At 63.9% G+C, this 57,671-nt stretch carries 46 protein-coding genes and 1 tRNA gene (2 of these 47 only partly in view); 24 read left to right on the forward strand and 23 right to left on the reverse strand.

What is annotated here, in order from left to right:
• The 3 genes in view from C4K40_RS32255 to C4K40_RS18445 are tightly spaced (at most 10 nt apart) and all read left to right on the forward strand, a layout consistent with a single transcriptional unit that may run on beyond the window.
• A protein-coding gene (locus C4K40_RS32255; protein ID WP_083235727.1) for an ATP-binding protein crosses the window boundary here: on the forward strand, positions 1–156 show its 3' portion. The gene continues 30 nt to the left of window position 1, outside the view; only the last 156 of its 186 coding nucleotides appear in the window; its start codon lies beyond the left edge, outside the window; it ends in the stop codon at positions 154–156.
• On the forward strand, positions 157–768 hold the full coding sequence (locus C4K40_RS18440; protein ID WP_053130902.1) for a hypothetical protein: 612 nt from the start codon (positions 157–159) through the stop codon (positions 766–768).
• A gap of 10 nt (positions 769–778) precedes the next feature.
• Positions 779–1,216 carry a hypothetical protein gene (locus tag C4K40_RS18445; RefSeq protein WP_228022280.1) on the forward strand — a complete coding sequence of 146 codons (438 nt, stop codon included), beginning with the start codon at positions 779–781 and terminating at the stop codon, positions 1,214–1,216.
• Positions 1,217–1,599: 383 nt separating this feature from the next.
• Here C4K40_RS18445 and C4K40_RS18450 read toward each other — a convergent pair whose 3' ends face one another.
• A complete protein-coding gene (locus tag C4K40_RS18450; protein ID WP_053130904.1) occupies positions 1,600–2,118 on the reverse strand; it encodes a lysis system i-spanin subunit Rz in 519 nt (172 codons plus the stop codon).
• Between the two features lie 188 nt (positions 2,119–2,306).
• Between C4K40_RS18450 and C4K40_RS18460 the strand changes: the two genes are divergently transcribed.
• From C4K40_RS18460 to C4K40_RS18475, 3 genes are all read left to right on the forward strand, one after another.
• Complete coding sequence (locus tag C4K40_RS18460) at positions 2,307–2,591, forward strand: phage antirepressor KilAC domain-containing protein (RefSeq protein WP_053130906.1); 285 nt, start codon at positions 2,307–2,309, stop codon at positions 2,589–2,591.
• 158 nt (positions 2,592–2,749) lie between these two features.
• A complete protein-coding gene (locus C4K40_RS18470) occupies positions 2,750–3,076 on the forward strand; it encodes a pyocin activator PrtN family protein (RefSeq protein WP_053130912.1) in 327 nt (108 codons plus the stop codon).
• Between the two features lie 44 nt (positions 3,077–3,120).
• A complete protein-coding gene (locus C4K40_RS18475) occupies positions 3,121–3,540 on the forward strand; it encodes a hypothetical protein (RefSeq protein ID WP_053130916.1) in 420 nt (139 codons plus the stop codon).
• Between the two features lie 299 nt (positions 3,541–3,839).
• Here C4K40_RS18475 and C4K40_RS31585 read toward each other — a convergent pair whose 3' ends face one another.
• The gene (locus C4K40_RS31585; RefSeq protein ID WP_157064359.1) at positions 3,840–4,532 is read right to left on the reverse strand and encodes a hypothetical protein; all 693 of its coding nucleotides are present in this window, start codon (positions 4,530–4,532) and stop codon (positions 3,840–3,842) included.
• Positions 4,533–4,606: 74 nt separating this feature from the next.
• Between C4K40_RS31585 and C4K40_RS18485 the strand changes: the two genes are divergently transcribed.
• The 4 genes from C4K40_RS18485 (at position 4,607) to C4K40_RS18500 (ending at position 8,456) form a co-directional block, all read left to right on the forward strand.
• Complete coding sequence (locus tag C4K40_RS18485; RefSeq protein ID WP_083456882.1) at positions 4,607–5,350, forward strand: DNA cytosine methyltransferase; 744 nt, start codon at positions 4,607–4,609, stop codon at positions 5,348–5,350.
• A 9-nt stretch (positions 5,351–5,359) separates the two neighbouring features.
• Positions 5,360–5,626 (forward strand): DUF4224 domain-containing protein, encoded by a 267-nt coding sequence (locus C4K40_RS18490; protein WP_053130922.1) that lies wholly within the window; start codon positions 5,360–5,362, stop codon positions 5,624–5,626.
• A 3-nt stretch (positions 5,627–5,629) separates the two neighbouring features.
• A complete protein-coding gene (locus C4K40_RS18495; protein ID WP_053130925.1) occupies positions 5,630–6,694 on the forward strand; it encodes a tyrosine-type recombinase/integrase in 1,065 nt (354 codons plus the stop codon).
• 427 nt (positions 6,695–7,121) lie between these two features.
• Entirely contained in the window at positions 7,122–8,456 is a 1,335-nt protein-coding gene (locus C4K40_RS18500) for an AAA family ATPase (RefSeq protein WP_083456883.1), read from the forward strand.
• 821 nt (positions 8,457–9,277) lie between these two features.
• On the opposite strand, the gene C4K40_RS18510 is transcribed toward C4K40_RS18500, so the two are convergent.
• The gene (locus tag C4K40_RS18510; protein ID WP_053130930.1) at positions 9,278–11,020 is read right to left on the reverse strand and encodes an ATP-binding protein; all 1,743 of its coding nucleotides are present in this window, start codon (positions 11,018–11,020) and stop codon (positions 9,278–9,280) included.
• 453 nt (positions 11,021–11,473) lie between these two features.
• Positions 11,474–11,547, reverse strand: a tRNA-Cys gene (locus tag C4K40_RS18515).
• A 343-nt stretch (positions 11,548–11,890) separates the two neighbouring features.
• On the opposite strand from C4K40_RS18515, the gene C4K40_RS18520 reads away from it, so the two are divergent.
• Both C4K40_RS18520 and C4K40_RS18525 read left to right on the forward strand, forming a co-directional pair.
• The gene (locus C4K40_RS18520) at positions 11,891–12,802 is read left to right on the forward strand and encodes a LysR substrate-binding domain-containing protein (RefSeq protein WP_053130932.1); all 912 of its coding nucleotides are present in this window, start codon (positions 11,891–11,893) and stop codon (positions 12,800–12,802) included.
• A gap of 113 nt (positions 12,803–12,915) precedes the next feature.
• On the forward strand, positions 12,916–14,070 hold the full coding sequence (locus C4K40_RS18525; RefSeq protein ID WP_053130935.1) for an alpha-hydroxy acid oxidase: 1,155 nt from the start codon (positions 12,916–12,918) through the stop codon (positions 14,068–14,070).
• A gap of 24 nt (positions 14,071–14,094) precedes the next feature.
• Here the strand turns inward: C4K40_RS18525 and C4K40_RS18530 are convergent, their stop codons facing one another.
• Both C4K40_RS18530 and C4K40_RS31960 read right to left on the reverse strand, forming a co-directional pair.
• Entirely contained in the window at positions 14,095–15,135 is a 1,041-nt protein-coding gene (locus tag C4K40_RS18530; RefSeq protein ID WP_053130938.1) for an ABC transporter substrate-binding protein, read from the reverse strand.
• A gap of 105 nt (positions 15,136–15,240) precedes the next feature.
• Complete coding sequence (locus tag C4K40_RS31960; RefSeq protein ID WP_256223908.1) at positions 15,241–15,366, reverse strand: hypothetical protein; 126 nt, start codon at positions 15,364–15,366, stop codon at positions 15,241–15,243.
• Between the two features lie 252 nt (positions 15,367–15,618).
• Between C4K40_RS31960 and C4K40_RS18535 the strand changes: the two genes are divergently transcribed.
• Positions 15,619–16,767, forward strand: coding sequence for a MalY/PatB family protein (locus tag C4K40_RS18535; RefSeq protein WP_053130940.1), 1,149 nt, complete (start codon positions 15,619–15,621; stop codon positions 16,765–16,767).
• Between the two features lie 23 nt (positions 16,768–16,790).
• Here the strand turns inward: C4K40_RS18535 and C4K40_RS18540 are convergent, their stop codons facing one another.
• The 3 genes from C4K40_RS18540 to C4K40_RS18550 form a co-directional block, all read right to left on the reverse strand.
• A complete protein-coding gene (locus C4K40_RS18540) occupies positions 16,791–18,401 on the reverse strand; it encodes a gamma-glutamyltransferase family protein (RefSeq protein WP_053130943.1) in 1,611 nt (536 codons plus the stop codon).
• A gap of 93 nt (positions 18,402–18,494) precedes the next feature.
• Positions 18,495–19,502 (reverse strand): NAD(P)-dependent alcohol dehydrogenase, encoded by a 1,008-nt coding sequence (locus tag C4K40_RS18545; protein ID WP_053130945.1) that lies wholly within the window; start codon positions 19,500–19,502, stop codon positions 18,495–18,497.
• A gap of 179 nt (positions 19,503–19,681) precedes the next feature.
• Complete coding sequence (locus C4K40_RS18550) at positions 19,682–20,644, reverse strand: GNAT family N-acetyltransferase (RefSeq protein ID WP_053130947.1); 963 nt, start codon at positions 20,642–20,644, stop codon at positions 19,682–19,684.
• Between the two features lie 175 nt (positions 20,645–20,819).
• Between C4K40_RS18550 and C4K40_RS18555 the strand changes: the two genes are divergently transcribed.
• From C4K40_RS18555 to C4K40_RS18570, 4 genes are all read left to right on the forward strand, one after another.
• Complete coding sequence (locus tag C4K40_RS18555; RefSeq protein WP_053130950.1) at positions 20,820–21,329, forward strand: sigma-70 family RNA polymerase sigma factor; 510 nt, start codon at positions 20,820–20,822, stop codon at positions 21,327–21,329.
• Positions 21,326–22,309 (forward strand): DUF4880 domain-containing protein, encoded by a 984-nt coding sequence (locus tag C4K40_RS18560; RefSeq protein WP_053130952.1) that lies wholly within the window; start codon positions 21,326–21,328, stop codon positions 22,307–22,309. Before C4K40_RS18555 ends, C4K40_RS18560 begins: the two co-directional genes overlap by 4 nt.
• A gap of 116 nt (positions 22,310–22,425) precedes the next feature.
• Positions 22,426–24,834, forward strand: coding sequence for a TonB-dependent siderophore receptor (locus tag C4K40_RS18565; protein ID WP_022639279.1), 2,409 nt, complete (start codon positions 22,426–22,428; stop codon positions 24,832–24,834).
• Between the two features lie 112 nt (positions 24,835–24,946).
• Complete coding sequence (locus tag C4K40_RS18570) at positions 24,947–25,891, forward strand: alpha/beta hydrolase (protein WP_022639280.1); 945 nt, start codon at positions 24,947–24,949, stop codon at positions 25,889–25,891.
• 77 nt (positions 25,892–25,968) lie between these two features.
• Here the strand turns inward: C4K40_RS18570 and C4K40_RS18575 are convergent, their stop codons facing one another.
• From C4K40_RS18575 to C4K40_RS18615, 9 genes are read right to left on the reverse strand one after another with little or no spacing between them, the layout of a single operon-like run.
• On the reverse strand, positions 25,969–27,384 hold the full coding sequence (locus tag C4K40_RS18575) for an isochorismate synthase (protein WP_022639281.1): 1,416 nt from the start codon (positions 27,382–27,384) through the stop codon (positions 25,969–25,971).
• Entirely contained in the window at positions 27,377–27,700 is a 324-nt protein-coding gene (locus C4K40_RS18580) for an isochorismate lyase (protein WP_031320011.1), read from the reverse strand. Before C4K40_RS18580 ends, C4K40_RS18575 begins: the two co-directional genes overlap by 8 nt.
• A 23-nt stretch (positions 27,701–27,723) precedes the next feature.
• On the reverse strand, positions 27,724–28,503 hold the full coding sequence (locus C4K40_RS18585) for a thioesterase II family protein (RefSeq protein WP_022639283.1): 780 nt from the start codon (positions 28,501–28,503) through the stop codon (positions 27,724–27,726).
• A complete protein-coding gene (locus C4K40_RS18590; protein WP_256223911.1) occupies positions 28,500–29,624 on the reverse strand; it encodes a saccharopine dehydrogenase NADP-binding domain-containing protein in 1,125 nt (374 codons plus the stop codon). The genes C4K40_RS18585 and C4K40_RS18590 overlap by 4 nt, the downstream gene beginning before the upstream one ends.
• Positions 29,621–35,038 (reverse strand): non-ribosomal peptide synthetase, encoded by a 5,418-nt coding sequence (locus C4K40_RS18595; protein WP_053130956.1) that lies wholly within the window; start codon positions 35,036–35,038, stop codon positions 29,621–29,623. Before C4K40_RS18595 ends, C4K40_RS18590 begins: the two co-directional genes overlap by 4 nt.
• On the reverse strand, positions 35,035–38,502 hold the full coding sequence (locus C4K40_RS18600; protein ID WP_053130958.1) for a non-ribosomal peptide synthetase: 3,468 nt from the start codon (positions 38,500–38,502) through the stop codon (positions 35,035–35,037). The genes C4K40_RS18595 and C4K40_RS18600 overlap by 4 nt, the downstream gene beginning before the upstream one ends.
• Positions 38,492–40,258, reverse strand: a complete 1,767-nt coding sequence (locus C4K40_RS18605) for an ABC transporter ATP-binding protein (protein WP_053130960.1) — start codon at positions 40,256–40,258, stop codon at positions 38,492–38,494. The genes C4K40_RS18600 and C4K40_RS18605 overlap by 11 nt, the downstream gene beginning before the upstream one ends.
• The gene (locus tag C4K40_RS18610) at positions 40,255–42,000 is read right to left on the reverse strand and encodes an ABC transporter ATP-binding protein (RefSeq protein WP_022639290.1); all 1,746 of its coding nucleotides are present in this window, start codon (positions 41,998–42,000) and stop codon (positions 40,255–40,257) included. The genes C4K40_RS18605 and C4K40_RS18610 overlap by 4 nt, the downstream gene beginning before the upstream one ends.
• A complete protein-coding gene (locus tag C4K40_RS18615) occupies positions 41,993–43,660 on the reverse strand; it encodes a (2,3-dihydroxybenzoyl)adenylate synthase (RefSeq protein ID WP_053130962.1) in 1,668 nt (555 codons plus the stop codon). The genes C4K40_RS18610 and C4K40_RS18615 overlap by 8 nt, the downstream gene beginning before the upstream one ends.
• A gap of 373 nt (positions 43,661–44,033) precedes the next feature.
• Here C4K40_RS18615 and C4K40_RS18620 point away from each other — a divergent pair, with 373 nt between their 5' ends.
• The 7 genes from C4K40_RS18620 (at position 44,034) to C4K40_RS18650 (ending at position 52,510) form a co-directional block, all read left to right on the forward strand.
• Positions 44,034–44,936, forward strand: coding sequence for an AraC family transcriptional regulator (locus C4K40_RS18620; RefSeq protein ID WP_022639292.1), 903 nt, complete (start codon positions 44,034–44,036; stop codon positions 44,934–44,936).
• 222 nt (positions 44,937–45,158) lie between these two features.
• Complete coding sequence (locus C4K40_RS18625) at positions 45,159–47,390, forward strand: TonB-dependent siderophore receptor (RefSeq protein WP_053130964.1); 2,232 nt, start codon at positions 45,159–45,161, stop codon at positions 47,388–47,390.
• Between the two features lie 6 nt (positions 47,391–47,396).
• A complete protein-coding gene (locus C4K40_RS18630; protein ID WP_053130967.1) occupies positions 47,397–48,278 on the forward strand; it encodes a PepSY domain-containing protein in 882 nt (293 codons plus the stop codon).
• A complete protein-coding gene (locus C4K40_RS18635; protein WP_053130969.1) occupies positions 48,265–49,398 on the forward strand; it encodes an ABC transporter substrate-binding protein in 1,134 nt (377 codons plus the stop codon). Before C4K40_RS18630 ends, C4K40_RS18635 begins: the two co-directional genes overlap by 14 nt.
• On the forward strand, positions 49,395–50,462 hold the full coding sequence (locus C4K40_RS18640; RefSeq protein ID WP_053130971.1) for an iron ABC transporter permease: 1,068 nt from the start codon (positions 49,395–49,397) through the stop codon (positions 50,460–50,462). Before C4K40_RS18635 ends, C4K40_RS18640 begins: the two co-directional genes overlap by 4 nt.
• Positions 50,459–51,289 carry an ABC transporter ATP-binding protein gene (locus C4K40_RS18645; protein ID WP_256223913.1) on the forward strand — a complete coding sequence of 277 codons (831 nt, stop codon included), beginning with the start codon at positions 50,459–50,461 and terminating at the stop codon, positions 51,287–51,289. Before C4K40_RS18640 ends, C4K40_RS18645 begins: the two co-directional genes overlap by 4 nt.
• Positions 51,290–51,292: 3 nt before the next feature.
• A complete protein-coding gene (locus C4K40_RS18650; RefSeq protein WP_053130973.1) occupies positions 51,293–52,510 on the forward strand; it encodes an MFS transporter in 1,218 nt (405 codons plus the stop codon).
• Positions 52,511–52,661: 151 nt separating this feature from the next.
• On the opposite strand, the gene C4K40_RS18655 is transcribed toward C4K40_RS18650, so the two are convergent.
• The 5 genes from C4K40_RS18655 to C4K40_RS18675 form a co-directional block, all read right to left on the reverse strand.
• Positions 52,662–53,843 (reverse strand): sugar transporter, encoded by a 1,182-nt coding sequence (locus C4K40_RS18655; protein ID WP_022639301.1) that lies wholly within the window; start codon positions 53,841–53,843, stop codon positions 52,662–52,664.
• Positions 53,844–53,968: 125 nt separating this feature from the next.
• A complete protein-coding gene (locus C4K40_RS18660) occupies positions 53,969–54,577 on the reverse strand; it encodes a TetR/AcrR family transcriptional regulator (protein WP_053130976.1) in 609 nt (202 codons plus the stop codon).
• Positions 54,578–54,715: 138 nt separating this feature from the next.
• A complete protein-coding gene (locus tag C4K40_RS18665; protein ID WP_022639303.1) occupies positions 54,716–55,603 on the reverse strand; it encodes an alpha/beta fold hydrolase in 888 nt (295 codons plus the stop codon).
• A 25-nt stretch (positions 55,604–55,628) separates the two neighbouring features.
• A complete protein-coding gene (locus C4K40_RS18670; RefSeq protein ID WP_022639304.1) occupies positions 55,629–56,684 on the reverse strand; it encodes a sugar phosphate isomerase/epimerase in 1,056 nt (351 codons plus the stop codon).
• A 226-nt stretch (positions 56,685–56,910) separates the two neighbouring features.
• A protein-coding gene (locus C4K40_RS18675; RefSeq protein ID WP_053130978.1) for an amidohydrolase crosses the window boundary here: on the reverse strand, positions 56,911–57,671 show its final stretch. The gene runs 985 nt beyond the window's last position; the window shows 761 of its 1,746 coding nt (coding positions 986–1,746); its start codon lies beyond the right edge, outside the window — the gene reads right to left on this strand; the stop codon is at positions 56,911–56,913.

Raw genomic sequence — 57,671 nt, forward strand, 5'->3', positions numbered from 1 at the left:
TTTGATTGTAACGAAGCTAATTTGCTTCTTAATTTAATCGCCAGACGCTACGAGCATGGCAGCATGTGCTGGCCAGCAAATATCACTGACTCGAGATACTCAGTTGAGAAATTCTATTTTTTAGCGTGCTTGTTTGGCTTGATTGATTTAATGTAAATGGATAACAAATTCATGTTCAAGGAGGCACGACACAGCATGCCAGAGTTTTTGAAGTTAAATAAATACGTCATACCAATTACTTTACTACTTGCTGCCTCCACTTCAGCGATAGCTGACAAAGCGAACCCCATTGGCGATTGGTGGCGTGTCTATAGCATAGGCACGGGCAAAAACAACATAGTGTTTGTCGCTGATCTCACGTCCATGACGCCACGGAGTCAAGCGGCGGATGGGCTTCAGTCAGTAGATGTAAACCAAGTCTTCGCTGACCCATCCAAGCCATTGGCGGATGTCTATTCAGTTGAAGTCCAGTGCTCCAAGCACAGAGCCCGCTTTCTTAAAGGAACATCAATAGAACGAACGAGCTACGCACGCCGGGATTTAAAAGTCTCCAATGAGTGGCATACGTTGGATGACGAGGCGCTTTTATATACATTTGCCTTTGTATGTAATCCCCAAGATCGAGTCTTCAACGGCATGTTGTCACTGGGTAAATTTGATCAGATGAAAATGCTCGGGATCATCACGGAGGTACAAGCACCGCCGAAGAGCCCAATGGAAGAGCTGGATGAAATGTTAAACAACAAAAACCCTGAAAAGTCCAGGTAAGGTAAACTCCATGATATATCAATGGATTAAAACGTTTTCTTTAATGCTAGCAGTGTCAGGAATAATGGTAAGCAGCGGCTGTTCCTTAATTGCTCAAAGTCGTTGGGAAGGTCGCGATGCCCAAGAGGCGCTGAATCTGTTTGGCAGGCCCGATACGATGAAAGCAACTCAAGATCCTGATGCAGGTACACTTGTCGTAATGACGTGGTACAAATCCTCTCAGTGGTCGACAACTGAGGCAGCCGGAACATCCATGACACACGGCAGTAATGGTTTGACCCATACCGAGTATTACGAGAACGTCGCTCATAGCTCCGAATGCAAAATTGAAGCAACGGTGAACAAAGCAAAAAAAATAGTGCTTTTCAAAATTCAGAATGGAGAAGTATTTCATGGCAAGTGCCAAAATATTCCTTATGTTCCCGGTTATATCCCCCCAGGCTTTTAGCATCTTCTATAAGTGCTGAAGGGATAACTGATGAGGGGATTCGCGGCAGTTATTTTTTCGAAACAGTCCCTCAGACCGCCTAGTATTGCACCCTCGGATTTTTTCCTAATCCTAATAATGGTCTGAAGGGACGTTCCAAAGTTTTGCCCAGTTTTGAAACGAAAACACCAAGACCCGACAACTGCAACATTTTCAGTTTATTGACGTTGGGTCAACGACTCATGCCTCCCTTGCTTTGCTCCTTGGGCTGAAGAGTTGAATGAACAAATGCTGCTGATGAAGGCACTCAAGAAAAATCCAGGATCCTCCAAACTCGTTGCCTAGGTTAATTTTAGACATAAACAATAATAAGCCCGGACTATCGCCGGGCCTCTTCATTCTGACTACTCTTTGCTCGCTTGCAGCCCCCGCACATACTCCTGACACGCAGCCAACGCGATCAGTCCCTGGTCACCGTCTCCGGCGATGGCGATAATTCGTTGAGCATGCGCTGAGTCAAGTTCGGCTCGCGCTTCTCCATGATCCACGCCGGCGCCGCCGGTGTCGGCTGGCAGCCCTCCGCCACCACCCGGGGCGGCGAGTAGGACTGACAGCCGCACATCAGCAGTAGCCAGCCGGTCACGCAGGCGAGCCTGATCGGTTTGAGCATTTCGCAATTCCTTGTAGTGGGTTTCGTCATTCACCTGCAGCCGATCCTCCAGCGCTCGGCGCTCAACCTGCTGGCGTTCCTGCCAATCGATCACCGCCACCGCCGCCTGCTCGCGAGAGCGCTGATTCGCCTCGGCCTGGGCGGCCAGTTGCTCGCCGTAGCGGTTGGCTTGCCAGGCCCAAGCAGCCCAGGCGCCGAGGGCAAGCCCCAGTACCAGGGCGCCAATCAGTCCACGTGCACCCAGCGTGCTCACGGCAGCACCTTCAGCGCACGCTTATACAGCGCCTCGCGGTCGGACAAGCCATTGGCCATCGAAGCCCACGAACCAAATGCTTCACGGTCCACGGCTCCGATGCAGAGATCTACAAGGCCGCCTGCGAATCCATCAACCACCTGGCCGCGCTGGCGACTCCCGCCGCGCACGCTGCTTAGGAGGCCACCATGGATCGCAACCTCAAGGAAACAGCCCAGTACTTCGGTATCACACGGCCGAAGCTGATCGGCTTGATGCAAGAGAAAGGCTTGCTCAACGCGGAGCGACTGCCCGCCTACCCCACGCGCGATCGTAAGTACCTGGAGACCAAGGAAGGCAAATGGTTCCACCCGGAGCTGGGCCTGCAATACAGCGAGTCGACACGAGTGCGGCAGGCAGGCATTCCCTGGCTTGCCGAGCAATTGGGCCTCGCACTGCCCGCCATCCCGGCAGACCGCCGTGACGTGGCCTAGGGAGTATGCCCGCCAGATCATTGCCTTACGGACCAAAGAGGAGCGCAACGCTGCGCTCCTTGAGGTACCCGAGCATCTGCGCGAGCTGACCAAAGCCCACTGCCTGATCGCCTGGAACCACCCGAAACGCCGCCAGCGCATGGAGAGCCAGACAGCCAATGAGTAACGCCAACCAGACCCCGCTGCGCCTGATGCCAGCACCGGAAACCGCCACCGTCGAGCTGCTGTATCGCACCTTCGGCGACGTACTGATCCCACTGGAGAAGATCCGCGTGCAGTACTTTCGCAACCTCAACGAACAGTCGTTCGCGGCCGAGATCAGCAGCGGTCGCATCCAACTGCCCATCACCACCCTGGACAGCAGCCGCAAGGCACCGAAGTACGCACACATCCGCCACGTTGCCGCACTGATCGACATCCGCGCCTACCGGGCGGATGAAGAACACGCCAAGCAACAGGCTGACAACAACGAGCACGACCAATAACCCAACGGCTGCCACCACCAGCCAAACCCACCGGAGCACACCACATGACCCACATACAGATCATTGTCCTGATTGGCCTGATACTCAACGTCGCCCTGCTCTACTGGGCCGGCTACCTGGTTGGCCGTAGCAATGGCCGAGAGGCAGGGATCGAGGAAGGCAAAGCCCTTGCTCAAGCGGACAATGCTAGAACCCTGCGCGAGCTGACAACCGCCCTCAAGTTCGTGCGAGCCGATAACCGCAGGCTGGTAGCACTGCACAAGCACCTGCAGGACAGCCAAGCCCTCAAGCCAGCACACCGCCAGACGCTGCTGGCCATCGCGGATCTGCTGCGCATTGCCGCCGAGACATTCAGCGCCTTCAAGACCGGGAAAAAACTCGAAAGAGACTCGCGCTCACTGCGCGATCAAGCCCTGGCCATGGCCGCCCTAGTGGAGCCAGCAGCACAGGAGGAAGCGGCATGAACCAGCAGATCGAAGGACCAGCCCGCCATCAGAAACCGGAGGAAAGCGGCATGCCGCACGCTCAGCCCACCGCCCAAGCCATGACCGCTTTGCTCCGCAACGCCGCCAGCGTCGACGTGCAGAAAACAAAGAGCCTCTGCTGCGCAGCAGCAGGCATTACTGCTCTTGCCCGCAGCACTACTGAGGCGCGCACACCCCACGAAAAGCTGCGCGGGGCTGCCATACCTGGAGCAATGCTGAACGCTCAGAGTGGGCCGCTCGCGCAGCTTGTTTTGGGGTATAGAACAAGATGCAGCCCTTTAAACTTTCCTGCTCAAAGCGTCGATTGTCATTCGGACATGATGCCGACAGTGATCAAGCCTATGTACCGTAGGCAGGGAGTCATCTCTGGACAGCTCCCAGTCACCCAGCATTTCGCATGCAGCCTTGGCGGCAGAGACTGCGCTCATAAGGTGACTGATATAAATAAGTTGCTGGTTAGTTACCATGTGGGAGCTGATTATGTTCGTTACCAACGTATCAAGCCCCTGCCACTTGGCCACGTGACCATTCTTGCAATACCTGCGGGCGGTTTCTCTTGCCTCCAAACAAAGACGCTCGCTCGGCTGATGACGCTCAAGGAGCGGACTGTTTGCAAGACAATCTTGAATTTCAGACTGAAGCTCATCAATCGGCTTGATGTTTCCGAGCATGGAGGCAAGCAGAAGGCCGACCTCCTTCGAAATCAAAGTAGCAGCAGTTCTAATGATCGCGTCAGTACGTCTCTGAACTTCTGCAGTATTTTTTTTGGAGTGAAAAACAGGAAAAGCAGCAGCGCCAATGATAGCCAGAACAGACCCGACAGCTTGCGCCCAGTCAGCAGCTTTCTCCATCAAGCCAAAAGCATCCAACAAAACAAACAATGCCCATCCCAACGCTCCTATAGCCAGAAATGCCCAGACAACCCATACGCTGGCGACTTTCATTTCTGGAGGCATGCTGAATTTCTTCATGCGTCATGGCTCCCAGCCATCAAAAAACGCTCAGCATGCCCATTCCAAAGCCTCCCGTCTATGAAGGAGGCCGCGTGAATGAGCTGGCTCTTTTCGCAGGCGCTGGTGGCGGAATACTCAGCGGCCACCTCCTCGGATGGCGCACCATCTGCGCCGTTGAGCGTGATGCCTACGCCGCACAGGTTCTGGCGCAACGACAAAACGATGGAGCCCTCCCAACTTTCCCGATTTGGTCTGACGTGTGCAGTTTTAACGGTAGACCTTGGAGAGGCCTTGTTGACGTGGTTTCGGGAGGATTTCCGTGCCAGGACATCTCCGCGGCTGAAAATGGAATCGGAATTGAAGGTAGCCGATCAGGCCTCTGGCGAGAAATGGCTCGAATTGTCGGTGAAGTACGACCTCACTTCGTCTTCTTGGAGAACTCACCTCTGCTTGTGGGACGAGGCCTTGCCTTGGTCCTCAGTGACCTTGCCGAACTGGGGTATGACGCTCAATGGTTACGTCTATCGGCATCCGACTGCGGAGCGCCCCATGAGCGTGACCGCATCTGGCTTGTTGCCAACCCCCAGAGCCAGCATGGGCCCACACGGAGTTGCATGGTCAAGAGCGAGAAAGGGACATCACCGCAGCAATCTCGAGGACTACCTCGCCATGTTGTGGCTCCAGGAGGGCAACCCAGAGGCCCCTGGACTGAACCCAAACCCCGAATTCATCGAATGGATGATGGGGTGGCCTATAGGGTGGACCGACTTAAAGCCATTGGAAATGGCCAAGTTCCGCGAGTGGCAGCAACAGCATTTTATGCACTTTCCAAGTGAGGTGGCCGCATGACCACTAACAACGCCCCAACTACAGCTAACGCACTGCAGAGTGAAACACTTGACCAGGACGAACTGCACACCATTACCGGGTATCAGCTCCCGTCCAAACAGATCCAATGGCTGACCAACAACCATTGGGAGTTTGTTCTGACTGGCGCCCGACGCCCCATCGTTGGCCGGGTTTACGCCAGGATGAAGTTAGCTGGTGTTAAACCCTCTGCAGTTAGTGCCGTGACTGAAGTCTGGTCGCTCAACCTTGCGAATGTGAGCTGACCCGTGCGCAAGAGAACCACAGCCAACCGCGACCTGCCGCCACGCATGGTGCGCCGTATCAGAAAGGGCAAGAACGGCCAGATCTGGACGGCGTACTACTACGACGGCAGGGACGCCGCCGGCAAACGCAAGGAGATCCCACTGGGCACCGACCTCGATCAAGCCAAGGTGGAATGGGCCAGGCTGGAACGCAGAGCCCCACCCAAGCCCAACCACCTGATGAGCTACGTATTCGACCGGTACGAAAAAGAGATCATCCCCGGCAAATCGATCCGCACCCAGTCGGACAACCGCAAGGAACTCAAACAGCTCAGGAGAGCTTTTGAAAACGCGCCTATCGAATCGATCACCCCCCATGTGATCGCCCAATACCGCGATGCCAGAACCGCCAAGGTCCGGGCCAATCGAGAAATCGCCCTGCTCTCTCACGCATTCACCATTGCCCGAGAGTGGGGCCTGACCGACAAAGCCAACCCGTGCTTCGGCGTTCGCCGCAACAAGGAAAAGCCCAGGGACTACTACGCCGGCGAGACCGTATGGAATGCGGTCTACGCCGAGGCGGTGCAGGAACTGAAGGACGCGATGGACCTGGCCTACCTGACAGGACAACGCCCCGCAGACGTGCTCAAAATCGCCGCCACCGACCTGAACAACGGATTCTTACTGATAGGCCAGGGCAAAACCGAAAAGCGCCTACGCCTGCGCCTGGAGGAAGAAGGCGTCCAGTCCGGCTTGAGTGCCTTTATCGTGGATCTCCAGGAGCGCAGGGCCATCAACGGCATCAGAACGTCGACGTTAATCACCAACGCCTCAGGGCTACGAATGAGCCAGCAGATGCTGCGCAACCGCTGGGACGATGCACGGGAGAAAGCCGCCATCAAGGCTGCGGCCAATGGAGACCCAGCACTGGCGGTCAGTATTCGGCAGTTTCAGTTCAAGGACATTCGGCCGAAGGCGGCTAGTGAGATTGAGCTGACGCATGCAAGCCGACTGCTGGGGCACTCAACTGAGGAGATGACGAAGAAGGTCTATCGGCGAGTTGGAGAGATCGTAAAACCTACTAAATAACCGTACGCGCCATGATCATTATTGGGAGCATATGGCAAATAGCAGGCGAACGTGATTGACCGGTTTCGCCCCATAGTGGCCATTGGTGTCGTCCACTATTAAGGATAATGATACAGCTAGCGGCCGCCCCCAGGCTAAGAAAACGAGAGACCAGCCTCCCTTTGGCTCTTGGACGATACGAGGAGCTCTAGGAAGAGCACGCCAAGGATAACCTCACTTCCCCCACTCCTACTGACCAAACCAGCCTCTCAGAGGCCGGAAATCAGGACATGCCGCTATATGGCCATTCCCTGTAAGATCTCCTCCACCCCCAGGAAATCACCTTGCTCATTCCGCGCACGAGGTGATTGCTCAAGGATTAGACTCGCCAGGTTGATCAGGGCTAAGCGACCGCACAGGATGCAGGTATAAATGGAGTTTTTCCGAAATGGCTAAGCGTTTGATAAATGTTCACTTTGACGGCAAACAAATAGAGCTTACCCCAGCAAAGCTTGACTCCAAAATTAGAAACTATTACACAGTAATCGTCGGAAAAAATGGCATTGGCAAGAGCCGACTACTCGCAGATCTAGTTACACTAGGAAACTACTTAGAATACTTTCAGAAAATCATCGCTATTTCCACAAGCCCATTCGATAAATTTCCAAGTCAGAGACGGCGCAGCCTAGCCCAAACTGGATTATACCGATATGTCGGAATGCGCACAGACAGCATATACCAGTCTTCATCTTCAGTATCACTAATTTCCTCTGCGGCAAAGGGGCTACTGGAAAAACTATCCGACGCAAATGGAAGTCATGACCTTAATGCTGTATTCGACTCACTAAATTTCGAACCAGTGGCTGACTTCATCTTAAAGCCTAGCTATCTGAAATCTACACAAAAAGGTTACAACGTATCCCTTGTAGAGGGCAGCAGTCTCGCAATAGAGCTGCGGAGACTTGAGCGAGAGCATGGCATTCAAGTAGACGAGCGTTATTTTGAGCTGCTAGAAAACCTTCCACTAGGCCGACGGCTCGAAGTTTTAGATGCCATGACCAAAGTTAACAAAGTACTTACAGCAAGAAGTGCAATTGAGCTTAATGCTGATTTCACGAACTCCACCATGACAATTGGAGGCCGTACTACAAGCAACAAATTTATTCGAGCAATAATAGTATTACTGGATGCCGGGTTTGTCCGCCTTATAGATCTAAACCTGCGAAAAAAGGACTTTGGCCAGCTTTCGCTAAAGAAAGCCAGTTCAGGCGAACAGTGCCTCTTAGTTCTCATCCTTGGCATCGCTGGACACATATGTGATGGTTCATTAATTCTTATAGACGAGCCCGAAATCAGCCTACACCCAAGATGGCAAGAAGAGTTTATGGAGCTACTAACCTTTTCATTTTCCGGCTACAGGGATTGCCAATTCGTCATCGCCACTCATTCACCACAAGTTATAGCGAGGCTTCGCGGTGACGGCTGCTACATCGCGTCATTATCGAGAGGCGAGCTATATGACGCAGCTGACTTCCACGACAAATCGGCTGATTTCCAGTTAGCAGAACTTTTTGACGCTCCTGGCATAATGAACGAGTACATCTCCCGACTTGCTTTCAATCTGTTAGCTAAGGTAAAGCACAACAAAACGCTGGATCGCTCATCTCGTGAAGAGCTTAAAAGGCTGCTAAAGTTCAACGAACAGCTTGAGAGCAATGACCCGGTTAAAGAGTTGATCCGTTCTGTGGCCATGCTGTGTGAAAGCTATGCCAATGATCAATAATCCCGTAACGCTAAGTGAAGCCGCCCTAGAACTGATCAACGCGAAAAAACGCTCCGCTGATTTCTCGCACGCTAGCTGGGGGGATGATGACCTTCAACCGGTACGACGAGAGATCCGAGAGCATTATAGGAACGTGCAGCGCTTAATCTGTGCTTACTGCCAAGGACCAGTCTCTAACCGCTCAGCTGCAGGATCTCCGATCGAACACATTTTGCCGAAGTCTCAATACTTGAATTTTATGTTTGAGCCCAAAAATCTATGTGTGGTGTGCTCAGACTGTAATGAGTACAAATCGAATTACGAGACGATGGTCGACCCAGTTTTGAGAGCACCTAGGGTTAACTACCCAGAAAACTCACAGCTGTTTCGTATAGTGCATCCGCACCTTGATAATTATGATGAGCACATTGGGCGCTTTGAAAGACTTTACGTAGATCTATCCGCAAAAGGCGGGTATACAATTTATGCCTGCAATCTCAACCGCTTCTTCCGAAGGTTTGGGCGCTGCGACGAACTCGTTAACGATGTTTCACTTGTTCAACAGTCTGAACGTTTTTATGAAGAAGGCATAATAAACCTTCAACAATAGGCATCTCTGACAAGCCATACTAGCCAAAAGCAGTGACTATGCCTTGTCAGAGTATTTCTGGCGACTTTTAATTTTGAATTAAACAGACGGCCTCGCCTAAGCCACAACACTGCAACCTGAACAAAAATGCATTACCCAACAGACACCGACACTTAAAATCGCCTCTTACTTAATTATTTTAAACGTATTTTTTACAACATACTCCCTACAGCCATTAAATTAACATTCCACTCTACACCCTTTCTAACTGCCACTTAATCTGACGGCGCGCTGTCGCGATGACATCTTTGAATAAAAAAATCTTCACATTCGGTTCAATATATTGCACAGGGAAATCAGTGGACCGTCGGCCGCCTAGCATCAATACAGTTATCGGCTTTTCCGTATACTTCGCGAACTCATGCCGATATCTTGTAGCTTGCTGGTAATCCTCATGGTTCAGGCCATGAGAAGGCCTTTTGAATTCTATGAGCAAGTACTCCCCATTCAAATTCTCGTTGAGCAAGAGGTCTGGCCGTTCAGTACCAGACTTCCCCTGATACTTCACACCCAAATATTCCTCGACCTGTTTCCTGAGCCCTTCGTTTGAGCTGAATGCGGTGTATTCAGCTCCAATGACCCAGAGAGCTTTCTCAATAGCGCGGTGAACAGTCACCTCAAGACAGGCCTTGTTTTCTACCAGATTTTCCAACCAATCAAGGAATGCTAGCCGAGCTTTTGCCTGCTCCACCAAGATCGCCATATCCGCAAGACCAAACTGCTCCAGCGCCTCAGCAACCGCAGCGACATCTGCCTTCTTGGCCTCAGCGAGATGTTCGATGACTGCTGCATAGTCCGAGCGCTCAATCGCCTGAAGCACCACGAAAGCGATTGCCTCGACCTTGTGCTCAGGCTCATCGTAGTACTTACTCAGGACCTTCTTGATGGCCTCCTCAGCGAACTGACGTTTGTGCTCAGGGAGTCTCGACATACTTAGGTTCAACGCTTTCTTCAACCTAGCATGCGCGAGCTGCATCTCCTGGGTATGAGATTGATGGAGCGCTTCTTTCACTGTCTGCTGGACGTATTGAGCGACCCGCTGGTAGCTCTCACTATTCTCGATTACGGAATCCCAACCAGCCGTAATGTAGTCCCGCAACTCATCAGCACTAATCTCACCGTAGAGTTTACGCAGCAGCTTAGGTGGTACGTCATCACATCCATCTAGCCCAAAGAAGCCAGGTTTACCGATGGCCTTTCCATCGACAAGTAGCGTGATGCCTGGCTGTCGTAAGCCCGACTTTTTGTTGCTGATGGAAAACCGTAGCACTACCTCACCTGCAGATGGCAATGTCTCGGACTCCTCCTTATAGGTGCCTTCCAGATCATCAATGCCTAATGGCTTTCCATTAATGATGATGGTGAATCCAGAGTGCCGACCATATTCCTTGATCAACTCTTGTCGGAGTTGGACTGGATTAGGGTAGCTCAGATCCTGCCGGAGATGCGTGAGCTGAATCGAGGTGCCGTGCTCGCCCTCCCCACAGCCAGACAGAGCTATTTCGATTGGAAGATGCTCGATATCAGCAACCTGCAGGAGATCGTCGACGCTCAGCGTAAATGACGCGGACTGGCCACGAGCCCGAGTACTCAAGGTCATCACCGACGCAGCCATCAGGCCCGCAAATTTGCCGATGCCCTTCCGGCCTTTAATGACCCTTTGCTTACCGAGAGTCCGTTCTCCTCGCCTGAGGCGACAGTCGGATGCGATTTTCATGTACTGAGACTTCAGCTCGATCACAGTCATACCATTGCCGTTGTCACTTATAACGATGGGCTGATCGCTCAAGGGCTCTGGTAGAACGATGACAACTTCTTCTGCATCGGCATCCCACGCGTTGTCCACCAGCTCTTTGAGAGCTTTCTCTGTCGACGAATACCCCTGCCCCAGCAATGTTGCCAAGCGCGCATCGACCTGGAAATTGGCTTGCTCCATGACTCATCCTTGGATTCATTCAACAGGTGGCAATTTAATGCCACCAAATAGAGCCTGTCACTACCCTTTATCGCGCTTTACAATGACCGATAGCCAGACGCTGCGGGAGTGCACCGACATCGCTCACAATATGAAGCCACCGCACGCACATTTTCTATCGACCAGTCCCCTGCTTATAAAACAGCGACTTCGAACTTGAATGATTTTTTGTTTTTAGCAATGGACTTCACCAATGACCGCTTTTGGTCGAAAGCTGTTGTTCCCAATAACCTAATCTGAATGCAGCTACGACTAGGGAGCGAAAGCAGTTCATAACAAACCTGTGAAATCTCTCTCAGCTCGATGCCAAAAGCAGGCTGCTTGCGGAAGCGATCCAGAATTTTGCGGAAGTGATTGCCCAAATCCCAGGCAATAAAAAACCCCGTAGACGTTAATCTACGGGGTTTTCAAGGGTGGAGGCCGAGGTCGGAATCGAACCGGCGTAGGCGGATTTGCAATCCGCTGCATAACCATTTTGCTACTCGGCCCCAAATATCCAATGCCTGAAAAACAACACTGGACACGTACAAACTGGAACGGCTTGAGGATCTTTTCGATCTTCCTAACTCTTTATCTAACCTGTTGATTTATAAAGAGTTTTTCCGTTTCCTCGCTGAGGAATGGTCGCAATTATGGACGTGTTTTCCAGTCCTGGCAACTCTTATTCGATATTTTTTCTAGCGAGGGGTTTCTAAGGCTTTTCGGGCTGGAAGCGTCCGCTCCCTGCGCCGTGGCCAGGGGCGGATGATCCCATACATCCCCGGGCATTGCTCGCCCTGCATCGCACCACCCCGTAAGATCCGCTGCTGGCCCGCCCCCGAAGGAATCCCGATGAAGGCTTTCAACGACTACCGCCTGCCCTCCCTGGATGCGTTGCTGGCCTTCGAAAGTGCCGCCCGACTGAAGAGCTTCGAGCAGGCGGCCGAGGTCCTGGCGTTGACGGGCAGCGCGCTGCGCAAGCGCATTGCTGGGCTCGAACAACTGTTGGGGGTGAGCCTGTTCGAGCGCCAGGGCGGTAGCTTGCGGCTTACTGCCGATGGCCAGTTGTACCTGGAACAGGTGGCCCCGGTCCTGCAACAGTTGCTGGACATTCCCCAGCACCGGCGCACCGTGCAACGCAAGCAGCGGCTGATCTTGTGCAGCCCACCGACCTTCGCCCGGCAAGTGCTGATCCCGCGCCTTGACGAACATAGCCGGGCCCATCCGCAGATCGACCTGCAGATCCAGCTCTCGGCGCCCTTGTCCAACACCAGTAATGGCCAGTGCGACCTCGAGGTCCGTGGCGACAGTCTCGAGGCGCCAGCAGCCAAGCGTTTGCTGGATGAACAGTTGCTGCCAATGGCCGCCCCTGCCCTGCTCGCCCGGTTCACGTCCCTGCAACTGCCGGCGGATTTTGCCCGGCTGCCATTGCTGCGCTCGCCCCTGGAACCCTGGCGCCCCTGGTTGCAGGCCGCCGGCCTGGATTTTCCGGAACCCGACCAGGGGCCGACCCTGCTGGACCTGGGCATGCTGCTGGAGGCCGCGGCCAATGCCCAGGGCGTGGTGCTAGCCCGTCCGTCCCTGGCGCGTAGCTGGCTGGCCCAGGGACGCCTGGTGATCCTCGGGGAAGTCAGCAGCCCGCCGTCCTACCACTACACCCTGGACATCCCGCAGCCCTCGCCCGCCGCCCAGGACCTGGCCCACTGGCTGCAACGCATCTGCCGCGACGCCGTGGTCCAGGGCAGCGCCCACGCCCTGGGTTGAGGCACGCCTTGCCGGGACCTGGGAAAAAACCGCCCGCACGCCGGGAATTGTTTTCCGCAACCTGTTCGGCCCGGCGCACTAGTCTGCTGCGATCCATCACACAGGAGTGCGCCATGCCCATCATCACCTGCATCGAAGACCTGCGCCGGCTGGCCCGGCGCCGGGTGCCGCGGATGTTCTACGACTATGTCGATGGCGGCTCCTGGAGCGAAAGCACCTACCACGCCAACCAGGCCGACTTCGCGGGGATCAAGTTGCGCCAGCGGGTGGCGCGCAACATCGACAATCGCTCGTTGCAGGTACACAGGCTGGGCGTCGACATGGCCATGCCCCTGGCCATCGCCCCCACCGGCCTGGCGGGAATGGTCCACGCCGATGGCGAAATCCTCGCGGCCCGGGCCGCAGCAGCGGCCGGCATCCGCTACACCCTGTCCACGGTCAGCATCTGCTCCCTGGAGGACGTGGCCGAAGCCACGGCCGCGCCGTTCTGGTTCCAGCTGTACGTGATGCGCGACCGCGACTTCGTCGGCCGGCTGATCGACCGGGCCAAGGCCGCAGGCTGCGACGCCCTGGTGCTGACCCTCGACCTGCAACTGAGCGGGCAACGGCACAAGGACCTGAAGAACGGCCTCAGCACCCCGCCCCGGCCGACGTTGGCCAACCTGCTGAACCTGCTGGGCAAACCGCGCTGGGTCGCCGGCATGCTGGGCACCCGGCGTCGACATTTCGGCAACATCATGGGCCACGTCACGGGCGTGCACGACATGCGCCAACTGGCGGAATGGACCTACCAGCAGTTCGATCCTTGCCTGAGCTGGGACGACATCCAGTGGATCAAGCAACGCTGGGGCGGCACCCTGATCCTCAAGGGCATCCTCGACGTCGAAGACGCCCGCCTGGCAGTGGCCAGCGGCGCCGATGCGCTGATCGTCAGCAACCACGGCGGACGCCAGCTCGATGGCGCACCCTCGAGCATCGCCATGCTGCCGGCCATTGTCGACGCCGTTGGCAGCCAGGCCGAGGTCTGGATCGACAGCGGCATCCGCAGCGGCCAGGACGTGATCAAGTCCCTGGCCCTGGGCGCCCAGGGCGCGATGATCGGCCGGGCCCACCTGTATGGCCTCGGCGCGCTGGGCCAGGCCGGGGTCAGCCAGGCCTTGCAGATCATCGCCAGGGAAATGGACCTGACCCTGGCACTTTGTGGCCACACTCGGATCGAGCAGATCGACCGGCAACTGCTGGTGCCCGGCAGCTATCCCTTGCCCTGAACCTGCCAACCAGGATGCGCTCGCTCAGCGGGCGGCCCAGGCGTTGAAGCGCTGCTCCAGGTCCTCGCCATGGTCGACCCAGAAGCCGGCATCCACCGCTCGCGCGCCCTGCAAGTTGGCTTCATAGGTAGGCAACTGTCGCTGTACCGAAGGTGGTAGCAGCCCCAGGGCCTGGCGGTGCACCGGCCCGTAGGGGATGTGCTGCGAGAACGCCTTCTGCGCCTCCGGTTGGCTGGCGAAGCGGATGAACTCCTCAGCCAGCGCCTTGTTCGGCGACCCCTTGACCACCGCCCAGTACTCCGGGTCGTACAGGCTCTGGGGCCAGAGGATGCTCAACTGCATGCCCTCCTTCTGGGCCATGGCGATCCGCCCGTTGTACGCGGCGCTCATCGCCACGTCCCCGGCCACCAGCCATTGCGGCGGCTGGGCGCCGGCTTCCCACCATTGGATGTACGGCTTGATCTGGTCGAGCTTGGCAAAAGCCCGGCTCACGCCCTCCGGGGTGCCCAGTACCTGGTACAGCTGGGCTGGCGCTACGCCATCGGCCAGCAGGGCAATCTCCAGGGTGTACTTGGCGCTCTTGCGCAAGCCACGCTTGCCCGGAAAATCCTTGAGATTCCAGAAATCGGCCCAGGACTCCGGCGCCCTGGCCAGCTTTTGCGGAGCAAAGGCCATGACCATCGACCAGACATAAGTCGCCACCCCGCACTCGGTCAGGGTGCCGGGTACGAACTGCCCCGGGTCACCAAACTTGCCCAGGTCCAGGGGCTCGAACAATCCCTCGTCACAGCCACGCAGCAGCTCCGGGCTCTCCACTTCGACCACGTCCCAGCTGGTCTTGCCGACTTCGACCATGGCCTTGATCTTCGATAGCTCGCCATTGTATTCGCCGGCCACCACCCGAGCCGCGCCACTCTGGTTGAACGGCTGGAAGTACGCCTGTTCCTGGGCCTGCTTGGTCGCGCCGCCAAAGGAGATGACCGTGAGGTTCCGCGGCTCGGCCGCCACGCCGGTGCACAGCACCAACAACGACCACGCAACACCGCAACGCAAGATATTGAACATGTACCCATCCTCGAATAAGCCGGTCCGCCCGCACGAACCCGCACTGCATGAGCCTGGCAACGACCGTAGCCACGGGCGGTACCGCGCCAGGCAAGAGCAAGCTCTTCAGTGCCGTACCGCGGGCCACAAGGCCCTGGCGGTGTTGCCGCGGGCGCCATGGCCCGGTTCGTTGGAAGTATCCCGGGGCCCGGGTGCAGGGGCCGGCCAGGTCATGTTCGAAGGACAATTCATCGCTTGCTCCCTGTTGTTTTTGTAGGAAGAACAAACCGATCGGTAGTGCAGCGCCAGCACACCCCATCTCTAGGGGCAGGCGCATGCCGGGGCCATTGTTCGCCGAACCCCAGGTATCGCGAAACGAGGCTTTTAAGAGGCACTGGCAAGGAAAAAGCTGCCTTGCAGGCGCACCCCAGGGGCCATGCCCAATGCCGGACAAGCCAGCTAGAATCTCTGCACCTTTGCCTTGCAAGCCGACGAGACCCGCCCATGAGCTACGACTTCGATACCCTGCACCCACGCCACGGCACCGGTAGTACCAAGTGGAGCCGCTACCCCGAGGACGTATTGCCGATGTGGGTGGCGGACATGGACTTCGCCGCGGCCCCGGAGATCATCGACGCCCTGCGCCAGCGCCTGGAGCATCCGCTGCTGGGCTACAGCGTGGCCCGCGACGAGCTGCGCGCGGCGGTCGTCGCCGACCTGTGGCACAAGTACGCCTGGCGCGTGCAACCGGATGAGCTGATCTTCCTGCCCGGGGTCGAACCGGGCTTCAACATGGCCCTGCACGCCTTCGTCAAGCCGCACCAGCAGGTGGTAGTGCAGACCCCCAACTACCGGCCCCTGCGCCTGGCTCCCGGCAACTGGCAACTGCGCAAGATCGAGGTGCCGTTCCAGGTCACCGCCGAAGGCACCTACACCACGCCCCTGGCCGAACTGCGCCAGGCCCTGCGAGGCGCCGGCGCGCTGCTGCTGAGCAACCCGCACAACCCCCTGGGCAAGGTCTTCCCCCGGGAAGAACTGCAAGCAGTGGCCGAGGCCTGCCTGGAACAGGGCGCGCTGATCGTATCCGACGAGATCCACGCCGAGCTGTGCTTCGACGGTCGCCGACACATCCCCACCGCCACCCTCGGCCCGGAGATCGCTCGGCGCACCATCACCCTGATGTCGGCCAGCAAGGCCTACAACGTCGCGGGCATGAAGACCTGCTTCGCCATCGTCCAGGACCCGGCCACCCGCCTGGCCTTCAACAACGCCCGCGCCGGCATGGTGGACAGCGTCAGCCCCCTGGGCCTGGAAGCCACCCACGCCGCCCTGACCCAGGGCGACGCCTGGCGCCAGGAGCTGATCGCCTACCTGCAAGCCAATCGCGACTACCTGCTCGAAGCGGTGCGCACTCGCTTGCCGGGCATCCGCATGCACGCACCGCAAGGCACCTACCTGGCCTGGCTCGATTGCAGTGGCCTGGGCCTGGAAGATCCCCACGCCTTCTTCCTCGAACAGGCCAAGGTCGGCCTCAGTGCCGGACTGGAATTCGGCGACGACTGCCAGCAGTTCGTGCGCCTGAACTTCGGCTGCCCACGGGCACTGCTGGAAGAAGGCATCCGGCGCATGGAACAGAACCTGGGCCAGCGCTGACCCAGGCGCCACACACCTAGCGCCTACCAGACAGCGATATGCGAGTCCGCCCGGGGCTCGGTGCCGCCACAGAGCACTGCGCTTTGCGGGTCGCGCAGGATGATCTGGCCGCGACCAAAGCGGCTCAGATCATGGGCGACCTGGACCTGGTGCCCACGGCGAACCAGTGCCTCGAGCAACTCGCCAGGGGCACTGTGCTCGATGGCGACCTGCTGCTGGCCCAGCCATTGCCAACGCGGGGCGTCCAGTGCCGCTTGAGGGTTCAGGCCGAAGTCCACCAGGTTCGTCACCATCTGGACATGCCCCTGCGGTTGCATGTAGCCGCCCATCACGCCAAAAGGCCCCAGGGGCACGCCCCCCTGGCTGAGAAACCCCGGGATGATGGTATGGAAGGTCTTCTTGCCCGGGGCCAGGCAATTGGCATGGGCCGGGTCGAGGCTGAACTCCTGGCCACGGTTCTGCAGGGCGATGCCGCTGTCAGGCAGCACCACGCCCGAACCGAAGCCGTGGTAGTTGCTCTGGATGAACGAGACCATGTTGCCCTCGGCGTCGGCCGTGGCCAGGTACACCGTGCCACTGGCCTGGGGATCGCCCGCCGTCGGGAGCCGCGCCTGGTCACCGATCAGTGCCCGGCGGCGCCGGCTGTAGGCATCGCTGAGCAGGTCGCTGACCGCCACCCGCATATGGGTCGGGTCGGTGATGTAGTGCAGGCCGTCGCTATAGGCCAGCTTCAGGGCCTCCAGTTGCAGGTGCCAGGTGCGCGGGCTGTCGCGCTGGTCGAACTGGAAACCTTCGAGCAGCTTCAGGGCCATCAACGCCACCAGCCCCTGGCCGCTGGGGGGAATTTCCCAGACTTCATAGCCTCGGTAATCGATCTTGATCGGCTGCACCCATTGCGGCCGGTAATCCTGCAGGTCGCTGGCCCGCAGATAACCGCCCGTGGCCCGGGAATGGGCGTCCAGGCGCTGGGCCAGCTCGCCGCGATATAGGCTTTCACCAGCGCTGGCCGCCAGCGCTTGCAGGGTCTGGGCCAGGGCCGGGATGCGGAACACTTCACCGGCCCGCGGCGCACGCCCCTCGATCAGGAAGGTCGCGAACCAGGGCTCCAGTACCGGATCACCCTGCGCGCTGAACAGCTCCAGGGCCCGCTGCCATTGCAGGGCGACCACCGGCGACAACGGGAAACCGTCGCGGGCCAGTTCGATGGCCGGCTCCAGCAATCGGGCAAACGCCAACCGGCCAAAGCGCCGTGACAATTCGGCCCAGGCCGCCGGGCAGCCAGGTACGCTCACTGGCGTCCAGCCATGGAGCGGCATCCGCGCATGCCCCGCGGCCTTCACCGCATCGATGCTCAGGGCTGCCGGAGCCTGGCCATTGGCGCTCAGGCCATGGAGCTGGCCCTGGGTCCAGACCAGGGCAAAGGCATCGCCGCCCAGGCCGCAACCCGTGGGCTCGACCACTGTAAGCACCGCAGCCGTGGCAATCGCCGCGTCGATGGCGTTGCCGCCCTGGCGCAGGACCTGGATACCGGCCTCGGCGGCCAGTGGCTGGGACGTCGCGACCATGCCACGGCGAGCGAACACGCTCTGGCGTTGCGAGGCATAGGGGTAGTGATGAGCGGAGAACTTCAACATGGCCAGAGCCCTTCCAGAGCGGATTGCGGCACACCGTTGAAGCAGTATGGACGGCAACGCCGGAGTAGCGACCGACGTTGCCCTGGCTGGACCTCAAAGGCTCAGGCAGATTTTCCCCAGGTGGGCGCCGGAGGCTTCATGGGCGAAGGCCTTGGCGATCTCGGCCAAGGGGAAGGTGCTGTCGATCACCGGCTTGATGCCGGTGGCTTCCAGGCCACGGATCATCTCCACCTGCTGCTGGCGGCTACCGACGATCAAGCCTTGCAGGCGCTGCTGCTTGGCCATCAGGGCAGCCGTGGGTACCGGCCCGGCCCAACCGGTGAGCACGCCGATCAGGGCGATGTGCCCACCGATCCGGCACGCAGTGATGGACTGGGCCAGGGTGCCCGGGCCGCCGACTTCCACCACATGATCGACGCCCCGCCCGCCGGTGAGCTTGAGCACCTCGGCGCCCCACTCCGGCTGGGTTCGGTAGTTGATGGTGTGGTCGGCCCCCAGCTCGCGTACCCGCGCCAGCTTGGCGTCCGAGGACGAAGTGGCGATCACCGTGGCGCCCATGGCCTTGGCCAGTTGCAAGGCGAAGATCGATACCCCGCCCGTACCCAGCACCAGGACGGTCTCACCGGCCTTGAGGCCGCCGTCCACCACCAGTGCGCGCCAGGCGGTGAGCCCAGCCGTGGTCAGGGTTGCGGCTTCGGCGTGGCTGTAGCCCTTGGGCGCATGGGTGAACCAGTGGCTGGGCTGGATCACCACCTGCCGGGCATAACCATCGACGCCGTCGCCAGGGGTGGTGCTGAAGTCGGCGATGGCCGGGCCACCGTCATGCCAATGGGGAAAGAAGCAGGACACCACCGCGTCGCCGACCTTGAATTCGCTGACGCCCTCGCCCACGGCCTCCACCACACCGGCGCCATCGGCCATGGGAATTCGTCCATCGGCGGTGGGCAGGCCGCCGGTCACCACCGCATAGTCGTGATAGTTCAGGGAACAGGCATGGATCCGCACCCGGACTTGCCCGGCGCCGGGCTGGCCCGGGTCGGGCAGCTCGACGAGCTTCAGGTTGTCCAGGGATGCCGGCAGGCTGAGCTTGATGGCTTGCATGGGAGGTACTCCACAGATCGATAATCTTCCAGGGGGCTAACCCTACCACCGAACGCCTGGCTGTAGCCGCTGCCGCAGGCTGCGAGCACTGTATCGCCGGGATGCAGGTTTTCAGCCGCTACGGGTTCGACCCAAAATCGCCAGCAAGGCCCTGCGGGCCTTTGCTCAGCTTCGCAGGCTCAGCAGCGGCTACAAGGCTCCACTCCCGGCCGCACAAAACATTGCTCGGTCACGGTCGCGCCCCATTGCTCGCCCAGCTGTTCCTGCACCAGCACAAAACCCTGTTCCTCATACAGCGCGCGTGCCGCATCCAGGCCCTTGAAGGTCCACAAGCGGGTGGCAGCAAAGTTCCACTGATCGCAGAACGCCAGCGCCTCGGCCAGCAGACGCCGGCCCAGTCCCAGGCCGCGAGCAGCCTCATCGAGAATGAAGCAACGCAGGATCGCCTCGTCGCCCTCCCCATCAATGGCGATGGAACCGACAATCCGTTCCCCCTGCAGCGCCACCCAGACTTCATTGCGCGGGTTGTGCAAACGCCCCATCAGCTCGGCCATGTCCGCCGCCACCAGGCTTTCGAAGGGCTGGCCGAAGCCGGCCCGGGCGGCGTAGTAACAAGCGTGCATCTCGGCGATACGGCCAATCACCCCCGGTCGGTAGCCCCGGGCGATAGTGCCGCATGCGAGCTGCTCTGGCGCCTCGCCCAGACGCACCGCGCGCAACGCACGGGCATAGTCGGCGATGCCCGCAGAAGCACTGCGCTGCTGTTCCGCGGTCAGGTGCGCCAGGGCCGCGGCCACCTGGGCCTGGGCGAAATGGTCGATGCCCGCCAGGGTCTGGCGCCCGCGGGCGCTGAGTTGCAGTTTCTTCGAGCGGGCGTCCTGTTCATGGGCCAGTTCGCTGATCTCGCCCGCCTCCACCAGTTTGCGCACCAGGCGGCTGACGCTGGATTTCTCCAGCCCCAGCAGCGTCACCAGATCACCGGCTGTCAAGGCATGGCCCTGGCCGATCTCCAGCAACGCATGCACCGCCGAGGGCGGGTAGTCGGTGGCGGCCAGGGTGGCCTGCATGAAGCCCAGCTCGCGGACCATCTGCCGGGACGCTTGGCGCAACTGCGGGATAAGGGAAGCGGATTGGCTCGACATAAGGGCGACCTCGCAAGTGAGGTATTTAGTTGTACCTTACAACCATTTAGCCCACAACCCCGGCTCAGGGTGACGACAAGCCCTGGTGGACAGTGATAAAAATTCAAGCACCCAATAATGAGAAGCATTACCATAAGCACCCATTTCGCCCACCTCGACCTCGGAATCCTTATCGATGGTGCCCACCCCTTCCCTCCAGCAAGCCGTGGGCGAGCTCTACCTCCAGCATCACAACTGGGTGGTGCAACTGCTGCGACGCAAGCTCGGCAACCAGGACCAGGCCATGGACCTGGCGCAGGACACCTTCGTGCGCATCTTGCGCAGCGAGCAACTGCCGGTGCTGCGCGAACCCCGGGCCTACCTCAACACCGTGGCCAGCCGCCTGTGCGGGCAGTATTTCCGCCGCCAGGCCCTGGAGCGCGCGTACCTGGAGACCCTTGCGCAGCTGGAGCCGCAGCACCAGCCCTCGCCGGAAACCCGACTGCTGGTACTCGAGGCGCTGGACGCCGTGGGCCAGGTGCTGGACGGCCTGGGCAGCCGGGTGCGCGAGGTGTTTCTGCTGTCCCAGCTCGAAGGCCTGACCTACCCGCAGATTGCTGAACGCCTGCAGCTCTCGGTCAACGTGGTGCAAAAAGCCATGCTCAAGGCCTACCGCCATTGCTATGCGGCGGTGTACCCGGGATGAACGCCTTCCAGCCGGTGGACGATCAGGGCGCTGTGGAACAGCAGGTTCTGGACCAGGCCCTGGAGTGGTTGGTGCTGCTGCAATCGGGCATCAGCAGCCCCGAGCAGCAGGCCGCCTGCCTGGCCTGGCGCCGGGCCGACCCGCAGCATGACCTGGCCTGGCAGCGCCTGGCCGGCATCGGCCAGGACCTGCGCGACAGCACCCGCAGCCTGCCTGCGCCCCGTGCCCGGCAACTGTTGCAGGCTCGCAGTCACCCGGGGCGGCGCACACTGCTCAAGGGCATCGTCGGCCTGGGTGTGGTGGCCGCCAGCAGTTGGAGCGTGCGCGAACGACTGCTGTTGCCGCAGCTGTTCAGCGACTATCACACCGCCACCGGTGAGCGCCGCCAGCTGCAACTGGCCGCTGGCGCCAGCCTGCAATTGGACACCCGCACCAGCCTCGATCAGCAGGCCAGCCCCCAGGGCTTGCAACTGCGGCTCAACAACGGCCGCCTGTTGCTGACCCTGGGCAACGCCGCGCCCGTGCAGGTCATCACCGCCGATGGACGCATCCAGCTCGCGCCGCGCTCACAACTGATCCTCAGCGTTGGCTTGCCGGGCATCAGCGGCACCCGGGTACAACTGCTGGCCGGCAGCAGCTCGGTGAGTACCGCCCATGCCCCTGCGCTAAACCTGGGCCCGGGCCAGCAAGTGGATGTCGCCCAACAGCGGATCGGCGCCCTGGCCGTCGTGCCCACCACGGCCAATGCCTGGACCCAGGGCCTGCTGATTGCCGAGCGTCGCCCCCTGGGCGAGGTGATCGCCGAACTCGACCGCTATCGCCCCGGCCTGCTGCGCTGCGCCGCCGAAGTCGCCGGTTTGCGGGTTTCCGGCTCGTTCTCCCTGAACCAGCCGGACGCCAGCCTCGATTTGCTGGCCAAGACCCTGCCGATTCGCATCCGGCGGGTAATGGGGTACTGGGCCTCCGTGGACGCTGCCTGATTTTTCCTCAGTTTTTTTCTGGACGGCGGCAGTTTTTTCAATCTCGTGCATCAAGACCAGGGAAGAAGCTGGAAAACAGCTCTGCGCCAACCCTTTCCAACCCACGGATTTTCCTTATGCACATTCGCCTCACGCCACTTGCCGCTGCGTTGCGCACGGTCGTCATCGGCCTTGCCATCGCCAGCTGCAGCCCGCCCCTGCTGGCTGCGGATATCCCGTCTGTAGGCTATGACATCGCGCCAGGCAACCTGGACCAGGTGCTGGGCGCCTTTGGCCAGCAGTCCGGAACCATGATCGCCGTCGACTCGAACCTGACCCAGAGCCTACGCAGCCCAGGCCTCAAGGGCCGTTTCGCCGTCAGCGAGGGGCTGCAACAGCTACTGGCCCCATTGGGTCTTGTGGCAGTGAAAGAAGGCGAAGGCTACCGGGTTCAAGTGGCCCCCGAAGTAGCCAGCGGCCCATTGCAGTTGGGAACGACCAGCGTCGTTGCCAACCAGTTAGGGACCGTCACCGAAGGCACAGGCTCCTATACACCGGGCACCATCGCCACAGCCACGCGCCTGGTGCTGACTCCCCGGCAAACACCACAATCGATCACCGTCATCACGCGCCAGCACATGGATGACTTCGCACTCAAATCCATCGACGATGTGATGCGGCACACGCCGGGTATTACCGTCTCGACTTATGACAGCGAGCGAACCAACTACTTTGCACGAGGCTTCTCCGTCGAGAACTTCCAGTACGACGGCATCCCGACCCTGCGCAACTCGGCTTACTCCTCTGGTCAGACCCTGAGCGACATGGCCATCTATGATCGGGTGGAAGTTCTCAAAGGTGCCACGGGCTTGCTCACCGGGGCAGGTGCTCCCGGCGCGACCATCAACCTGATCCGCAAGAAACCGACTCACGACTTCAAGAGCAGCCTCGAGCTGGGTGCCGGTAGCTGGGACAACTATCGCTCGCAGATCGACGTCAGCGGACCGCTGACGGACAGTGGCAACCTGCGCGGACGTGCAATAGCGGCACATCAGGACAAGCGCTCGTTCATGGATCGCTACTCACGCAAGACCAGCGTTTACTTCGGCACTCTGGAGGCAGACCTGACCGATGACACATTGCTGACTGTAGGATTCGACTATCAGAACAGCGACCCCCGCAGCGCAGGATGGTCGGGCAGCCGTCCTCTGTTCGATCGCAACGGCGACCGGATCGAAGCCAAACGCTCTTTCAACAACGGAGCCAAGTGGAGCAGTTGGGAACAATACACCCAAAGCGTGTTCTCGACCCTGGAACACAGCTTCGCCAATGGCTGGGTAGCCAAGGGTCAATTGACTCACCAGATCAATGGCTATGACGCCCCATTGGGATCGATCCAGCTCGGCCCATTTCCTGCTACCGGCAAGTCGACGCTCTATGCAGAAAAATACACCGGCAGAACTCGCACCGATGCTGTCGATGTGTACGCAAGCGGCCCCTTCAACCTATTAGGCCGCGATCATGAACTGGTCATCGGCGCTGCGGCCTCGACCGCTCACTGGAAAAGCAAGGGTTATGGCCGCCCTATCCACGCCAATGACAGGGTCATCGATTTCTGGAACTTCAATGGCAACTTCCCGAAGCCAGACTGGGGAGAACCATCCCAGATCAATGAACAAACTACCCGGCAAACCGCCACCTACATCACGGGTCGCTTCAATCTCACGAACGATCTGAATCTCATTCTTGGAACCCGGGTTGCCAACTACAGATTGACAGGGACCGGCGACGCCAAGGAAACCGGAAGGCTGGTGCCCTATGTCGGCGTCACCTATGACCTGAACGACAACTTCACCGCGTATGCCAGCTACACCGATATTTTCATGCCGCAGGTCAACCGCGACCGCAACAACAAGTTGCTGGAACCGAATGAGGGCAAGAACTACGAATTGGGTCTGAAGGGCGAATTCTTCGACGGCCGACTCAATACCAGCCTGGCGTACTTCGAAGTGCATGAAGACAACCGTCGAGAACCGGACGCTGAATACAATGGTAATCCCACCAACCCGGGAGTCGGTTACGCATACAAAGGTATCACCGCCAAGACCAAGGGGTTCGAGGCAGAAATGTCCGGTGAACTGGCTCCCGGATGGCAAGCCCAGGCGGGTTATACCCATAAGGTCGTGCGTGACCAGGGTGGTACCAAAGTCTCGACCTGGGAACCCCAGGACCAGCTCAGTTTCTATACCTCATACAAACTCAAGGGCCCATTGGACCGCTGGACAATCGGTGGTGGCGCTCGCTGGCAGAACAAGAGCTGGCAGAACCTGTACAACCGCCCCAAGAAAAGTTACGAAGAATTCTCGCAAGACGCCTATTGGCTGGTGGATGTAATGGCGCGTTACCAGGTCACTGAGAACCTGTCTGCTTCCCTGAACGTCAACAACCTGTTCGACAAGTTCTACTACACCAACATCGGTTTCTATAACACCGCTTACTATGGCGACCCACGCAACGTGATGGTCAGCACCCGCTGGAACTTCTGACCCAATCCGCCCGGCGCCTGCCGGGCGGTCATTGGAGACGCGACGAAAATCTATACGACCTTCCTGGCGACATCTGTTAAAACGCGGTTTTGATTCCTCCATGGTGCCCCGCATGTCCCCGCCCCTGCTCCAGCGCCTTGGCCGTCGCTGGCTCCCCCTGCTGTGCATGGCCTTGCTGATCATCGGCCTGCCGACCAGTTGCGCGGTGCTGCAGTACAAGGAACGCCAGCTGGTGTTTCGCATCGAGCCCGGTACTGCCGGCTGGTTCCACGGCCTGCCGCAAGCGGTGCAGGAGTTGGAACTCAAGTCCAGCCGCTTCAAGGCCGGACAGAACCTCCACGCCTGGTGGTGGCCGGCGCAACGCGCCGATGCGCCTGCGATCCTCTACCTGCACGGGGTGCGCTGGAACCTCACCGGCCAACTGTTTCGCATCGAGCAGTTGCACGCCCTGGGTTATTCGGTGCTGGCCATCGACTACCGGGGGTTTGGCCAGAGCCACGGCGAGCTGCCCTCGGAAGCCAGCGTCTATGAAGACGCCCGCGTGGCCTGGGAACGCCTCAAGGTATTGCAGCCCGAGGCGGGCAAACGCCTGATCTACGGCCACTCCCTGGGCGGCGCGGTGGCCATCGACCTGGCCGCCGAACTGGGTCGCCAGGCCGCCAGCGAACAGCGTCCGGTGGCCGCACGCGGCCTGATCGTCGAATCCACCTTCACCACCCTGGGCGACGCGGCGGCGGCAGTGACCAAGACTTCGCTGCCGGTGCGCTGGCTGATGTCGCAGAAGTTCGACTCCATCGACAAGATCAGCGAAATAGGCATGCCGTTGCTGGTGGTCCACGGCCTCAAGGACGACTACGTACCAGCGCGCCTGAGCCGGGAGCTGTTCGCTGCGGCGGCACAACCCAAGACATTGCTGCTGGTGCCCGGCGGCACCCATAACAACAGCATGAACCTGGCCGGCAAAGGCTATGCCGTGGCGATCGGTACCCTGTTGAAGAGCCAGCCCGCCACCGGCCTGGCCAGCCAACCTCCTGTCACCCGGCACGAAACCCTGTAGGCGCTGTCGAGCCCGCGAGGCTGCGACAAGGCCTGCAGGGCTTTCAGCGATCGGTAGGCGCCCCGGCTTCGGGCGTGTCAGCCGGCCTGCACACCCGGCGTGCTCGGGGTCGGGCGCAGCGCCTCGCCGATGGTCCGCAGCTTCAGGCAGGTCTCCCGGTATTCGCTCTGCGGGTCCGACTCGGCGACGATGCCGCAACCGGCGAACAGGTGCGCCTGGTTGCCACGGATCAGCGCCGAGCGCAGGGCCACGGCAAACTCGCCATCGCCCTCGGCATTGAGCCAGCCCACCGGCGCCGCATACCAGCCACGGTCCAGCTGTTCGTGCTCGCGGATGTACTCCAGGGCACTGGCCCGGGGCAAGCCGCCCACCGCAGGGGTCGGGTGCAGGACCTGCACCAGTTGCAGCAGCTCCACCTGAGGTCGCAGGCGTCCCAGCACCGGGGTCAGCAGGTGCTGGACGTGAGCTAGGCGGTGCAATTGCGGCTGCGGGGCGATCTCCAGCATCGCGCAGAAAGGCTGCAGCGCCTCACGCAGGGTTTGTACTACCAAAGCGTGCTCATAGCGGTCCTTGGGGCTGTCCAGCAACCGCTGCCCCAGCTCCGCGTCCTGCTGCTCATGGACGCCACGGGCACAGGTGCCGGCCAGGGCCACAGTGTTCAAGGTGCCGCGCGCCACCCGCACCAGGCGCTCGGGGGTGGCGCCCAGGAAGCAGCTGTCGCCACGGCTGAAGGCGAACAGGAACGCCTGGGGATAGGCCGCCTGGAGGTTCTCCAGCAATGCTCCGCAGGGAATGTTGCGCTCGGCCTGCAGGCACACCTCCCGGGCCAGCACTACCTTGTTCAGGGCTCCGGCATTGATGCGTTCGATGGCGCCGGCGACCGTCGCCTGCCACTGCTGCGCACCACTGTCCAGGTCCTGCGGTTGGCTGCAAGCGGGCACCTGCAAGCGCGGCCCATGGGCATAGCGGGCCTGCAACAGGTTCCACTCCGCAGCGATCGCTGCCGCGCACTGGCCAACATCGGCCTCGGCCTCGATCCACAGGCTGAACAACCAGTGCTGCTGGTCGCCCTCACGCAGCAACAGGATGCGTGGCAGCACCAACGAGGTGTCGGCGAACGATTGCCACAAGGCGCCACGGACAGCCTCCGGGTCGAAGGAAAACCCACCACACAGATAGGCCTTGCGCGGCCCCACCTGATGCGCCCGCTCCAGTAACTGGCGCCAGGCCTGGGTACTGGCGGCGAAACGCTCGGCGGCCGGCGGGCTGATTTCCTCGGTACAACCGAAACCGGCCATGGCCAGGGCACCCTGGTCGCCGGACCAGAACAGGCTCTGGCCGAACACCTGGCGGTTGCTCGCAAACAGCCCCAGCGGATCCAGCCGCTCGGCGGCCTGGCTGAACACTACCAGCACCGCCCGGCCCTCGCGCCGGGCCCGGGACTCGGCATCCTGCAACGCCCGGGTCAACCCGGGCAGGCATGCTTCATTCATCTTGCGCTCCTTGCTCCAGCCCGTGGCAGATGCGCCAGTGGCGCACTTGCTGAGCGATGTTCCAGTGGATGATCTGGGCGAACAGCGGCACCGCGAACATCGGGTCCAGTCCCGCCTCTCGTGCCCATTGCTGACGCCGCGGCAACATCGCCGCGACCCGTTCCGGAGCGGCGATGCTCTGCTCCGTGGGCTTGAACTGGGCCGCCGCCTTGACATATGCCAGGCGCCGGCCGAGGGCCCGGATGATCTGCTCGTCCATGGCGTCGATCCCGCGGCGCACATCGTCCAGGCTGTTGCATTGCTCGGGTGTCTTCATATCGGTGTCCATCAAGGAAAGGGTCATGGGGTCGAAGGCCAGCATTGCCACGCCGGCTCGCCATGGCTGGCCAGCAGCCGGGTCAGGTGGCGCAGTACCTCGGCCTGCTGCTGGCGCAGGTAGAAATGCCCGCCGGGAAAAGTCTGGAAATCCGTAACCTCGCGGCTGGTCTCGGCCCAGGCATAGGCCTCGTCATGATCCACCTCGCGATCCTGGGCGCCGAGGCATACGCTCAGCGGCAGGTCGAGGGTCCGGCTGGCATCGCCGCGATAGGACTCGATCAACCGGTAGTCGTTACGCAAGGCCGGCAGGTACAACTCGCGCAGGGTCGGGTCGTCCAGGAGCGACGGCTGGCCATCGGACAAGCGCCGCACATCCGCCAGCAACCCGGCATCCGGACCCAGGTGCAGCTCGCTGCGGCGCTGGCGATGGGGTGCCGGATGGGCCGAAACGATCAAGCGCTGCGGCGCCGAGCCCTGTTGCTGCAAGCGCAGCGCGACCTCGAAGGCCAGGGCCGCGCCCATGCTGTGGCCGAACAGCACCAATGGCCGGTCTGCCAGATCCGAGAGCGCCCGGGTGATGGTGCCGGCCATCCACTCCAGGCTGCCGGGCCAGGTTTCCCCGAGGCGCTCCTCGCGCCCCGGGTATTGCACACTGATCAGCTCGATATCCGCCGGCAGTTGGCCGCGCCAATCGTTGAAGAAACTCGCACTACCTCCAGCATGGGGCAGGCAAACCAGCCGACAGCGTGGCGGTCGCGACTGCGGATAACGACGCAGCCAGGCACTGGGGGCCTTCCTCACAGCACACCCTCCTCTACTTCCAGGGTCGATATCGGTCGGGCGGCAAGATCGCCCGCAAGGCTGACCCGGGTATCCGGCAGCCAACGGCGCACCTGCTCCAGGCACGCGGCGGCATCCAGCACCCGGGCCGCGTAGTACAGGCCCTCGGGCAAACGGTCCCAATGCAGGGCACAGAAAGCCGCGACGCTGCCGGTCAGGCGCGAGCCATCACTGGCCCGCAACCAGGCGCTGGCCTGGTGCTGGCGACCGTCGCACAGACCGTCGATCTCCACCGCCAGCACCTGGTAAGGCTGGCGTCCCGCCACATCCAGGGCACTGGCCTGGACCAGCGCGGCGATATTCCGGGGCGAGTGCCGCGACTCCGGAGCCGAGCCCTGGATCCGCCGCAACGCGGCCGCCAGCTGCCCACCCTCGAACAGGTTGAAACCCTGGCCATGCCCGACCTCGAGATCGGCGAACAGGCGCTGCTGCTCGGTACTCAGGTAGGGATAGGCCTGCACCCCCGCCACCGGCAGCCACTCACGCTCCAGCCACTGCTCGGCGGGAGCGGTGCTGCGCAGCAGCCGTCCCGCCGACCAGGCCATCTGCGCCTGGCCGAAACCATTGCCCAGGCTCAGCAGGAAGTCCTCGGCCGCGGTACTGGACAAGCGCCCCAGGCCGCCGGCATAGCAGCGCATGGCATCGATGCGCTGGAACGAGCGGGCCGGCAGTTGGGCGAACAGCCCGGAGAGCCCCGGCAGCATGCCCGCCGATACCAGCACCCGGCGCCCTGCCGGCAACTGGCCCGCCAGCCGTTCGTAGAGCGGATCATCACCGCCGACGTCCAGGTAGTCGGCACCGGCGGCCAATGCCGCCCGGGCGACCCGATCGAGAATCCGATAGCTGGGGCCGGCGCAGTTGATCACCAACCCGCAACCCGAGCAGAACGCCGCCAGGCTCGATTCGTCCCATAGATCCAGCGGACGGACTTCTGCCCGTCCGCCCAGTTGCCGGTTCAGCTGTTCGGCCTGTTGCCGATCACGGCCGCCCAGGCGCAAGCGCCCGCTGTCGGCCAGCAGCAGGGCCACCTGGCGGCCGACACTGCCGTAGGCGCCCACCAGGCCAATGCTCATCCCGCTCATGCCGCCACCTCGGCGCCGAAGGCCCGGGCCACGGCCTGTACCTGGGGACTCTGCATGCAACTGAAGTGATCGCCCGGCACATCCACCACCCGTAGCTGCCCCTGGCACAGCGCCTGCCAGTAGGCGCTCATGTCCCGGTGCATGCCCGGCAGCACCTGCACCTCGCCGCTCTGGCGAATGAACAACATGTCGCCCTGGTATGGCGTGGCCTCGTGCAAGGCCACCGCCGCCAGGCTATGGCGTAGTACCTGCAACTGTTCACGCAGCCAGCCCAAGTCGCTCAACTGCGAGCCAGCATGGCGCATGGCCTCGGCGATCGCCTGCAGGCGTTGCTCCTGGGTCTTCTGCGCCAGGCGCCGCAGGCAGGCCAGGGCCGGTGCGCACTGGGCATCGTCCGCCAGGGCCAGTAGCGACCCCTGGGGCACCCGCCCCGGAGTCTGCGCCAGCACCCGGGCGATGGTCCGTTCCATGGCCTGCTCGTCGGCCGGATACCCCAGTTCCAGTGGATCGGCCTGCATCACTCGGGCGAAGACATACTCGGCCAGCAAGTCGTCCTCGATCATGAATGGCACCCGGTAGCTGCTGATCACGCTCAGTTGCAGCACCTCGATCGACCGCGCCGCCAGGCACGCCGCAAGCTCCGTGGCCAGCAAGCCGCCGAGGCAGTAGCCGACGATGCTCACCTGGCGCCGGCCCTCGGCCTGCAAGGTATCGGCATAACGCTCCGCCAACTGGCGAATGGCGGTGGCCGGCTCCAGTGCCAGGTAACCCGGCACATCGTTGAGCACCAGGCCCTCCAGCGGCACTTGTTCGCCCAGGGCGGCGAACAGCGCGCGATACGGCGCCAGCGTGCCGCTACCGTCGTGGACGAAGATCCGCGCCGGTCCCTGGGCCTTGTCGCTGATGCGTACCAGCGGCGAATCGCCGTCCACGCCCTGTCCACGCAAGTAGTCGGCCAAGGCCGCCACGGTGGGCTGGTTGATCAATTGGCGCAGCAGGTCGCTCCAGGGCAATTGCCGGGCCTGGGGCAAGGCTTCACGCAAGCGACCCACCACCTGTGCCACCAGCAGCGAGTCGCCACCGAGTTCGAAGAAACCCTGCTCGCGGCCCACCGCCGGAACCCGCAACAGCGTCTGCCAGACCTGGGCGATACTGCGCTCCAGGTCATCCACGGGCGCCGCACCACTATTGACCTGCTGCTCGGGGCCAGCTACGCCGATGCGGGCCAGGGCCTGGCGATCGACCTTGCCATTGGCGGTCAGGGGCATCTCGTCGAGGATCTGCCAATCCGCTGGAATCATGTAGTCCGGCAGGCACTGGGCCAGGTGCGCACGCAGTGACTCGGGCTGAAGATCGTGGCGCTCGCTCTTGAACCGGGTGATGAACAGGTGCTGGCCGATTTCCGACATCGCCTCCTCGGCCTTGGGCAAGCACAGCGCAGGCTCGCCCCCGGCTTCCAGCAGCAGTTGCTGCCATTGCTCGCGGCGGATGAATGTGGTGTCCAGCTCGGCACGGAAGTCCTCGAAGGCCGTCAAGCCCTCCTTGAACTCCATGGACGCCATGATCTGGTAAGTGTCGCGGGTGGCCTCGATGAAGATCAGCCAGCCACCGGGGGCGAGCATCTCCCGCAACCGCGCCAGTACCCGGCTGGCATGCCGCGAGTTGTGCAGGACATTGGCGCACAGGATCACGTCCAGCGAGTTGGACGCCACGCCCTGGGCCCAATGGTCCTGGTTGAGGTCGAACAGCCCATAGCTGACCCAGGGATAGGCAGCGAAATGCTCCCGCGCTTCGTTGAGGAAGAACTGCGACAGGTCGGTGAACTGGTAGTCCACCGGCAGGCCGTCCAGGGCCGGGATCAGGTCGGCGCTGGTACCTCCGACCCCCGCGCCGATCTCCAGCAGGCGCAGGCGCTGGCCAGCCGGATGCTGGCGGATGATTTCCTGCACTGCAGCGCACACCGCCTGGTTCAGGTATTGGCTGATGAGGTTCTTGCGGTACGCCCCCTCGGCGGTATCGGTACGGCCTTCGGGGAACAGCAGGTGCAGCGGATCGAGCTGGTCGCTCATCAGCGCCGGCAGTTGCTCCTGGCTTTCGCGCAGGTAGCGCAAGACCTCGCCACCCCAGCCCACCGACGGCTCCAGGGCCTCGATGCGCTGCCACTGGCGGCGGTACTCCTCACGCTCGACCAGCAGGTTCGAGTAACGCCCGGTTTGCCGGTCATGGCTGATCAGGCCTTCACGGACCAGGGCCTGCAACCAGCGGCGGATCAGCCGCTGGTTGCGTGGCGCGACCTCGCAGACCTGCAACACCTGGTCCAGGTCATGCTCCTGTCCCGGTTCCTCGAACAACCCCGGGCGCTGCAGCGCCAGGCCCATGGACAGCAACGCGGCACGCTCGACGCAGGCCGACATATCACTGACCTGGGCATCGCTCAGGTGTCCGCGTACCGCTTGCGCGGCGGCCTGGGTCCTGGCCTCCAGCTCCTGCGGCCAAGCCAGCGGCATGTCCCGCAGGCTGGCCCGCAGGCAGGCTTGCAGGCGACGGTCGAAAGCCCCCTCGCCGGCTGCCACCACCACCGCCGACTCCACATGGGGGTGGCTCAGCAGCGCGCTTTCCACTTCCGCCAGCTCGATGCGATGGCCACGGACCTTGACCTGGAAGTCCTCACGTCCGAGGAACTCGATCAAGCCATCATCCAGGTAGCGCCCCAGGTCGCCGGTGCGGTACAGCCGCTCACCGCTGCGCGGATGTTCGATGAAGCGCTCGGCGGTTTTCTCGGCGTCCCCCAGGTACCCCATGGCCAGGCCGTCGCCGGCGATGTACAGCTCGCCGGCTACCCCTTGCGGCCGATCGCGGCCCTGCTCGTCGAGGATCATGAAACGCTGGTTGGCCAGCGGCGTGCCGTAGGGAATGCTGCGCCAGTGCGGGGCGACCTGGGTGATCGGGTAATAGATCGACCAGATCGCCGCCTCGGTGGCGCCCCCCAGGCTGACCAGGCGCAATTGCGGTAGCAGTTGCGCGGTTTCGGCCGGCAGGTTCAGGGCGATCCAGTCCCCCGAGAGCAACGCCAGGCGCAACGAAGGCGCAGCCATGGACGGTACCGCTTGCAGGTAGTGGGTGAGCATCTGCAACTGCGCCGGCACCGAGTTCCACAGGGTCACGCCGTGCTCCCGGGCACATTCGGCCCAGTGCGAAGGGTCAGCCCGGCGTTGCGGGTCCGGCAGCACCAGGGCACCTCCCACTGCCAGCAGGCCGAAGATGTCGTAGACCGACAGGTCGAAGCCCAGGCTGGCCAGGGCCAGCACTCGGTCGTCGGCATCGATGGCGAAACGCTGGTTGATGTCGACGATGGTATTGAGCGCCGCCTGGTGGCTGATCATCACGCCCTTGGGCACCCCGGTGGAACCGGAGGTGTAGATCACATAGGCCAGTTGCAGAGGGTCGACGGCCAACGCCGGCAGTGGCTGGCGGGCCGCCAACGGGCCCTGGTCGACCTGGATCAACTGGGTCACCCGCGCTGGCCAGCACAGCGTATCGGCGAGCCAGGACTGGCTGAGCACGCGGCTGACCTGGGCGTTGTCCAGGATCAGCTCGCGCCGGGCCTCGGGCTGGTTGGTATCCAGGGGCAGGTAGGCCGCCCCGGCCCGCAGGATCCCCAGCACCGCGATCACCTGCTCCAGCCCCTTGTCCATGCACACCGCGACCCGCTCCCCGGGTTGGCAACCGGCGTCCAGCAGGGCCTCGGCCACCGCCTCGGCACGCCCGGCCAGTTCGCCATAACTCAATTGCCCGGCGCCCTGGATCAGCGCCACCCGCTGCGGGGCGGCTGCCGCCTGGCGCCAGAACGGCTCGTGCAGCAAGCCGGCGGGCAGCGGCTGGGCAGTCTGGTTCACCAGTTCCCGTTGCAAACGCTGGGCCGCCGGCAGTTCCAGACAGTCCTCCAGAGTCCAGGCCGAGGGCTCTCGCGCCAGGCGCTTGAGCAAACGTTCGAAGGTGTCGAACAAGGCATCGAGCAACTCGGCGCTGAATACCCCTTCGCGGATGTCCCAATTGATCGCCAGGCCGTTATCACGCTCGCTGACCTGGCAATCGATCAGCACCTGTGGCGTCTGGCTGATACCGAAGACCAGCTCGGCGCCGGGCATGAAGGCCCCGCCGCCACTCTCGCCACCGGCCCCCAGGGTACTGGTGAAGGCATAGGGCATCAGCGCCGCGTCCTGGCCCTTGCGCCGCGCCAGCTCGCGCAACACCTCGATGCCCGAGCACAGGCGATGGTCCATGTCCTGCCACAGGCGTTCCTGCAACTGCTGGCTGCGCTGGCCGAAGCTGCCACCCTGCAGGGTCTGCACTTCCAGCAATTCCACCGAGCTGAAGTCGCCCACCAGGCGGTCCACCTGGGGATGCAGCGACAGCCGATTGAGCAGGGTCAGGCTCAGGCAGAAGTGCCCGCGCCGGCTCCAACGGCCCAGGGTCTCGGCATAGGCCGAGAGGATCGCAGCCGATACCCCGACCCCGGCCGTCGCCGCGTTCAGGCGCAAGGCATTGCAATCGCGCTGTTCCAGGCTCATGGCCCGACGCAGGAAGCGCGGCCCGCTGGGCGCCCCCAGCAACGGTAGTTCCGGAGCTCCCGGCAAGCCGTCGACCCGTGCCCACCAGTACTCGCGATCGCGCTGGTAGCGCGCTTGCTCACGCAAGCGACGTTCACCCAGCACGTAGTCGCGGAAGCTGATCGGCGCCGGCGCCGGCAGCGCCTCGCCACGGTACAGCTGCTGCAATTCGGCCAACAGCATGCGCACGCTCTGATAGTCGCAGACCAAGAGGTCGACCGACAGGTGCAGGCGCGCGGTGTCACGGCCCTGGCTGACGCACAGTTCGATCAGCGGCCACTGCTGGGGGCTGGCCCGGCGTAGCTCCATGCGCTCGCGCAGGGCTTGCAAGGCGCTGCCGTCATCTTCGCGCAGGTCGTGGCGCACGACGGCGTAATGTGGCACCTGGGGCAGGATGCGCTGGTAGCCCTCCTCCGCGACCACCGCGCGCAGCATGTCGTGGCGCACGATCAGCTGGTTCCAGGCCTGTTCCAGGCGTGCCGGGTCCAGCTCCTGCCGAGCGAACTCCAGGTAGCCATGGCAGGCCACGCCGCCATAGCTGAACGCCGTGGTACGCCCCAGCAAGTAGGCGGCTTGCACATCGGTCAGCGGGAAGGGTTCGTCCCGCGCGGCCAGGTCGGCCTCCAGGGTCGGCAGCTGCGCCGCTTGCAACAGTTGCAGCAGCCCATCCTTGTGCTCGCGCAGTTGCCCCAGGCGCGCTTCATCCATGACCCCAGCCGGGGCCCGGTAGCGCAGGCGCCCCTGTTCTTCCCAGAGTTCCACGCCCAGTTGTTGCAGGTCCTGTTGCAGTTGTTCCAGCGTCATAGCACGCCCTCCACCATTGCGTTCTGATTGACGGGCCGCTGTTCCCGGCGCGAGGCGAGCAACTGCCCCTGCAGGGCCACGGTGGCCGCGTTGAAAAAGTCCTTGAGCGACAGCTCCACCTGGAACTGCCGCGCGATACGTTCGATCAACCGGGCCGCCAGCAGGCTATTGCCGCCCAGGGCGAAGAAGCCCTGGTGCCGGCCCACCCGCGGCACTTGCAGAATTTCTTGCCAGAGCGCCGCCAGGGCTTGTTCCCACTCGCCCTGCGGAGCCTCGCCGCCCTGGGGCAGGGCTCCCTGGCGCTGCTCTTGCAGCAGCCACGCCAGGGCCGCGCGATCGACCTTGCCGTTGCTGCTCAGGGGCAGTTCGTCCAGGGTCAGCCAGCTATCGGGCAGCATGTGCTCGGGCAACCACTGCCCCAGCCACTGGCGCAGGGCCTGGTGGTCGGGCAGTGGCGCCACGCCAACCAGCACCGCCGCCAATTGCGGCTCGGCACCGGGCAGCACCAGGCTCAATGCCCGGCTGATGGCCGGGTGGCGCTCCAGGGCCACGTCGATTTCCGCCAGCTCGATGCGAAAGCCGCGGACCTTGACCTGATGGTCCATGCGCCCGAGGAATTCCAGGGTGCCGTCGGCCCAGTAACGACCCTGGTCGCCGGTGCGGTACCAGCGCCCACCGTCATGCTCGACGAAACGCTGGGCCGTGAGGCTTGCCAGGCCGCGGTAGCCAGCTGCGACCCCGGCGCCACCGATCCACAACTCGCCTGGCACCCAGTCAGGACAGTCGCGCCCCTGCGAGTCCACCACCCGGAAGCACTGGTTCGCCAGGGGTCGGCCATAAGGGATCGAACGCCAGTGCCCGGGTACCTCGTCCACTTCTTGCAGGTTCGACCAGATCGCAGCTTCGGTGGCCCCGCCCAGGGCGGCGAAACGCACCGCCGGCCCGGCCGCTTCGCGCAGGCGCCGCGGCAGATCGAGGCCGACCCAGTCACCGGAGACCATGGCCAGGCGCAGCCCCGCCAGCTCGCCGGGGCTGCGCACTTGCAGGGTCAGCATGTCGAGCAATGCCGGCACCGAGTTCCATAGGCTCACGCCATGCTCACGCACCAGGCGCAGCCACTCCCGGGGCTCCTTGCGCAGGCTATCGGCCGGCAGCACCAGCGCGCCGCCGACACTCAGCAGGCCGAAGAGGTCGTACACCGAGAGGTCGAAATCCAGGGCCGAGACCCCGAGCACCCGATCTTGCGGACCCACCTGGTAATGGCGGTTGAGCGCCTGGATAGTGTTCATCGCCGCCTCATGACTCAGCTCCACGCCCTTGGGCTCGCCGGTGGTGCCCGAGGTGAAGATCACGTAGGCCAGGGCCTGCGGCGCCATGACCAGTGGCTGCGCCAGGGCCGGCGCCACCCGGGCCTGGGCCAGGGTCACCACGCGCAGCTCGGCAAGCCAGATGCCACCGTCGCGATGGGCGTCGTCGGTGATCACCACTCGGGCCCCGGCCCGCTGGTAGATCATGTCTCGCCGGGCCGGCGGCTGCTCGATGCCCACCGGCACATAGACCGCGCCAGCCGCGAGGATGCCCAGCACGGCGATCACCTGTGCACGCCCCTTGGGCAGGGTGATGGCCACCGTGTCGCCCGGTCGCACCTCCCACGCCACCAGGGCGCCGGCCAGCTGCAGGGCCTGGCGGGCCAGCTCGGCATAGCTCAGGCTGCCCTGGTCGCAAACCAGTGCCAGGCGCTCGGGATGCTCTTGCGCCTGCTGGAAGAACCCCTGGTGCAGCAGCTGCGCCGGGGTGGCGTGCAGGCAAGCATTGGCCGCCTTGCGCACCTGCTGCTGGGCAGCCGGCAGAGGCAAGGGCGCCACCTGTTGCCAGTCGTTGGCACACAGCCACAACAACAGGCCGCGATAGGCGTCGAACATCTGCTCCAGCAGGTTTTCGGGGAACAGCTCCTGCACCGCGTCCCAGTTCAACAACAGGCCATCGGCCTGGGGGTAGCTCTGGTGATCCAGCCAGACCTGGGGCGTCTGCGACAGGGCCCAGCCCGGCTCACCCAGTTGCTCGCGGCAGGTCTGGTCGACGAACGCCGGCCCCAGGTTGCAGGCGAACACCACCGGCGCGCCCTGGCCTGTGCCCTGGCGCAACCGCGCGCGCTCGCGCAGCACCTCGACTCCGGGCCAGGCGCTGTGGGCGATGTCCTGGTGCAACTGGGCCTGCAAGGCCAGGGCCTGCTGGCAGAAATCCCGGGGTTGGCGCAGGTCCACTTCCAGCAGCACCAGGTTGGAGAAGTCCGCCAGCAAGTGCGGTACGCAGGGATGCAGTTCCTGGCGGTTGAACAGCGGCACGTTGAGCACGAAATGCGGATTGGCGCTCCAGCGGCCCAGTACCTGGGCATAGGCGCAGGCCAGGACGCTGGCCAGGGTCAGCCCATACTGGCGCGCACGTTGTTCCAGACTCTGCAACTGAGCGTGGTCCAGGCGCATGGCCAGGCGTTGGAACCTTGGCCGCTCCACTTGCTGCGGCTCACGGGCCAGGGGCAATTGGGGGCCGTCCGGCAACTGCTCCAGGCGCGGCTGCCAGTAGTCCCGGGCGGCGGCCAGTTGCGGCGCACGCAGGGCCTGCTCGGCCCGCAGGTAACGGGCGAAATCCCACTCCAGCGCCGGCAGTTGCTGCTCCTGGCCGGCATGGATCAGCGCCAGGTCCCGTAGCAGGATGCCGATGCTCAGCACGTCGGCCACCAACAGATCGATGTTCAAGTGCAAGCGACTGCGGCCTTCGGGCAGCAGGCTCAACTGCACATCGAATACCTCGCCACGGCTGACTTCCAGGCAGCGATGGGACAACTGCTGGCGAATCCGCTCCAGGGCCTCGGCCGTGGCCACGCACGAGGCCTCGCGCAGGTCGTGGACGGTCAAGCCGCGCCAGGGGCTGGCGGGCAGGATGCGCTGGCAGGTGTCGCTGACAAAGCAGGCCCGCAGCATCGGATGGCGCTGGCACAGGCGCCGCAGGGACTGCTCCAGGCGCTCGGGATCGAGCCCTTGGCCGTCCAGCTCCTGGTACAGGTGGCAACCGACGCCACCCAGGGGCATACCGGGATCGCGGCCGAACCAGTAGGCCTGCTGCAGCGGCGTCAGGCCGAAATCGCCGTCGACCTGGCTGCCTGGCTCATCCGGGCACGGGGCCACCGCGCCACGCCGTGCCTGGATCAGCGCCCACCAGGCGTCCAGGGTCGGGCGTTCGATCAACTCGGCGAAGCCAAGGTTCACGCCCTCGGCAGCCAGCAGCGCCGGCAAGCGCATGATGCTCACCGAGTCCAGGCCCTGCTCGATCAGCGACACCCGCGCCTCAAGATCCTCGGGCTCGTAGTTCAACAGTCGTGCAATGCCCTCGCAGAGTCCTTGGGGTGAATGACTCAGGCCGGCATCCGCTGGGTGGGCGCGGGCCAGTGCTGGGTTATCGGTCATGGGGGACGGTCCTTTGGGGTACGGAAGGGATAGGCCGCAAGCGCCAGCGATTGATCGCCTCGCGCTCGTGGAACAGGTCGCGATAACGGCCGGGGGCCGCCATCAGCTGGTTATGGTTGCCGCGCTGGACCAGGCGCCCCTGGTCCAGTAGCAGGATCTGCCCGGCGCCGGGCGCCAGGGTCGGCTTGTGGGTCACCAGCACCACGCTGTGCTTGCGCGCCAGCTGCAGCAGGGTGCGGTTGACCCGCGCCTCGCTGATGGCATCCAGGGCCGCCGTGGGTTCGTCCAGCAGGATCAGCCCCGCGTCCTTGAGCAGCACCCGGGCCAGGGCCAGGCACTGGCGCTCGCCACCGGAGAGGCTGACACCGCCCTCGCCCACCAGGGTTTGCCAGCCCTGGGGCAAGCGCTGGGCCAGGCGATCCAGGCCGGTGGCCTGGGCCGCCGCCAACAGTTCACTGTCACTGGCCTCGGGGCGGCCCAGGCGCAGGTTGTCCCGCAGGCTGGCGGCCAGTGGCGGGCAGTCCTGGAACATCAGGGCAATGGAGGCATCGCGCTGGGCGCTCGATATCTGCCGCAAATCGACGCCACCAAGCAGGATCGCGCCGCTGCTGACATCACTGAAGCGCGCCAGCAAGCGCAACAGGCTGGACTTGCCGGAGCCCGAGGGGCCCACCACCAAGGTCAGCGAGCCGGGTGCCAGCTCGAAGCTGATGTCCTGCAACAACGTCCGCCCCTGGCGTACCAGTCCCAGGTCGCGAACCTGCAGGTGCGCATCGCTGGGCACCTGGGGTCGCTCGGGCTCGGGTAATGCCGGCAATTGCAGCAGCTCGCGCAGGCGTTCCAGGCCGTGGCGGGTCTGGCGCAAGGTGGTGCCCAGGTTGACCAGCGCGCCCATGGGCTCCACCAGGCAGGTGGCGAGTATCGCCAGGGCCAGGTATTGCACGGCGCCCAGGCTGCCACCGAGCACCGCGTACAAACCGCTCAGCAAGACCCCGGTGTAGCCAGCCTGCAACGCCACCGCCACCCCCAGGGCCGCCGGGAAGGTGCGCCAATGGGCCCGGCGCTGGGCCTCTCGCTGCTGTTGCAGGGCCACGGCCAACAGGCCGAATTCCTCGCCATTGCACCCGCTGGCGCGCAGCAATGGCTGCTGGCGCAGGAACTCCAGGACCCGTGCCGCCGCCTCGTTGGCCGCCGCTTCGCTGAGCCGTTCGGCCTGCCCGCCCCAGCGCACGCCCCAGTGATAGAACAGCAGCAACAAGGGCACGCTGGCCAAGGCCGCCAGGGCCATGTCGGGGTCGTAGAAGAACAGCGCCACCAGCAATGCCAGGGGCGTGAGCAAGGCATTGGCCATGGGCTGCAACAGATGCGCCGGAGTGCTCATGATCTGCAGCACGGTATGGGTCACCAGGCGATTGAGCTCGGCGCCCCGCTGCTCGACGAACCACTCCAGGGGCAAGCGTGCCAATTGCTCTCCGATGCGCAGGTTCAATGATTGCGCCGCGGCGCCACCGGCGCGATAGCCGGCCAGCTGCGCATACCGGCGCAGGACCAGGCATAGGGTCGCCAACCCGGCGAAGAGCCCGGCCCAGCACCAGGACGCGGCACCGGCCGCGGCCTCGAAGACACTGGCGAAGGCCATGGGCAGCAAGGCCAGTGCCGCGCCCTGGGCCAAGGCACTACCGGCCACCGCCACCAGGGCCCGGCGCAACAGGCCGGCTTCCCCGGGCTGCACGCTGCGTAGCAAGGCACGGATCATGACTGCCCCCCGCTCGTCGGCGTGGCGCAGAACTGTTCGGCGGCCCAGAGTCCGGCATACACCCCCTGCCTCTGGAGCAACGCCTGGTGGCGACCGCACTCCACCAATTCTCCAGCTTGCAATACGACGATCTGGTCGGCGTCCTGGATGCTGCTCAGGCGATGGGCGATCACCAGCACGGTGCGCCCCGCGGCCAATTGCGACAGCGCCTGCTGGATCGCCGCCTCGGACTCCGGATCGCTGGCTGCGGTGGCCTCGTCGAGCACCAGGATCGGCGCCTGGCTGAGCATCGCCCGGGCGATCCCCAGGCGCTGGACCTCGCCACCAGACAACTGCACGTGGCCATCGAGCAGGGTGTGGTAACCCTCGGCCAAGCTGCTGATACGCGAGTGGATCTGCGCCGCCCGTGCTGCTGCCTCGACTTGCTCCAGGCTGGCCTCGGGCCGCCCCAGGCGCAGGTTGTCCAGGACGCTGGCGCGCAATAGGCGCACCTCCTGGAAGACAAAGGCCACCTGGCGATACAGGGTCGCACTGTCCATGTCCCGCAGGTCGACCCCACCGATGCGGATCGCCCCGTCGCTGACGTCGGCGAAGCGGGCGAGCAAGGTGGCCAGGGTGGACTTGCCGGCCCCGGAGTCGCCCACCAGGGCGGTCAGGGTGCCGGGTTGCAGTTGCAGGTCGATGCCCCGCAAAACCCGGGTGCCGTCGGGGTAGCTGAAGTCCACTGCATCGAAGGTCACCCGGTGCCCTTGGGGCTCCAGGGAAAAGGCTGGCTGGACCAGTACCGGAGTGGCCAGCACCGCGGCGATCCGCTGCGCCGCCGCCCGGCCCTGGACCAGCGAATCGGCGCCATGCCCCAGAGCCGCCACCGGTGCCGCCAGCGCGGGGCCCAGCAAGGCGAACGGCAGCAACTGCACGGCCGGCAGCCAACCGGCAGCCACCAGCGGCACTCCGGCCACCAGCACCAGCGCCAGCACCAGCAGCGGTGACAACAGCACCTCGACACTGGCCCCCAGGGCGGCCCAGCGCTCCACCCACTCGGAGAAGAAGCGCCCGAAACCGCGTACCGCGCTGGCGAAGTCCTCCTGCACCCGCTCCACCCGACCGAATGACTTGACCATGGCGATGCCCTGGACGAAGTTCAGGGTCGCGGTGGACAGAGCCCCCAAGGCACTGCCCAGGCGCTGGCGCTCCTCGCGGTAATCCGTGCTGCGCATGGCGCGCAGGCGCCACAGGGCGAACAGCGGCGGCAACAGCACCACCAAGGTCATGGCCAGGTTGACGCTCAGCAGGTAGGCCAGGCTGGCAAGGGGTACCACCAGGGCCGCCACCAGGTTGTTGGGCAGGTGCGCCACCAGCTGGTGCATGGCGCCAACATCGTCCAGCAGCGCCCGTTCGGCGGTTTCCCGCTGGCGACCGAACCAGGCCAGGGGCACCCGCGACAGGTGCGCGGCGATGCGTTGGCGCAGCTGGCGCTGCAGGTCGCTGTCGGCCAGGTGGCTGATCTGCAGCGCCGCCGCCAGTCCCAGCAGGCGCAGGAGCAAAGCCCCGGCACCGGCCAGCAACCAGAAGCGCGCCTGCTCCAGATCCAGCTCGCCGGCCAGGAGCAACGGCGCCAGCTGGGCCACGGCAATCAACGGCAACAAGCCCACCAGCGCGGCGCTTGCCTGCAGCGCCATCGCCGCCAGCAAGCGCCCACGCACTGGGCGCAGGAGGTCGGACAGTCCTTGTCGATCAGCCACGGCTAGCACTTCCCTCCAGCAACTCGGCCCGATCACCGAAATACAGGGCCTGGATCGCCTCGCGCAGGTGCTTGCGGCTGACCTTGCCAACCCCGGTCTGGGGAAACGCCGGAATGAACTCGAAGCGATCCGGCAGCTTGAACGCCGCCAACCCCTGGCTCCGCAGGTGGCGAAGCAAGGCCGGGGCCCGGGGCGCCGGGCCGCGGGGAATGACGAAGGCGCAGGTACGCTCGCCCAGGAAGGCATCGGGCATGGCCACCAGGGCCACATCGGCCACGGCCGGATGACTGAGCAGCAGGTTCTCCACCTCCTCGGCGGCGATCTTCTCCCCTCCGCGGTTGATCAGGTCCTTGTCTCGCCCCTCCACCACCAGGTAGCCGTCGGCGGTCAGCAGCACGCGATCGCCGGTGCGATAGAAACCATCGGCGGTGAAGGCCTGGGCATTGTGTTCGGGATAGCGGTAGTAGCCGCGAATGGTATAGGGGCCGCGGGTCAGCAACTGGCCCACCTGGCCGGCCTCCACAGGCTGGTCTTGTTCATCCACCACGCGGATCTCGTCCGCCGGCGACAACGGTCGGCCCTGGGTATGCAGCACCCGCTGCGGCGGATCCTGGGGGTCGGTGTAGCAGATCAGGCCTTCGGCCATGCCGAACACCTGTTGCAAACGGCACCCCAGCACGGGCTCCACACGCCGGGCTGCCTCGAAGCTGAGCCGGGCACCACCCACTTGCAACAGTTGCAAGTGGGGCACGCCCCGGCCACGGGCCTGGGCCGCCTCCAGCCAGACCAGCGCCAGCGGCGGCACCAGGGCGGTATGGGTCACCGCCTCGCGCTCGATCAGCTCGAAGCAGACCTCCGGACTCGGCGAAGTGCTCAGCACCACTCGCCCCCCCACCGACAAGGTGCCGATGAAGCCCGGGCAGCACATGGGGAAGTTATGCGCCATGGGCAACACCGCCAGGTACACGCTGGCACTGGTAAAACCGCAGCGCTCGACACTGGCGCGCAGGTTGTAGACATATTCCTGGTGCCGGCGCGGGATCAGCTTGGGGATCCCGGTAGACCCACCGGACAGTTGGAAGCACGCCACTGCCTCAGGGCTGGGGGACGGCAGCGCCAGGGTCGGATTCTCGTCGTAGAGCCCGCGCAAGGCGGTGAACTCCTCGGCCTCGCCAGCGACGATCACCCATTCCAGGTGCGGGTTGGAGGCTTTGAGCTCGCGGGCCATGACCCGGTAATCGAAGCCGGCATCCTGATCGGCGCACAGGTAGGCCCGGGCCTGGGCGAACTCGCAGAAGCGCCCGATCTCCAGCTGGCGGTGGGCCGGCAAGGCGAAGATCGGCCGCACGCCGAGGCGGTACAGGGCAAAGCAGACCTCGACGAAAGCCATACTGTTGGGCAATTGCAGCACCACGTTGTCACCGGCTCGCAGGCCCAGGCGGTACAGCCCGTTGGCCAGTTGATCAACCCGCAGGTCCAGCTGGCGATAGCTCAGGCGCTGTTCACCGGCGGTCAGCGCCTCACGCTCGGCGAAAGCCCGGGCGGCCTCGCGCAGCAAGTCGCCGAAGGTCTCTTCGCGCCAGTAGCCGTCTTGGCGATAACGTTCGGCGAAGGCTTCGGGCCAAGCGGGGCAATCCTGCTGATCATCGAAAGTGGACATGCTGTCTCCTGGTTTTCTTGAGGCAAAAGGCGGCCATGGACCTGGAATTCCAGACCCGAGGGAAATGCGAAAAAAGGGAGCGTCAGTGGCGGCGGGAACCAGGCCTCGCCGGCTGGGCTATGGTGGTACTGCGCAAGGATTCGTCCATGGAGCTGAGTGCCTGGGAATGAGAGTGATTATTAATAGGCAATTTCCTGGGCCGGGCAATTGCCAGGACATTCGTTTGCGCGGCTTTTTCTTTTGATTGAGCCACGCCCCACCGGCAAAGCCTTGCGGGTGAGCTCTCGAAAGCTAAAGGATAATCATTCTTAATTACAGATCAGAAATTTCCTGCTAGCTTATGGCCTCTTTTCTGGTCCACAGGGAGTTCGCCATGCTCAGCCGCCAAGCTGCGCCGCAGCCTGTCAAAAAGGATTTCACTCTGCACTTTCCCAATTCCCGGCAGGATGACGCCGCTACCGTGGTGCCGGAGATCACCCTTTCCACCGGGACCGTGTTGATGGAAAGCCAGATGTGGATGCAGGAATCACTCTGGCAGGGCCTGAAGATCATCCTGGTGCTCAGTGGCCAGCTCAATTGCCGGGTCGAAGGCCAGCCGGAGGTGGAGATCCGCGGCCCGACCCTGTGCGCCGTGGCCAACCAGGGCGAGCACTGCGGCGACCACCTGTTCGCCAGGGGTGTGCCGGTGCGCTACACCACGGTGCAGCTGGACTTCCCCTCGATCCGCAACGTCGGCCTGGAGCCGGAGCGCCTGCTGGACCAGCGTGGCGGCGGGCCTATGCTGTTCTGCCAACCGGCCAGCAAACCCCTGCTGGCCCTGGCGCAGCAGATCGTCACCTGCCCGTTGCAAGGCCCCACCCGCTCCTTCTACTTGGGCGGCAAGGCCCTGGAACTGACCGCCCTGGGGGTCGAGGGCATCCTCGCCCATGCCGAATCCCGACCATTGCAGGACAGCCCCTGCAGCTCGGCGGACATCGAGCGTATCCACGCCGCCCGCGACCTGCTGCTCAATTCGTTGCCGGCCTCGCCCTCGCTCTCCGAGCTGTCGCGCCAGGTGGGCCTCAACCCGCGCAAACTCACCGCCGGCTTTCGCCAGGTGTTCGGCACCAGCGTCTACGCCTACCTGCAGGAGCAGCGCCTGGGCGAAGCTTATCGCTTGCTGGCCAGCGGCGAGACCAACGTGTCCAGCGCCGCCTACCGGGTCGGCTACAGCCCCGCGCATTTCTCCACGGCGTTTCGCAAGCGCTTCGGGGTTTCCCCCAAATCCCTGCGCTGACTGTCGCGCCCGCTACACCGGGCGCCCAGTGCTGAACATCGCCTGATCCTCGTCCCCACTCGTCGTTAGTGCCCGCGGGTTTGCACCGGCCCCATCCCGGCTGTGCCAACGGGTACCGCAAACGAAAGAAAAGATCGCTGCAGCCAAAGTTTTAGCCAGCAGACAACGCTCACTAATGAGATACGTTTGCATTCTCATTTAATCCCCATCACGGAGTTAAGCATGGGCACCCGCGTTGCGCACCGAAATACCCCAGGTTGGCCAGTCGAGCATGTGGTCGCGCGTCCCCCGTCCAGCCGCGGTTCGCTGTCCTGCCTGGTCCACGGCGTGGCCCTGGGCCTGTCGCTGACCCAGGCCGCGAGCGCCCTGGCGGCAACCGCCGAGCAGGAGCAAGACCAGCCCCTGATCCTGGACACCAGCGTGATCAGCGCCAACGCCATCGACTCGCCCACCGGCCAGCAAAGTGGCTACGTGGCCAAGCGCAGTCTCAGCGGGACCAAGACCGACGCCACGCTCAGTGAAATCCCCCAGGCGATCTCCGTGGTCACCCGCGACCAGATGGACGCCCTGAAAGTGCAATCGGTGAGCGAGGCCCTGCGCTATACCGCCGGGGTCCAGGCCAATACCATTGCCGCCAGCCAGCGCTTCGACACCATTTCGATCCGTGGTTTCGACGTCACCACCGGCATGCTCCGCGATGGCCTCAAGGGCAACACCGCCCAGGCCTGGCCCAAGGTGGAAGCCTATGGCCTGGAACGTATCGACGTGCTCAAGGGCCCGGCTTCGGTGCTGTTCGGCCAGAACGCTCCCGGCGGCGTGGTCAACCAGATCAGCAAGCGGCCCCTGGATACCCCCTTCCACGAGGTGGAGATCCAGGGTGGCAGCTTCGGCCGGGCCCAGGGCCAGTTCGATTTCAGTGGCCCCCTGGACGACCAGGGCCAGTTCCTCTATCGCCTGGTCGGCCTGCAACGGGACAGCGGCACCCAGTTCGACCATATCCCCGACGACAAGCAGTTCATCGCGCCATCCTTCACCTGGAAACCCAACGAAGACACCAGCCTGACCTTGCTGGCCGACTACACCAAGGACAGCTTCGGCGCTCCACGCGTGCTCCTGCCCAGCCGTGGCACGCTGCTGGGCAACCCCAACGGCAAACTCAAGCGCAACGTGTTCCTCGACGAACCGGGGCTGGACAACGGCCGCAACCAGTACAGCCTCGGCTACCTGCTGGAACATCGCTTCAACGACGTCTGGAGCCTGAACTCCAGCGCCCGCTATGGCCACGTCAACCTGCTGACCAACACCGCCAGCGGCATGTCCCTGGCCCCCGACCTGCGAACCTTGAATCGCGCCGCCTATCGCTTTCGCATCGTTGGCGATACCTATTCGCTGGATAACAACGTCCAGGCCCGCTGGAACCTGGGCAGCACGCAGATGGTCTCGCTGCTGGGCCTGGACTACCGCCGCACCCGCGAGGATTATCACCTGCGAGGCGGCGCGGCATCGCCCATCGATATCTACCGCCCGGTACATGGCGGAGTCTTCGCGCCCGATACGCCGTTCGCCAGCACCATGCAGCGCGCCGACCAGGTCGGGGTCTATGCCCAGCAACAATTCACCTTCGACGACCACTGGGTACTCACCGTCGGCGGCCGCCAGGATCGCTCCAGCGCCCGTACCGACAACCGCCTGGAAAACACCGGCAACAAGCAGAAGGACGAGAAGTTCACCTACCGTACCGGCCTGGTGTACCTGGCGGACAACGGCCTGGCGCCCTACATCAGCTACTCCACCTCGTTCGACCCGGTGTTGGGCACCAACTTCTACGGCGCACCGTACAAGCCCACCAGCGCCAAGCAGTCTGAGGTGGGGATCAAGTACCAACCGCCGGGCATCGACAGCTACATCACCCTAGCGCTGTTCGACCTGACCCAGGAGAACGTCCAGACCGCCGATCCCGCCCAACCCTTGAACAAGCTGCAGACCGGCGAGATCAACGTTCGCGGCGTCGAGTTGGAAGGCAAGGCCAGCCTGGCCCAGGGCCTGGACCTGCTGGCGGCGCTGACCTGGAACGACGCCGAGGTGAGCAAGAGCAACAACCCACTGGAAAAGGGCAAGCGGCCCACCGACACCCCGGAAAAGATGGCCTCGCTGTGGGCTGACTACAGCCTGCCCGACGGGCCTCTGGGGGGCCTGGGGTTCGGCGCCGGGGTGCGCTACATCGGCAGCACCAAGGGCGACCCCGCCAACACCCTCAACGTGCCCTCCTACACCCTGCTCGATGCCGAGGTGCACTACGACTTCGACAAGCTGGTCCCGGCGGCCAAGGGCCTGCGCCTGGCGGTCAATGCCAACAACCTCACTGACAAGCACTACTACGAAAGCTGTTCGGTGAGCAGTTGCAGTGCCGGTTACGACCGCAGTCTCATCGCCAGCCTGCGCTACCGCTGGTAGGCCGGCATGCTGCGGCTACGTGAAATCTGGCTCGGGGTCCATCGCTGGCTGGCCCTGGTCCTGGGTTTGTTCCTCGCGCTCCTGGGGCTCAGCGGTGCGCTGCTGGAGCTCAAGGGGCCGATCCTGCGCTGGGAGGTCGGCGGGCAGATGCTGCAGCTGGCTCCCGGCGAGCACGGCACCCTGCTGGAACAGAGCGCCTGGATCAGCGCTGCGTCCAACGCCTACCCACAGTTGCACAAGGTGTTCGGTGCCGCTGCGCCGCGCCAGGGCTTTCTCGAATCGGACAACGCCATCGTCTTCGGTGCCCTCGAAGATCGTCCTGCCACCGGCATCGCCATGATCGATCCCTACAGCGCCGAGCCCCGGGGGTTCTTCGTGTTCGAGGACCTGTGGCTGGCGCGGCTGGTGGCCTTGCACCGCAGCCTGCTGTTGCCGCCGGCCTGGGGTTCGCTCCTGGTGCTGGCCTGCGGCCTGGCGCTGCTGGCCTCGTTGGGTAGCGGCCTGTACCTGTGGTGGCCGGGACGGCGCAGCTGGTGGAAGGCCGCCAGCCTGCGTCCCGGCAGCCGCGGCACCCGGCGCCTGCGCGAGTGGCATAACGTCGCCGCGGCCTGGCTATGCCTGCCCCTGGCGCTGATCGCCGGCAGCGGCGCCTGGCTGGCACAACCGCAGTGGTTCGCCTGGCTGACCGGGCAACCCCTGGCGCTCAAGCCGCTGTTCTCCGCCGCCCACGGCCAGCTACTGCTGGGCGCTCCCGGTGCCTGGCTGGCTTTTGCCTGTGGTCTGGCGCTGCCCCTGCTGTACATCACCGGCCTGCTGTTGTGGTGGCGCAAGCGCGCCGCTCGCCGGGCCGTCCCATCGTTCAAGGAAATGACCCATGACACACCGTGATCTGTTGCGCCGGGCCCGCCGCGGGCTCCTGTTGGGCCTGTTGCCGCTGGGGCTGCTGTGCAGCGCCGCGGCCAGCGCCGCGACCCTCACCGACCTGGCCGGGCGCCAGGTCCAGGTACCGGACAAGGTCGAACGCATCCTGCTCGGCGAAGGCCGGATGATCTATTCGCTGTCGCTGCTGGAGGGCAAGCATCCATTCGCCCGGGTCGCCGGTTGGCAGGGAGATTTTCGCGGCCTCGACGTGCAAGGCTACGGCGCCTTCCACCGGGCCTTCCCGGAAGCCGAGAAGATACCGCTGGTGGGAGGAACCTCCGCCGATACCTTCAGCGTCGAGAAGGCCCTGGCCGTGCACCCGGACCTGGCGATCATGGCCCTGAGCGGCGGCCATGGCCCGAGCCCGGACAGCGAGGCAGTCAAGCAACTGCAAGCGGCCGGAGTGGCGGTGATCTTCGTCGACTTCAGCAATCATCCGCTGAGCAACACCGTGCCCAGCATGCGCCTCTTGGGCCAGGCCCTCGGGCGTGAACAGCAGGCCCAGGCATTCATCGACTTCTACCAGCGCTCCCTGGCCCGGGTCACCGACACCCTGGCCCAGGCCGGCCAGCTCGAGCAGCCGACGATCTTCATCGACATGCTCGCCGGCCTCCAGGACTGCTGCGGCTCGCCGGGCACCGGCAACTTCGGCGAGATGATCAAGCTGGCCGGCGGTCGCAATATCGCCGACGGCCGTATCCCCGGGCCCATTGGCACCCTGAACGTGGAATACATCCTGTCCAGCGATCCGGATGTGTACGTGGCCACCGGAGTCTTCGCCGCGGGCCAGGGTGGCGTCACCCTGGGCTACTCGGCCACCCTGCAACAGGCCCACGACAGCCTGCGCCAGGCCGCCCAGCGCCCGCCACTGAACGAACTGCGAGCGGTACGCCAGGGCAACGTGCATGGCCTGTGGCATATCTTCTATGACTCGCCCGAGCACCTGGTGGCGGTCCAGGCCCTGGCCAAGTGGCTGCATCCGCAGCTGTTCAAGGACCTGGATCCGGACCAGACCCGCCGCGAGCTGTACCAGCGGTTCATGCCGATCCCCGCCAGCGGCGTGTTCGCCACGAGCCTGGCGCCATGACCCAGGCGGCTACCGAGGTGCAAGAAGCGCTCGCTTCGAGCCACTACCGCCAGCGCCATGGCCGGCGGGTCCTGTTGTTATCCGGCCTGGCCTTGGCGCTGCTGCTGTCCCTGGCCCTGGATATCACCACCGGGCCTTCGGGCATGAGCCTGGAACGCCTGCTGCAAGTACTGTGGGACCCAGGCTCGATGCCCCGGGTCGAGGCAGTGATCGTCTGGAACGTGCGTCTGCCCTACGCCTTGATGGCGGTGCTGGTGGGCGCCGCCCTGGCCCTGGCCGGGGCCGAGATGCAGACGGTGCTCGACAACCCCCTGGCCAGCCCCTTCACCCTCGGCGTCTCCGCCGCCGCGGCCTTCGGCGCGGCGCTGGCCATCGTCCTCGGCCTGGGCTTGCCCGGCGTGCCGGCGCAATACCTGGTCTCGGCCAACGCCTTCGTGTTCGCCCTGGCTTCGGTGGCGCTGCTGTACCTGCTGGCGCGCTGGCGCGGGTTCGGCGTGGAAAGCCTGGTGCTGTTCGGCATCGCCCTGGTGTTCGCCTTCAATGCCCTGGTGGCCCTGCTGCAATTCGTCGCCAGCCAGGACAGCTTGCAGCAACTGGTGTTCTGGACCCTGGGCAGCCTGGCTCGCGCCTCCTGGGAAAAGCTGGCGATCCTGGCCGTGGCGCTGCTGCTGTGCCTGCCATTTTCCCTGCGCCAGAGCTGGGCCCTGACCGCCCTGACCCTGGGCGAGGAACGGGCCCGCAGCTTCGGCGTCGATGTCGGCCGCCTGCGCCTGCTGTCGCTGCTGCGCATCAGCCTGTTGTCGGCGCTGGCGGTGTCCTTCGTCGGCACCATCGGTTTCATCGGCCTGATCGCCCCGCACATCGCCCGGTTGCTGGTGGGGGAAGACCATCGGCTGTTCCTGCCGGCCAGCGTGCTCAGCGGCGGGTTGATCCTGTCCATGGCATCGGTGGCTAGCAAGGCGCTGATTCCCGGGGTGCTGATCCCGGTGGGCATCGTCACCGCCCTGGTGGGCATTCCTTTCTTCATGGCCATCGTCATGCGCAACCGTCGAGGTGTCCTGTGAACCATTCTTCATCCTCGGCCAAGGGCTTGAGCACCGCCGGCCTGAGCATGCACTACGGTAACCGGCAGGTGCTCGACACAGTGGACTTGCCGGCCCTGCAGGCCGGCAGCGTGACCGCACTGATCGGCCCCAACGCGGCTGGCAAGTCGACGCTGTTGCGGGGCATTGCCGGCCTGCACAAGACCTCGGGCCAGGTGCTGCTCGACGGTACCGACCTGGCCCGTCTGCCCCAGGTGGAGCGGGCACGGCATATCGTCTACCTGCCCCAGAGCCTGCCGGAGCGGACCCGCCTGTGTGCCTTCGAGGCCGTGCTCAGTGCCGCCATGGCCGGGCACCGCAGCCTCGGCTTCACTCCCGAGCGGCCAAGCCCGGCAGTGTTGCAGGGTGTCGAGCAGGTGCTGGCCGACCTCGACCTGACGGCCCTGGCGGACCGCCCCATCGATGCCCTGTCCGGCGGCCAGCGGCAACTGGTGGGCCTGGCCCAGGCCCTGGTGCGCCAGCCCAAGGTGCTGTTGCTCGACGAGCCCACCAGCGCCCTGGACCTGTACCACCAATGCCAGGTGGTGGAAGCCATCATCCATGCCACCCGCGAGCGCCAGTTGATCACCCTGGTGGTGGTCCACGACATCAACCTGGCCCTGGGTTTCAGCCAACAGGTGGTGGTCCTGCACAACGGCCGCCTGGCCGCCGCCGGCCCGGCCCTGGAGGTGATCGACCCACGGCTGCTGCGCGACGTCTATGGCGTCGATGCCAGCCTGGAACACGTGCGCGGTCGCCCCCTGGTGATGGTCGATGGCCGCCTGCCCTTTCACTCAGCCCTGGGATAGACCATGAGCAACGTTCAACCACTGCCACTCGAGACCTCGACAACCTCCGCGGGCGCCACGGCCTTCGACCTGCGCCCCCTGCTGGTGGCCAACCTGGCCTGCACCATGGCGATGATGGCCTTCGTCGCGCTGATCGGCCCCATCGCCCGGATCCTCGGCCTGGCCACCTGGCAGGCCGGCATGGCGGTGACCGTGTCCGGGGTGATCTGGATGCTGCTTGCCCGGCCCTGGGGCCGAGCCAGCGACCGCCTCGGCCGACGGCGGATCCTGTTGCTAGGTACCGGCGGCTTCACCCTGGCATTCCTGGCCCTGAGCCTGTTCATCGACCTGGCGCTGCACACCCTGCCATCGGCCTTGCTGGCCTTCGCCGGGTTGTTGCTGGGACGCGGGCTGATCGGGGTGTTCTATGCGGCGATTCCGGTAGGCGGCTATGCGCTGATTGCCGACAACATCGAGCCCCAGCACCGCGCCCGGGCCATGGCCTCGCTGGGTGCGGCCAATGCCTGCGCCCTGGTACTGGGGCCAGCCATCGCCGCCCTGCTGGCGCGCCAGAGCCTGAGCCTGCCGTTCTATGCCATGGCGCTGCTGCCGTTGTTCGGTTTCCTGTTCCTGCGTGCCCGCTTGCCACGCCAGGAGCTGCACCTGCAGCAACCGCCGAAGTCGGTGAGCCTGGCTGACCGACGCCTGCGCCGTCCGTTGCTGGTGGCCTTCGTGGCCATGCTGTGCGTGGCCATGGCGCAGATCACCGTGGGCTTCTTCGCCCTCGATCGCCTGGGCATGGCTCCGGCGATGGCAGCACAGACCGCCGGCATCGCCCTGACCCTGGTGGGCGTGGCATTGATCGTTTCGCAATTGCTGGTGCGCAAGCTGGAGTGGCCACCACTGCGGATGATCCGCATCGGCGCCCTGGTGGCGGCCGCGGGGTTTGTCGCGAGCATCGTCGCCGCCCACGCCTGGGTATTGTGGCTGGGCTTCTTCATCTCGGCGGCCGGCATGGGCTGGATCTTCCCGTCGTTCGCCGCCCTGGCCAGCAACTCGGTGGACGCCGCCGAGCAAGGCGCCACCGCCGGTTCCATCGGCGCGGCCCAAGGCCTGGGCGTGGTGGTCGGGCCATTGGCCGGCACCCTGGTGTATGCCGTGGAGCCGCGCCTGCCCTACCTGCTGGCGGCGCTGTTGTTGCTCCTGGTCGCCGCCTGGCCCGAGGCCCGGCGCCAGTCCTGACCCTGGCAGCAGCGGCTACACAAGGGCTGCGCAAACCCTGTAGCCGCTGCCGAGCCCGCGAGGCTGCGACAAGGCCCGCGGGCCTTCAGCTAACGATCTAGCAACCCCGCCCTGGCGGGCGCAGCCTGGGGCAGCGCTTACACCCAGGGGTTCACTGCTGGATGGCACGGGCGATGCGCCAGCTCGACCAGCCATAGAGCATCAGCGCCAGGGCCGCCAGGGCGCCGCCGGCCACGCCGACATAGGCGAACCCCAGTTGCCCGCCGACCCAGCTGCCGAGCAAGGCGCCACCGCCGATGCCGATGTTGTAGATCCCGGAGAACATCGCCATCGCCACGTCGGTGGCGTCCGGTGCCAGGGTCAGGACCTTGGACTGCAGCGAGAGGCCGAACCCCATGATCGCCATGCCCCAGACCACGCTCAGGGCCACCAGCGACCAGACGTGCCCGTTGAGCGGCAGCAACAGGCCCAGGCACAGCATCAACAGGGCCACCGCCACCAGCAGGAAACCCTGGGGGCTGTGGCGGTGCAAGCGGCTGAACAGCAGCGAGCCGATGATCCCCGAGCCGCCGAACACCAGCAGCACCAGGGTCACCACGTCGCCACCCAGGCCCGAGGCCACCTTGATGAAGGGCTCGACGTAGCTGTAGGCGGTGAACTGCGCCGTCACCACCATGGCCGTCAATACATAGGCCGCCACCAGCGCCGGGCGCTTGAACAGCAGCGGCAGGCTGCGCAGCGAACCGGAGTTCTGGCTGGGCAACAGCGGCAAGGTGCGGATCAGCCACAGCACCAGCAGAGCCGCCAGGCCGGCGATCACGCTGAAGGTGGTGCGCCAGCCCAGGGCCTCGCCCAGCAGGCGCCCCAGGGGAATGCCCAGGACCATGGCCAGGGAGGTGCCGGTGGCCAGCAGGCCGAGGGCCTGTACCTGTTTGCCCGCGGGGGCCAGGCGCACCGCCAGGGATGCGGTGATCGACCAGAACAACGCATGGGCCAGGGCGATGCCGATGCGACTGAGCATCAACAGGCCGAAGCTGGTGGCCAGGCTGGACAATATGTGGCTGAGGATGAACAAGCCGAACAGCAGCGTGAGCAAGCGCCGGCGCTCGACGTTGCGGGTCAGCAGCATCACCGGCAGCGAGGTCAGGGAAACCACCCAGGCGTAGATGGTCAGCATCAGCCCGACCTGTTCGCTGGCCAGGTCGAAACTCGCGCCGATGGCGCTCAGGAGCCCGACCGGGACGAACTCGGTGGTGTTGAAGACAAAGGCGGCCAGGGCCAACGCGATGACCGACTGCCAGTTACCTTGGGGTGTCGCCTGGGGATTGCTCATGTCGGGGTCGTACTACTCGTTCGAAGGTGGAGCGGATGATGGATCCGAGAAAAACCGGGCCCCTGCCCGGCTGGTAGCGCTGTCTGGCGCTCACGGCGAGCGCAGCCAGGGTAATGAATCGCAGGTTAGCCAGGGGTTAGGTTGCGCGCGTTATCGAACACGCCCATGGCCAGCGCCACCACCTTGCGCAGTTGCTCGGCGCTGGCGCCATCCCGGGCTTGCACCGACAGGCCATGCAGCACCGTAGAGTAATAATCGCCCAGGGAAGTTGCATCGCCATGACCTGCCAGCTCCCCCGATTGCACCGCCGCCTGCAGCCGCTGGACGATGCTGGCGGTGCGCGCCCGCCGGTGCTCGGCCAGCCACTGGCGCACGCCGTCGTTGTCGCTGGAGCAGTTCACCGCCGAGGACACCACCATGCAACCCAGGGGCTGGCCTGGCCGGGTATAGAGTTGCACGGCCTCGTCGAGCAGGCGGGCGATGGCGGCACGGGCACTGGGCTCTTCGGCCAGGGCGCGGTCGGCGAAACCGCCCTCATGGCTCTCGTACAGCTCGATGGCTTCGCGAAACAGCGCCTCCTTGGAGCCGAAGGCAGCGTAGATCCGTGCCGAGGCGATGCCCAGCGCGGCCACCAGGTCGGCCATGGAGGTGGTTTCAAAACCACGGGCCCAGAACAGTTCGAGCGCCTGGCGCAACGCCTGGTTGCGATCGAATTCGCGGGGTCTTCCAGCCATGGGAGTCAGGTATCTCGTCAGGATGAGCGGCGATCGGTGGGGCCCGATCGGCGGCCGGCACGGGGCGCCGGGACGAAATGATATTAGATTTGCGCGCTCCCCGGGCCATTTTCCCTGCCCGGGGACGACGGTCGGGACTCAGCCCGCCTGCTCTTCCAGGAACGGCAGCAAGTGGGCAAGGAAGGCTTCTGGCGCCTCCTCCATGATGAAGTGCCCGCAGTCCGGCACGATGGCGCCCCGCAGGTTGCTGGCCCGGCCCTGCAGGGTCAGCAGCGGTGCATCGTTGGTGGCATGCTCGGCGCCGATGGCCAGCACCGGCATGTCGAGCATGCGTTCGGCGCGCTGCTGGTTCTGGCGCACGGTCTCGGGAATCGCCCGGTAGTAGGCGAAGCCCGCACGCAGTCCGCCAGGGGCGGCATAGGCCTGGATGTACTCCTCGCTGGCCACCGCTTCGCGGCGATGGGACCACTTGTCGAAGATGTAGTTGAGGTAGACCCGCTCCCGGCCGGCGATCAGCGCTTCCGGCAAATCGCGCAGCTGGTTGAACATGAAGTGCCAGAGAAAGATGTTCTGCCCCGGTTCGACGAAGATCGGCGGCGCCTCGGCCAGCCCCGGAATCACCGCCTCGGTCAGCGCCAGGCGCTCCACGGCCTCGGGCCGGTCGCTGGCCAGGGCGTAGGCGACCCACATGCCCACGTCATGGCCGACCACGCTGTAGCGTTCGAACCCCAGCTGCTCCATCACTCGGTGCAGCACACCGGCCACGGCGCCGGTGTCGTAGCCATGCTCCGGGCGATCGGATTGCCCGGTGCCCGGCGGGTCCACGGCGATGGCCTGGAAACCCCTGGCGGCCAGGGCCTGGATCACCTCGCGCCAGGCGTACCAGGTCTGCGGCCAGCCGGGAATCAGCAGCACCGGCCGGCCACTGCCGGCACTGACGCAATGGATCCGCTGGCCGTCGATGCGCACGTAGCGATGGGCCAGGCCGTTGGCATCGACCTGGGTGTTGTCGGTAAAGGCATTCATCAATAGTGATCTCCGTGGGAAAGGTTCAGGCGATGCCGAGCATGGCGTTGATCTGTTGGCGGTCGATGCGGGCACCGGCGAAGTCGTCGAAGATCCGTTCGGTGACGCGGATCATGTGGCGGTTGATGAACTCCACGCCTTCCCGGGCGCCGTCCTCCTGGTCCTTGAGGCAGCACTCCCACTCCAGGGTCGCCCAGCCGCCGTAGTCGTATTGCGCCAGCTTGGAAAAGATCCCCTTGAAATCCACCTGGCCGTCGCCGAGCGAACGGAACCGCCCGGCCCGCTCGACCCAGGAGCTGTAGCCGCCGTAGATGCCCTGGCGCCCGCTGGGATTGAACTCGGCATCCTTGACGTGAAACATGCGGATGCGCTCGTGGTAGATGTCCAGGTACGCCAGGTAGTCCAGTTGCTGCAGCACGAAGTGGCTGGGATCGAAAAGGATGTGGCAACGCGGATGCCGATCCACCAGGTCGAAGAAGCGCTCGAAACTGGTGCCGTCGTGCAGGTCCTCGCTGGGATGGATCTCGTAGCACAGGTTGACCCCCTGCTCGTCGCAGGCATCGAGGATCGGCCGCCAGCGCCGCGCCAGTTCGGCGAACGCGGTCTCGATCAGGCCGTCGGGGCGCTGGGGAAAGGGAAACAGGTAGGGCCAGGCCAGCGAGCCGGAGAAAGTGCCCATGTCATCCAGCCCCAGGCGCCGGGAAGCCCGCGCCGCCAGTTGCATGCGTTCCATGGCCCAGTCGGTGCGCGCCTTGGGATTGCCGCGCAGGGCCTCGGGGGCGAAGTTGTCGCACATCGCGTCGTAGGCCGGGTGTACCGCCACCAGCTGGCCGAAGATGTGGGTGGTCAGCTCGCTGATCACCAGGCCGTGCTCGGCCAGTTGACCCTTGACCTCATCGCAGTAGTCCTGGCTGTGCGCCGCTGTGGCGACATCGAACAGCCGCTCGTCCCAGGCCGGGACCTGCAACGCCTTGAAACCCAGGTCGGCGGCCCAGCGGGCAATGCCCGGCAGGTCATTGAATGGCGCCGTGTCGGCGCTGAACTGCGCCAGGTGCAGGCTGGGACCCTTGAGGGTTTTCATCGAACTCTCCTATTATTTGTCGATTGACAAAGAATAGGAACAAGCCGCTGCCAACGTCAACTGTTCAATCGTCGGAAAGGCCCTGGCGCAGGCCTTCTCCGCCATTGGAAAAAACGCCGAAACCCAGGTAAATCAACGTCTCCAACACCATCGACGGAGCCTGATCGACGGCTGAAAAAAAGCCCGCGAACAAGGTCGCGGGCCGCTTTGGCGCAATGGCCCGAGGTCATTCGCTCGGACGGCGGTAGACCTCGCGACCGGCGAAATAGGTGCTCAGCACCTGGGTGCCGGCCAACTGCTCATCGGGAACCTGGAACACATCGCGATCGAGCACGATCAGGTCGGCCTGCTTGCCCGGGGCCAGGCTGCCGATCTGCTGCTCCAGGCCGATGGCACGGGCGGCATTGCGGGTGTAGGCATAGAACATGGCCTGGCGATCGATGCCTTCATCCTTGTTCAACACCCCCTTGGGGCCCTTGCGACTGACCGCCTGGGCGATGGCCTTCCATGGCTCGGGCGTGCTCACCGGCCAATCGCTGGCACCGGCGATGGTGGCGCCGTTCTTGAACAACGAGCGCGCCGGGTACATGAACTGAAACTGCATGGCCGTGATGTAGGGCTTGAGCAGATCGATGCTCAGCTCATCGGCGGAGGCCCAATACAGCTGCATCGAGGCGATCACGTCCAGCGGCTTGAAGCGCGCGAATTCCTTGGGATTGACCATTTGCAAGTGGGTGATCGAGTGCATCACGCCGCTATGGCGCTGGCGCCGGGCTTGCTCGATGCCGTTGAGCGACTCACGCACCGCGCGATCGCCGATGGCGTGCACATGCACCAGCCAGCCACGGGCGTCGGCGGCGCTGACCAGCTCGCCGAAATGCGCCGGGTCGATCAGCAGCTCACCGCCCTTTTGCGAGTTCTTGTAGGGCGTCAGCAAGGACGCGGTCTGGGCCGGGAACTCGGCGACGCCATCGGCGAAGATCTTGA

Source organism: Pseudomonas sp. CMR5c (assembly GCF_003850545.1).
Lineage (GTDB): Bacteria > Pseudomonadota > Gammaproteobacteria > Pseudomonadales > Pseudomonadaceae > Aquipseudomonas > Aquipseudomonas piscis.

Coding starts and splice junctions, on each gene's coding strand:
- C4K40_RS18440 (WP_053130902.1), top strand. CDS start 157: ATGGATAACAAATTCATGTTCAAGGAGGCACGACACAGCATGCCAGAG.
- C4K40_RS18445 (WP_228022280.1), top strand. CDS start 779: ATGATATATCAATGGATTAAAACGTTTTCTTTAATGCTAGCAGTGTCA.
- C4K40_RS18460 (WP_053130906.1), top strand. CDS start 2,307: ATGGATCGCAACCTCAAGGAAACAGCCCAGTACTTCGGTATCACACGG.
- C4K40_RS18470 (WP_053130912.1), top strand. CDS start 2,750: ATGAGTAACGCCAACCAGACCCCGCTGCGCCTGATGCCAGCACCGGAA.
- C4K40_RS18475 (WP_053130916.1), top strand. CDS start 3,121: ATGACCCACATACAGATCATTGTCCTGATTGGCCTGATACTCAACGTC.
- C4K40_RS31585 (WP_157064359.1), bottom strand. CDS start 4,532: ATGAAGAAATTCAGCATGCCTCCAGAAATGAAAGTCGCCAGCGTATGG.
- C4K40_RS18490 (WP_053130922.1), top strand. CDS start 5,360: ATGACCACTAACAACGCCCCAACTACAGCTAACGCACTGCAGAGTGAA.
- C4K40_RS18500 (WP_083456883.1), top strand. CDS start 7,122: ATGGCTAAGCGTTTGATAAATGTTCACTTTGACGGCAAACAAATAGAG.
- C4K40_RS18510 (WP_053130930.1), bottom strand. CDS start 11,020: ATGGAGCAAGCCAATTTCCAGGTCGATGCGCGCTTGGCAACATTGCTG.
- C4K40_RS18520 (WP_053130932.1), top strand. CDS start 11,891: ATGAAGGCTTTCAACGACTACCGCCTGCCCTCCCTGGATGCGTTGCTG.
- C4K40_RS18525 (WP_053130935.1), top strand. CDS start 12,916: ATGCCCATCATCACCTGCATCGAAGACCTGCGCCGGCTGGCCCGGCGC.
- C4K40_RS18530 (WP_053130938.1), bottom strand. CDS start 15,135: ATGTTCAATATCTTGCGTTGCGGTGTTGCGTGGTCGTTGTTGGTGCTG.
- C4K40_RS31960 (WP_256223908.1), bottom strand. CDS start 15,366: ATGAATTGTCCTTCGAACATGACCTGGCCGGCCCCTGCACCCGGGCCC.
- C4K40_RS18535 (WP_053130940.1), top strand. CDS start 15,619: ATGAGCTACGACTTCGATACCCTGCACCCACGCCACGGCACCGGTAGT.
- C4K40_RS18540 (WP_053130943.1), bottom strand. CDS start 18,401: ATGTTGAAGTTCTCCGCTCATCACTACCCCTATGCCTCGCAACGCCAG.
- C4K40_RS18545 (WP_053130945.1), bottom strand. CDS start 19,502: ATGCAAGCCATCAAGCTCAGCCTGCCGGCATCCCTGGACAACCTGAAG.
- C4K40_RS18550 (WP_053130947.1), bottom strand. CDS start 20,644: ATGTCGAGCCAATCCGCTTCCCTTATCCCGCAGTTGCGCCAAGCGTCC.
- C4K40_RS18555 (WP_053130950.1), top strand. CDS start 20,820: ATGGTGCCCACCCCTTCCCTCCAGCAAGCCGTGGGCGAGCTCTACCTC.
- C4K40_RS18560 (WP_053130952.1), top strand. CDS start 21,326: ATGAACGCCTTCCAGCCGGTGGACGATCAGGGCGCTGTGGAACAGCAG.
- C4K40_RS18565 (WP_022639279.1), top strand. CDS start 22,426: ATGCACATTCGCCTCACGCCACTTGCCGCTGCGTTGCGCACGGTCGTC.
- C4K40_RS18570 (WP_022639280.1), top strand. CDS start 24,947: ATGTCCCCGCCCCTGCTCCAGCGCCTTGGCCGTCGCTGGCTCCCCCTG.
- C4K40_RS18575 (WP_022639281.1), bottom strand. CDS start 27,384: ATGAATGAAGCATGCCTGCCCGGGTTGACCCGGGCGTTGCAGGATGCC.
- C4K40_RS18580 (WP_031320011.1), bottom strand. CDS start 27,700: ATGAAGACACCCGAGCAATGCAACAGCCTGGACGATGTGCGCCGCGGG.
- C4K40_RS18590 (WP_256223911.1), bottom strand. CDS start 29,624: ATGAGCGGGATGAGCATTGGCCTGGTGGGCGCCTACGGCAGTGTCGGC.
- C4K40_RS18595 (WP_053130956.1), bottom strand. CDS start 35,038: ATGACGCTGGAACAACTGCAACAGGACCTGCAACAACTGGGCGTGGAA.
- C4K40_RS18600 (WP_053130958.1), bottom strand. CDS start 38,502: ATGACCGATAACCCAGCACTGGCCCGCGCCCACCCAGCGGATGCCGGC.
- C4K40_RS18605 (WP_053130960.1), bottom strand. CDS start 40,258: ATGATCCGTGCCTTGCTACGCAGCGTGCAGCCCGGGGAAGCCGGCCTG.
- C4K40_RS18615 (WP_053130962.1), bottom strand. CDS start 43,660: ATGTCCACTTTCGATGATCAGCAGGATTGCCCCGCTTGGCCCGAAGCC.
- C4K40_RS18620 (WP_022639292.1), top strand. CDS start 44,034: ATGCTCAGCCGCCAAGCTGCGCCGCAGCCTGTCAAAAAGGATTTCACT.
- C4K40_RS18625 (WP_053130964.1), top strand. CDS start 45,159: ATGGGCACCCGCGTTGCGCACCGAAATACCCCAGGTTGGCCAGTCGAG.
- C4K40_RS18630 (WP_053130967.1), top strand. CDS start 47,397: ATGCTGCGGCTACGTGAAATCTGGCTCGGGGTCCATCGCTGGCTGGCC.
- C4K40_RS18635 (WP_053130969.1), top strand. CDS start 48,265: ATGACACACCGTGATCTGTTGCGCCGGGCCCGCCGCGGGCTCCTGTTG.
- C4K40_RS18640 (WP_053130971.1), top strand. CDS start 49,395: ATGACCCAGGCGGCTACCGAGGTGCAAGAAGCGCTCGCTTCGAGCCAC.
- C4K40_RS18650 (WP_053130973.1), top strand. CDS start 51,293: ATGAGCAACGTTCAACCACTGCCACTCGAGACCTCGACAACCTCCGCG.
- C4K40_RS18655 (WP_022639301.1), bottom strand. CDS start 53,843: ATGAGCAATCCCCAGGCGACACCCCAAGGTAACTGGCAGTCGGTCATC.
- C4K40_RS18660 (WP_053130976.1), bottom strand. CDS start 54,577: ATGGCTGGAAGACCCCGCGAATTCGATCGCAACCAGGCGTTGCGCCAG.
- C4K40_RS18665 (WP_022639303.1), bottom strand. CDS start 55,603: ATGAATGCCTTTACCGACAACACCCAGGTCGATGCCAACGGCCTGGCC.
- C4K40_RS18670 (WP_022639304.1), bottom strand. CDS start 56,684: ATGAAAACCCTCAAGGGTCCCAGCCTGCACCTGGCGCAGTTCAGCGCC.